This window comes from Streptomyces sp. NPDC002790 (genome assembly GCF_040295505.1).
Taxonomy (GTDB): Bacteria; Actinomycetota; Actinomycetes; order Streptomycetales; family Streptomycetaceae; genus Streptomyces.
On record NZ_JBEOVM010000033.1, the window covers coordinates 1 to 56,673 of the forward strand.

General features: G+C 70.0%; 54 protein-coding genes and 2 tRNA genes (1 of these 56 only partly in view). 23 read left to right on the forward strand and 33 right to left on the reverse strand.

The window, feature by feature from the left end; genetic code table 11:
- Positions 1–148 precede the first annotated feature (148 nt).
- Entirely contained in the window at positions 149–1,462 is a 1,314-nt protein-coding gene (locus tag ABT004_RS17315; protein WP_351337222.1) for an MFS transporter, read from the reverse strand.
- Positions 1,459–2,145 carry a GntR family transcriptional regulator gene (locus tag ABT004_RS17320; protein ID WP_351337224.1) on the reverse strand — a complete coding sequence of 229 codons (687 nt, stop codon included), beginning with the start codon at positions 2,143–2,145 and terminating at the stop codon, positions 1,459–1,461. Before ABT004_RS17320 ends, ABT004_RS17315 begins: the two co-directional genes overlap by 4 nt.
- Positions 2,146–2,332: 187 nt before the next feature.
- Between ABT004_RS17320 and ABT004_RS17325 the strand changes: the two genes are divergently transcribed.
- On the forward strand, positions 2,333–3,211 hold the full coding sequence (locus ABT004_RS17325) for a D-alanyl-D-alanine carboxypeptidase family protein (protein WP_351337226.1): 879 nt from the start codon (positions 2,333–2,335) through the stop codon (positions 3,209–3,211).
- Between the two features lie 83 nt (positions 3,212–3,294).
- Here the strand turns inward: ABT004_RS17325 and ABT004_RS17330 are convergent, their stop codons facing one another.
- The 3 genes from ABT004_RS17330 to pdhA (ABT004_RS17340) are packed head-to-tail and all read right to left on the reverse strand — an operon-like array spanning position 3,295 to position 6,970.
- Positions 3,295–4,713: a dihydrolipoamide acetyltransferase family protein gene (locus ABT004_RS17330; protein ID WP_351337229.1), complete on the reverse strand. Its 1,419-nt coding sequence runs from the start codon at positions 4,711–4,713 to the stop codon at positions 3,295–3,297.
- 15 nt (positions 4,714–4,728) lie between these two features.
- A complete protein-coding gene (locus ABT004_RS17335; RefSeq protein WP_351337232.1) occupies positions 4,729–5,709 on the reverse strand; it encodes an alpha-ketoacid dehydrogenase subunit beta in 981 nt (326 codons plus the stop codon).
- 4 nt (positions 5,710–5,713) lie between these two features.
- The gene (gene pdhA, locus ABT004_RS17340) at positions 5,714–6,970 is read right to left on the reverse strand and encodes a pyruvate dehydrogenase (acetyl-transferring) E1 component subunit alpha (RefSeq protein WP_351337235.1); all 1,257 of its coding nucleotides are present in this window, start codon (positions 6,968–6,970) and stop codon (positions 5,714–5,716) included.
- A gap of 393 nt (positions 6,971–7,363) precedes the next feature.
- Here pdhA (ABT004_RS17340) and ABT004_RS17345 point away from each other — a divergent pair, with 393 nt between their 5' ends.
- On the forward strand, positions 7,364–8,020 hold the full coding sequence (locus ABT004_RS17345; protein ID WP_351337238.1) for a response regulator: 657 nt from the start codon (positions 7,364–7,366) through the stop codon (positions 8,018–8,020).
- A 24-nt stretch (positions 8,021–8,044) separates the two neighbouring features.
- Here ABT004_RS17345 and ABT004_RS17350 read toward each other — a convergent pair whose 3' ends face one another.
- Together ABT004_RS17350 and ABT004_RS17355 are read right to left on the reverse strand one after the other, a co-directional pair.
- Positions 8,045–9,616, reverse strand: coding sequence for a protein kinase domain-containing protein (locus ABT004_RS17350; RefSeq protein WP_351337241.1), 1,572 nt, complete (start codon positions 9,614–9,616; stop codon positions 8,045–8,047).
- Positions 9,617–9,954: 338 nt separating this feature from the next.
- Entirely contained in the window at positions 9,955–10,497 is a 543-nt protein-coding gene (locus ABT004_RS17355; RefSeq protein ID WP_351337244.1) for a bacterial proteasome activator family protein, read from the reverse strand.
- 160 nt (positions 10,498–10,657) lie between these two features.
- Between ABT004_RS17355 and ABT004_RS17360 the strand changes: the two genes are divergently transcribed.
- The gene (locus ABT004_RS17360) at positions 10,658–11,173 is read left to right on the forward strand and encodes a hypothetical protein (RefSeq protein ID WP_351337247.1); all 516 of its coding nucleotides are present in this window, start codon (positions 10,658–10,660) and stop codon (positions 11,171–11,173) included.
- Between the two features lie 18 nt (positions 11,174–11,191).
- On the opposite strand, the gene ABT004_RS17365 is transcribed toward ABT004_RS17360, so the two are convergent.
- The 7 genes from ABT004_RS17365 to pdhA (ABT004_RS17395) all read right to left on the reverse strand — a co-directional run bounded on the left by ABT004_RS17365 (position 11,192) and on the right by pdhA (ABT004_RS17395) (position 19,853).
- Positions 11,192–12,172, reverse strand: a complete 981-nt coding sequence (locus ABT004_RS17365) for an NAD(P)H-quinone oxidoreductase (RefSeq protein WP_351337250.1) — start codon at positions 12,170–12,172, stop codon at positions 11,192–11,194.
- Between the two features lie 530 nt (positions 12,173–12,702).
- On the reverse strand, positions 12,703–13,800 hold the full coding sequence (locus tag ABT004_RS17370; RefSeq protein ID WP_351337252.1) for a potassium channel family protein: 1,098 nt from the start codon (positions 13,798–13,800) through the stop codon (positions 12,703–12,705).
- Entirely contained in the window at positions 13,797–15,332 is a 1,536-nt protein-coding gene (locus tag ABT004_RS17375) for a molybdopterin molybdotransferase MoeA (protein ID WP_351337253.1), read from the reverse strand. The genes ABT004_RS17370 and ABT004_RS17375 overlap by 4 nt, the downstream gene beginning before the upstream one ends.
- Complete coding sequence (locus ABT004_RS17380; RefSeq protein ID WP_351337256.1) at positions 15,329–16,258, reverse strand: DUF6457 domain-containing protein; 930 nt, start codon at positions 16,256–16,258, stop codon at positions 15,329–15,331. The genes ABT004_RS17375 and ABT004_RS17380 overlap by 4 nt, the downstream gene beginning before the upstream one ends.
- Positions 16,259–16,339: 81 nt before the next feature.
- Positions 16,340–17,692 carry a dihydrolipoamide acetyltransferase family protein gene (locus ABT004_RS17385; RefSeq protein WP_351337259.1) on the reverse strand — a complete coding sequence of 451 codons (1,353 nt, stop codon included), beginning with the start codon at positions 17,690–17,692 and terminating at the stop codon, positions 16,340–16,342.
- A 14-nt stretch (positions 17,693–17,706) separates the two neighbouring features.
- A complete protein-coding gene (locus ABT004_RS17390; RefSeq protein WP_351337262.1) occupies positions 17,707–18,717 on the reverse strand; it encodes an alpha-ketoacid dehydrogenase subunit beta in 1,011 nt (336 codons plus the stop codon).
- A complete protein-coding gene (gene pdhA, locus ABT004_RS17395) occupies positions 18,714–19,853 on the reverse strand; it encodes a pyruvate dehydrogenase (acetyl-transferring) E1 component subunit alpha (protein ID WP_351337265.1) in 1,140 nt (379 codons plus the stop codon). Before pdhA (ABT004_RS17395) ends, ABT004_RS17390 begins: the two co-directional genes overlap by 4 nt.
- Before the next feature lie 172 nt (positions 19,854–20,025).
- Between pdhA (ABT004_RS17395) and ABT004_RS17400 the strand changes: the two genes are divergently transcribed.
- A complete protein-coding gene (locus ABT004_RS17400; RefSeq protein ID WP_351337266.1) occupies positions 20,026–20,535 on the forward strand; it encodes an Lrp/AsnC family transcriptional regulator in 510 nt (169 codons plus the stop codon).
- A gap of 24 nt (positions 20,536–20,559) precedes the next feature.
- Here ABT004_RS17400 and ABT004_RS17405 read toward each other — a convergent pair whose 3' ends face one another.
- On the reverse strand, positions 20,560–21,168 hold the full coding sequence (locus ABT004_RS17405; RefSeq protein WP_351337269.1) for a TetR/AcrR family transcriptional regulator: 609 nt from the start codon (positions 21,166–21,168) through the stop codon (positions 20,560–20,562).
- 215 nt (positions 21,169–21,383) lie between these two features.
- Here ABT004_RS17405 and paaN point away from each other — a divergent pair, with 215 nt between their 5' ends.
- A complete protein-coding gene (gene paaN / locus ABT004_RS17410; RefSeq protein ID WP_351337272.1) occupies positions 21,384–23,096 on the forward strand; it encodes a phenylacetic acid degradation protein PaaN in 1,713 nt (570 codons plus the stop codon).
- Here paaN and ABT004_RS17415 read toward each other — a convergent pair.
- From ABT004_RS17415 to ABT004_RS17425, 3 genes are read right to left on the reverse strand one after another with little or no spacing between them, the layout of a single operon-like run.
- Positions 23,093–23,890 (reverse strand): TrmH family RNA methyltransferase, encoded by a 798-nt coding sequence (locus ABT004_RS17415; protein ID WP_351337364.1) that lies wholly within the window; start codon positions 23,888–23,890, stop codon positions 23,093–23,095. The two genes, paaN and ABT004_RS17415, sit on opposite strands and share 4 nt — an antisense overlap.
- 46 nt (positions 23,891–23,936) lie before the next feature.
- Positions 23,937–25,178, reverse strand: coding sequence for an HTTM domain-containing protein (locus ABT004_RS17420; RefSeq protein ID WP_451187796.1), 1,242 nt, complete (start codon positions 25,176–25,178; stop codon positions 23,937–23,939).
- Positions 25,175–26,032 (reverse strand): DUF5819 family protein, encoded by an 858-nt coding sequence (locus ABT004_RS17425; protein WP_351337275.1) that lies wholly within the window; start codon positions 26,030–26,032, stop codon positions 25,175–25,177. Before ABT004_RS17425 ends, ABT004_RS17420 begins: the two co-directional genes overlap by 4 nt.
- Positions 26,033–26,267: 235 nt before the next feature.
- Between ABT004_RS17425 and paaA the strand changes: the two genes are divergently transcribed.
- The 6 genes from paaA (at position 26,268) to ABT004_RS17455 (ending at position 31,442) form a co-directional block, all read left to right on the forward strand.
- Entirely contained in the window at positions 26,268–27,290 is a 1,023-nt protein-coding gene (gene paaA / locus ABT004_RS17430) for a 1,2-phenylacetyl-CoA epoxidase subunit PaaA (RefSeq protein ID WP_351337278.1), read from the forward strand.
- Positions 27,287–27,640, forward strand: coding sequence for a 1,2-phenylacetyl-CoA epoxidase subunit PaaB (paaB, locus tag ABT004_RS17435; protein WP_351337281.1), 354 nt, complete (start codon positions 27,287–27,289; stop codon positions 27,638–27,640). Before paaA ends, paaB begins: the two co-directional genes overlap by 4 nt.
- Positions 27,637–28,404 carry a 1,2-phenylacetyl-CoA epoxidase subunit PaaC gene (paaC, locus tag ABT004_RS17440; protein ID WP_451187790.1) on the forward strand — a complete coding sequence of 256 codons (768 nt, stop codon included), beginning with the start codon at positions 27,637–27,639 and terminating at the stop codon, positions 28,402–28,404. Before paaB ends, paaC begins: the two co-directional genes overlap by 4 nt.
- Positions 28,398–28,976 carry a 1,2-phenylacetyl-CoA epoxidase subunit PaaD gene (paaD, locus tag ABT004_RS17445; protein ID WP_351337284.1) on the forward strand — a complete coding sequence of 193 codons (579 nt, stop codon included), beginning with the start codon at positions 28,398–28,400 and terminating at the stop codon, positions 28,974–28,976. The genes paaC and paaD overlap by 7 nt, the downstream gene beginning before the upstream one ends.
- Entirely contained in the window at positions 28,976–30,106 is a 1,131-nt protein-coding gene (paaE, locus tag ABT004_RS17450) for a 1,2-phenylacetyl-CoA epoxidase subunit PaaE (protein ID WP_351337286.1), read from the forward strand. Before paaD ends, paaE begins: the two co-directional genes overlap by 1 nt.
- 157 nt (positions 30,107–30,263) lie before the next feature.
- Positions 30,264–31,442, forward strand: coding sequence for an acyl-CoA dehydrogenase family protein (locus ABT004_RS17455; protein ID WP_351337289.1), 1,179 nt, complete (start codon positions 30,264–30,266; stop codon positions 31,440–31,442).
- Between the two features lie 85 nt (positions 31,443–31,527).
- Here the strand turns inward: ABT004_RS17455 and ABT004_RS17460 are convergent, their stop codons facing one another.
- The 4 genes from ABT004_RS17460 to ABT004_RS17475 all read right to left on the reverse strand — a co-directional run bounded on the left by ABT004_RS17460 (position 31,528) and on the right by ABT004_RS17475 (position 35,029).
- The gene (locus tag ABT004_RS17460; RefSeq protein WP_266718725.1) at positions 31,528–31,857 is read right to left on the reverse strand and encodes a rhodanese-like domain-containing protein; all 330 of its coding nucleotides are present in this window, start codon (positions 31,855–31,857) and stop codon (positions 31,528–31,530) included.
- A gap of 50 nt (positions 31,858–31,907) precedes the next feature.
- Complete coding sequence (locus ABT004_RS17465) at positions 31,908–32,726, reverse strand: J domain-containing protein (protein WP_351337377.1); 819 nt, start codon at positions 32,724–32,726, stop codon at positions 31,908–31,910.
- Positions 32,727–32,989: 263 nt separating this feature from the next.
- Positions 32,990–34,429 carry a DUF2252 domain-containing protein gene (locus ABT004_RS17470; RefSeq protein ID WP_351337379.1) on the reverse strand — a complete coding sequence of 480 codons (1,440 nt, stop codon included), beginning with the start codon at positions 34,427–34,429 and terminating at the stop codon, positions 32,990–32,992.
- Positions 34,430–34,639: 210 nt separating this feature from the next.
- The gene (locus ABT004_RS17475) at positions 34,640–35,029 is read right to left on the reverse strand and encodes a winged helix-turn-helix transcriptional regulator (protein WP_351337382.1); all 390 of its coding nucleotides are present in this window, start codon (positions 35,027–35,029) and stop codon (positions 34,640–34,642) included.
- Between the two features lie 148 nt (positions 35,030–35,177).
- Between ABT004_RS17475 and ABT004_RS17480 the strand changes: the two genes are divergently transcribed.
- The gene (locus ABT004_RS17480; RefSeq protein ID WP_351337291.1) at positions 35,178–35,831 is read left to right on the forward strand and encodes an FMN-dependent NADH-azoreductase; all 654 of its coding nucleotides are present in this window, start codon (positions 35,178–35,180) and stop codon (positions 35,829–35,831) included.
- 164 nt (positions 35,832–35,995) lie between these two features.
- Here the strand turns inward: ABT004_RS17480 and ABT004_RS17485 are convergent.
- Positions 35,996–36,078, reverse strand: a tRNA-Leu gene (locus tag ABT004_RS17485).
- 333 nt (positions 36,079–36,411) lie between these two features.
- Here ABT004_RS17485 and ABT004_RS17490 point away from each other — a divergent pair.
- The 7 genes from ABT004_RS17490 to ABT004_RS17520 all read left to right on the forward strand — a co-directional run bounded on the left by ABT004_RS17490 (position 36,412) and on the right by ABT004_RS17520 (position 45,500).
- A complete protein-coding gene (locus ABT004_RS17490; RefSeq protein WP_351337294.1) occupies positions 36,412–37,272 on the forward strand; it encodes an FHA domain-containing protein in 861 nt (286 codons plus the stop codon).
- A gap of 10 nt (positions 37,273–37,282) precedes the next feature.
- Positions 37,283–37,804, forward strand: a complete 522-nt coding sequence (locus ABT004_RS17495) for an FHA domain-containing protein FhaB/FipA (protein ID WP_351337297.1) — start codon at positions 37,283–37,285, stop codon at positions 37,802–37,804.
- Between the two features lie 149 nt (positions 37,805–37,953).
- The gene (locus tag ABT004_RS17500; protein ID WP_351337300.1) at positions 37,954–39,468 is read left to right on the forward strand and encodes a Stp1/IreP family PP2C-type Ser/Thr phosphatase; all 1,515 of its coding nucleotides are present in this window, start codon (positions 37,954–37,956) and stop codon (positions 39,466–39,468) included.
- Between the two features lie 25 nt (positions 39,469–39,493).
- Positions 39,494–40,921, forward strand: coding sequence for an FtsW/RodA/SpoVE family cell cycle protein (locus tag ABT004_RS17505; protein WP_351337302.1), 1,428 nt, complete (start codon positions 39,494–39,496; stop codon positions 40,919–40,921).
- Positions 40,918–42,378 carry a peptidoglycan D,D-transpeptidase FtsI family protein gene (locus tag ABT004_RS17510; RefSeq protein WP_351337305.1) on the forward strand — a complete coding sequence of 487 codons (1,461 nt, stop codon included), beginning with the start codon at positions 40,918–40,920 and terminating at the stop codon, positions 42,376–42,378. Before ABT004_RS17505 ends, ABT004_RS17510 begins: the two co-directional genes overlap by 4 nt.
- A gap of 199 nt (positions 42,379–42,577) precedes the next feature.
- Complete coding sequence (gene pknB / locus ABT004_RS17515; protein WP_351337308.1) at positions 42,578–44,566, forward strand: Stk1 family PASTA domain-containing Ser/Thr kinase; 1,989 nt, start codon at positions 42,578–42,580, stop codon at positions 44,564–44,566.
- Between the two features lie 187 nt (positions 44,567–44,753).
- Positions 44,754–45,500, forward strand: coding sequence for a restriction endonuclease (locus tag ABT004_RS17520; protein ID WP_351337311.1), 747 nt, complete (start codon positions 44,754–44,756; stop codon positions 45,498–45,500).
- Between the two features lie 72 nt (positions 45,501–45,572).
- Here the strand turns inward: ABT004_RS17520 and ABT004_RS17525 are convergent, their stop codons facing one another.
- The 6 genes from ABT004_RS17525 to ABT004_RS17550 all read right to left on the reverse strand — a co-directional run bounded on the left by ABT004_RS17525 (position 45,573) and on the right by ABT004_RS17550 (position 49,998).
- On the reverse strand, positions 45,573–46,313 hold the full coding sequence (locus tag ABT004_RS17525) for a class E sortase (protein WP_351337313.1): 741 nt from the start codon (positions 46,311–46,313) through the stop codon (positions 45,573–45,575).
- 61 nt (positions 46,314–46,374) lie between these two features.
- Positions 46,375–47,661, reverse strand: a complete 1,287-nt coding sequence (locus ABT004_RS17530; RefSeq protein WP_351337316.1) for a class E sortase — start codon at positions 47,659–47,661, stop codon at positions 46,375–46,377.
- Positions 47,658–48,305 (reverse strand): aminodeoxychorismate/anthranilate synthase component II, encoded by a 648-nt coding sequence (locus ABT004_RS17535; protein ID WP_351337319.1) that lies wholly within the window; start codon positions 48,303–48,305, stop codon positions 47,658–47,660. Before ABT004_RS17535 ends, ABT004_RS17530 begins: the two co-directional genes overlap by 4 nt.
- On the reverse strand, positions 48,302–48,463 hold the full coding sequence (locus tag ABT004_RS17540; protein WP_326022339.1) for a hypothetical protein: 162 nt from the start codon (positions 48,461–48,463) through the stop codon (positions 48,302–48,304). Before ABT004_RS17540 ends, ABT004_RS17535 begins: the two co-directional genes overlap by 4 nt.
- A gap of 41 nt (positions 48,464–48,504) precedes the next feature.
- Positions 48,505–49,200 (reverse strand): class E sortase, encoded by a 696-nt coding sequence (locus ABT004_RS17545; RefSeq protein ID WP_351337322.1) that lies wholly within the window; start codon positions 49,198–49,200, stop codon positions 48,505–48,507.
- Between the two features lie 30 nt (positions 49,201–49,230).
- On the reverse strand, positions 49,231–49,998 hold the full coding sequence (locus tag ABT004_RS17550; RefSeq protein ID WP_351337325.1) for a DUF881 domain-containing protein: 768 nt from the start codon (positions 49,996–49,998) through the stop codon (positions 49,231–49,233).
- 153 nt (positions 49,999–50,151) lie between these two features.
- On the opposite strand from ABT004_RS17550, the gene crgA reads away from it, so the two are divergent.
- Positions 50,152–50,409, forward strand: a complete 258-nt coding sequence (crgA, locus tag ABT004_RS17555; protein ID WP_351337328.1) for a cell division protein CrgA — start codon at positions 50,152–50,154, stop codon at positions 50,407–50,409.
- 263 nt (positions 50,410–50,672) lie between these two features.
- Here the strand turns inward: crgA and ABT004_RS17560 are convergent, their stop codons facing one another.
- Together ABT004_RS17560 and ABT004_RS17565 are read right to left on the reverse strand one after the other, a co-directional pair.
- Positions 50,673–51,572 (reverse strand): rhomboid family intramembrane serine protease, encoded by a 900-nt coding sequence (locus ABT004_RS17560; RefSeq protein WP_351337331.1) that lies wholly within the window; start codon positions 51,570–51,572, stop codon positions 50,673–50,675.
- Positions 51,573–51,743: 171 nt separating this feature from the next.
- Positions 51,744–52,271, reverse strand: coding sequence for a peptidylprolyl isomerase (locus ABT004_RS17565; protein WP_351337334.1), 528 nt, complete (start codon positions 52,269–52,271; stop codon positions 51,744–51,746).
- Between the two features lie 280 nt (positions 52,272–52,551).
- On the opposite strand from ABT004_RS17565, the gene ABT004_RS17570 reads away from it, so the two are divergent.
- Entirely contained in the window at positions 52,552–53,253 is a 702-nt protein-coding gene (locus tag ABT004_RS17570) for a DUF5324 family protein (protein WP_351337337.1), read from the forward strand.
- A gap of 70 nt (positions 53,254–53,323) precedes the next feature.
- Here the strand turns inward: ABT004_RS17570 and ABT004_RS17575 are convergent.
- Positions 53,324–53,396: transfer RNA gene (locus tag ABT004_RS17575), tRNA-Ala, on the reverse strand.
- Positions 53,397–53,579: 183 nt separating this feature from the next.
- On the opposite strand from ABT004_RS17575, the gene ABT004_RS17580 reads away from it, so the two are divergent.
- Together ABT004_RS17580 and ABT004_RS17585 are read left to right on the forward strand one after the other, a co-directional pair.
- A complete protein-coding gene (locus ABT004_RS17580; protein WP_351337340.1) occupies positions 53,580–54,128 on the forward strand; it encodes a helix-turn-helix domain-containing protein in 549 nt (182 codons plus the stop codon).
- A gap of 60 nt (positions 54,129–54,188) precedes the next feature.
- Positions 54,189–55,943 (forward strand): serine/threonine-protein kinase, encoded by a 1,755-nt coding sequence (locus ABT004_RS17585; protein ID WP_351337343.1) that lies wholly within the window; start codon positions 54,189–54,191, stop codon positions 55,941–55,943.
- Positions 55,944–55,976: 33 nt separating this feature from the next.
- On the opposite strand, the gene ABT004_RS17590 is transcribed toward ABT004_RS17585, so the two are convergent.
- On the reverse strand, positions 55,977–56,673 hold the end of the coding sequence (locus tag ABT004_RS17590) for a hypothetical protein (protein ID WP_351337345.1). Its footprint extends 785 nt past the window's final position; the window shows 697 of its 1,482 coding nt (coding positions 786–1,482); the start codon falls outside the window, past its right edge; the stop codon is at positions 55,977–55,979.

The following is a 56,673-nucleotide window of genomic DNA, read 5'->3' on the forward strand; positions in this document are numbered from 1 at the left end:
CCTCCCCCCGCTTTCTCTTTTTTATTTTTTGCCCCCGCGCGCGGTCCCTGCCCCCGGGGGTGGGGGGGGGGCCCCGCCGGGGCCCGGTCGACCGCCCGGGGCTCCGCCCCGGCCCCCGCGCCTCAAACGCCGGCGGGGCTTGATGTGGTCACACCGGAACGTGCACCGACGCCACCCGTGACGCGACCACCCGCTCCCGCTCGGCGCGAGCCGCCCGTCCCCGCAGCCGCAGGATCTGGCTCACGCCGAGCGCCTCAAGGATGAACACCGCCGAGAACGCCACCCGGTAGTTGTCCCCGGTCGCATCGAGCAGCACCCCCACCGCGAGCAACGTCGTCATCGAGGCGATGAACCCGCCCATGTTGACGATCCCGGACGCCGTCCCCTGCCGCTCCGGCGGATTCGCCGGCCGCGCGAAGTCGAACCCGAGCATCGACGCGGGCCCGCACGCCCCGAGCACCACGCACATCACCACGAGCAGCGCCATCGGCGACCGCCCCGGCCACACCATGGGCAGCGCCCACATCACGGCGGTCATCGCCACCGTGCCGAGCGCCAACGGCAGCCGCGCGGCATGGTGCCGCGCCACGATCTGCCCGTACACAAGCCCGATCACCATGTTGGACAGCACCACGAGCGTCAGCAGTTCACCGGCCGTGCCCCGCGAAAGCCCCTGCGCCTCCACGAGGAACGGCAGCCCCCACAGCAGCAGGAACACCATCGCGGGGAACTGCGTCGAGAAGTGCACCCAAAGCCCGAGCCGCGTCCCCGGCTCCCGCCACGTCGCCGCGATCTGCCCGCGCAGATACGCGGCGCCCTTGTGCGTACCGGCCGGCGGAGCGGGCTCGAACCCCTCGGGGTGGTCCTTGAGGAACAGCAGCATCAGCACGAGCACCACGACACCCGCGAGCGCACTGCCCGCGAACGCGCCCGTCCACCCGATGCCGTGCAGCAGCCGCGCGATGACCAGCGTGGAGATGAGGTTTCCCGCCATGCCGACGAGCCCGGCCAGCTGCGCGACCAGCGGCCCGCGCCGCGCCGGGAACCACCGCGTGCCGAGCCGCAGCACGCTGATGAACGTCATGGCGTCGCCGCAGCCGAGCAGCGCGCGCGAGACGAGCGCCATCGAGTACGAGGAGGAGAACGCGAAGCCGAGCTGGCCGACGGTGAAGAGGATCACGCCGAGCGTCAGCACCTTCTTGGTGCCGAGCCGGTCGACCATCAGGCCGACGGGTATCTGCATGCCCGCGTACACGAGCAGCTGGAGGATCGAGAACGTCGAGAGCTCGGAGGCGCTGATGTGGAAGCGCTCGACGGCGTCGAGGCCCGCGACGCCCAGCGACGTACGGAAGATGACGGCGACGAAGTAGACGGAGACGCCGATCGACCAGACGGCGACGGCCCGCCGCCCGCCGGGTGGATCGCCGGGCAGCGTGACCGACGAAGACGTGGCTGAACTCATCGCTCGTCACCCCGCGCCAGGCCCCGCACCCAGCTCACGTGCCGGCGCATGACGGCGACGGCGGCCGTCTCGTCCCCGGCCCGCAGGGCGTCGAGGATCTCGCTGTGCTCGGAGAGCGTCTTGGCGATCCGGTCGGGGTGCGAGCGCATCACGGCGACGCCCATCCTCAGCTGCCGGTCGCGCAGCTGATCGTAGATGCGGGAGAGGATCTCGTTGCCCCCACTGCGGACGATCTCCGCGTGGAAGCAGCGGTCGGTGGTGGCGGCCTCCGTGAACTGTCCGGCGGCGGCCTGCGCCCGCTGCTCCTCCAGGAGTTCCTCCAGGCGCGCGATGAGCTGCGGCCGGGCGGGGACGGCCTTGCGCACCGCGTGTTCCTCGACGAGCAGCCGGGTCTCCACGACGTCCGCGATCTCCTGCGCGGAGACCGGCAGGACCAGGGCGCCCTTCTTCGGGTAGAGCTTGAGCAGCCCCTCGACCTCCAGCTTGAGCAGCGCCTCGCGCACGGGCGTGCGGGAGACCCCCACGGCCTCGGCGAGCTCGCCCTCGGTGAGCAGCGTCCCGCCCTCGTAGCGGCGCTCGAGAACGCCTCGTTTTACGTGGTCGTAGACGCGCTCGGCGGCGGGTGGCCGCTTCTCGGCGGCGGGCTTCCCGGCAGCGGCCTGTTCTGTGACGGTCGACGGCATGCGCACATCATAGATACAACACGTACGCAAGACGGAAGGCGTCCATGATGCGGGACGCCCCGACCCGGCGCCCACCCCTTTCGCGCAGCCACCCTTTCCACGCAACCACCCGGCCGCTCCACGTGTCTCACACAGCGCGCCCCCAACCTCAACGGGCGCAATTCCAGGCACATTTGGAGCACTTGCCTTGAAAACTCGCATTGCGGGCACAGCCGTTCTCGTCGCGGGAGCCGTGATCACCAGCGGCGCGCTGGCCACCACCGCGCAGGCCGCCACGGCACCGGCCAAGCCTTCGGTCGCCGCGGTCGGCGGCTATGTGATGAACAACGGGACGGGGTCGAGCCTGTACACGAAGGCCGCGGACACCCGCAGGTCCACCGGCTCCACCACCAAGATCATGACCGCCAAGGTGGTGCTGGCCCAGAGCAATCTGAACCTGGACTCCAAGGTCACGGTCCAGAAGGCCTACAGCGACTACATCGTCAAGAACACCGCGTCCTCGGCCCGCCTGATCGTCGGCGACAAGCCCACCGTCCGCCAACTGCTGTACGGGCTCATGCTCCCCTCGGGCTGCGACGCGGCGTACGCGCTCGCGGACAAGTTCGGCTCGGGGTCGACCCGTTCGGCGCGCGTGAAGTCCTTCATCGGCAAGATGAACAAGTCCGCCACCGACATGGGCCTGAAGAACACCCACTTCGACTCGTTCGACGGCATCGGCCACGGCGCCAACTACTCGACGCCGCGCGACCTGACGAAGATCGCTTCCTCGGCGATGAAGAACTCGACGTTCCGCACGGTCGTGAAGACGAAGTCGACGAAGCGGAAGGTCACCACGGAGTCCGGCGGCTACCGCTACATGACGTGGTCCAACACGAACAGCCTGCTCGGTACGTACTCCGGCACCATCGGCGTCAAGACCGGGTCGGGCCCGCAGGCCGGATACTGCCTGGTCTTCGCAGCGACGCGAAGCGGCAAGACCGTGATCGGTACCGTCTTGAAGTCGACGTCCGTGAGCGCACGAACGTCGGACGCCAAGAAGCTGATGGACTACGGCTTCAAGCGCTAGCAAATCAAGCCCCTGCGGCGATTGAGCAGCGGGGTCCGGGGCAGAGCCCCGAAACCCCAGCCCCGTCGCCGCAGGGCTCCACGTCACGCCCAGGTCAGCAACCGCTTCGGACGCTCCAGGATCGCCGCGACGTCCGCAAGCACCTTGGACCCCAGCTCCCCGTCCACCAACCGGTGGTCGAAGGACAACGCCAGCGTCGTCACCTGCCGCGCCTTGACCTTCCCCTTGTGCACCCACGGCTGAAGCTTGATCGCCCCGACGGCAAGGATCGCCGACTCACCCGGGTTCAGGATCGGCGTACCGGTGTCAACGCCGAACACCCCCACGTTGGTGATGGTGACCGTCCCGCCCTGCATCGCACCCGGGGACGTCTTGCCCTCGCGCGCGGTGGCAACCAGCTCGCCCAACGCGGACGCCAGTTCGGGCAGGGTCTTGGCCTGCGCGTCCTTGATGTTCGGCACGATCAGACCGCGCGGGGTGGCCGCGGCGATGCCCAGATTCACGTAGGACTTCTGGACGATCTCCTGGTTCGCCTCGTCCCAGGCCGCGTTGACCTCGGGGTTGCGCTTGATCGCGACGATCAGCGCCTTGGAGATGAGCAGCAGCGGGTTGACCCGCAGCCCCGCCATGTCCTTGTCGCCCTTGAGCTCCTCGACGAGCTTCATCGTGCGCGTCACGTCGATGGTCACGAACTCCGTGACGTGCGGCGCCGTGAACTTCGATTGCACCATCGCCTGCGCGATCGCCTTCCGCACCCCCTTGATCGGGATCCGGATCTCGCGGCCGGAGTCGTACGGAGCGGGGGCGGGGGCCGCAACCGGCTCGGGGGCCGGTGCGGGCGCCTCGGGCGCGGGCGCGACGGCCGCGTGCACGTCCTCGCGCGTGATGATCCCGTCGGAACCGGACGGGATCACGACGGCCAGGTCGACCCCGAGGTCCTTGGCGAGCTTGCGCACGGGGGGCTTGGCCAAGGGCCGAGGAAGGGAGGCGGTCCCATTCGCTGCCGCTGTGGGCAACTGTTCCGCAGGGGCGAGGGGGGTCCCCGCTGCTCGAGCGGAGTCGAGAGCTTGGGGGAGGGTGGGCACAGCCCCCGTTGCAGCGTCCGAAACGGCGGCCTCAGCCCCATTGGCCTCCTTGCGGGCCCGACGCTTCGTAGAGGATTCGGCGACGCCGTAACCCACGAGCACGGGCTGCCGCCCACTCGTCGCCTCGGCCTCGGCCTCGGCCGCCGGCTCCGCAACCGGCGCGGACGCAGGCGCATCCCCCGCCACGTCCACCGAAATGATCACCTGGCCGACGTCGACCGTCGTCCCCTCCGGGAAGAGCAGCTCCCGCACCACCCCGTCGTACGGGATCGGCAGCTCGACGGCCGCCTTCGCGGTCTCGACCTCGCACACGACCTGGCCGTCCGCGACGGAATCGCCCGGCTGGACGTACCACTTGAGAATCTCGGCCTCGGTCAGGCCTTCGCCCACGTCGGGCATCTTGAACTCACGAGCCATGACAGTGAGCCCCTTTCAGTACGCGAGCGAGCGGTCGACGGCATCGAGCACCCGGTCCAGGCCCGGCAGGTACTCCTCCTCCAGGCGCGCCGGCGGATACGGCGCGTGGTACCCGCCGACCCGCAGTACGGGCGCCTCCAGGTGGTAGAAGCACCGCTCGGTGATCCGGGCCGCCAGCTCCGCGCCGGCGCCGAGGAAGACGGGCGCCTCGTGCACGACGACGAGGTGGCGCGTCTTCTCCACCGACTTCTGCACGGCGTCGAAGTCCATCGGCGAGATCGAACGCAGGTCGAGGACCTCCAGGGACTTGCCCTCTTCCTCGGCAGCCGCGGCCGCCTCCAGGCAGACCTTCACCATGGGCCCGTACGCGACGAGCGTCAGGTCGGTGCCCTCGCGCGCCACGGTGGCCTTGTGCAGAGCGCCGGGCACGGCCTCCGTGTCGACCTCGCCCTTGTCCCAGTAGCGGCGCTTGGGCTCGAAGAAGATCACCGGGTCGTCGCTCTGGATGGCCTGCTGGAGCATCCAGTAGGCGTCGCTCGCGTTCGACGGCGAGACGACCTTGAGCCCCGACACGTGCGCGAACAGCGTCTCGGGCGACTCGCTGTGGTGCTCGACCGCGCCGATGCCGCCGCCGTACGGGATCCGGATGACGACGGGCGTCTTGACCTTGCCGAGCGCGCGGGCGTGCATCTTCGCGAGCTGCGTGACGATCTGGTCGTACGCGGGGAAGACGAAACCGTCGAACTGGATCTCCACGACCGGCCGGTAGCCGCGCAGCGCGAGGCCGATCGCGGTGCCGACGATGCCGGACTCGGCGAGCGGGGTGTCAATGATCCGGTCCTCGCCGAAGTCCTTGTACAGCCCGTCCGTCACCCGGAAGACGCCGCCGAGCTTGCCGACGTCCTCACCCATGACGAGGACCTTCGGGTCGTTCTCCAGCGCCGTGCGCAGGGACTCGTTGATCGCCTTGGCGATCGGAAGCTTCTTCACAGCCATGTCCTCAGGCCCCTTCCCCGGCGGCTTCATCGGCGAATGACGCCTGGTAGGCGGCGAATTGCGCGCGCTCCTCGTCGACGAGCGCGTGCCCGTCCGCATACACGTTCTCGAAGATCGCCATGAGGTCCGGGTCCGGCATGGCCCGTACGACATCGCGTACTCGCTTGCCCAACGTCTCGCTCTCGGCGTCGAGTTCCGCGAAAAATCCCTCATCCGTGTCGGTTTGGGACTCCAGATACGCGCGCAGGCGCAGAATCGGGTCCTTCGCCTCCCAGGACACGCGCTCGTCGTCGGACCGGTACTTCGACGGGTCGTCGGACGTCGTGTGCGCGCCCATGCGGTACGTGAACGCCTCGATCAGTGCAGGACCCTCGCCCTGCCGGGCCCGGTCGAGGGCCCAGCGCGTCACGGCGAGGCAGGCCAGCACGTCGTTGCCGTCCACGCGTACGCCGGGGAAGCCGAAGCCCTGCGCGCGCTGGTACAGCGGCACGCGCATCTGGCGCTCGGTGGGCTCGGAGATCGCCCACTGGTTGTTCTGGCAGAAGAACACCACAGGGGCGTTGTAGACGGCCCCGAAGTTGAAGGCCTCCAGGACGTCGCCCTGGCTGCTCGCGCCGTCACCGAAGTACGCGATCACCGCGCTGTCCGCGCCGTCCTTGGCGACGCCCATCGCGTAACCGGTGGCGTGCAGCGTCTGCGAGCCGATGACGATCGTGTACAGGTGGAAGTTGTTGCTGTTCGGGTCCCAGCCGCCGTGGTTCACGCCGCGGAACATGCCGAGCAGGTTCGTCGGGTCGACCCCGCGGCACCAAGCGACGCCGTGCTCGCGGTAGGTCGGGAAGACGTAGTCGTCCTCGCGGGTGGCCCTGCCGGAGCCGATCTGGGCCGCCTCCTGGCCGAGCAGCGACGCCCACAGGCCCAGCTCGCCCTGGCGCTGAAGCGCGGTGGCCTCGGCGTCGAAGCGGCGGGTGAGGACCATGTCGCGGTACAGGCCGCGCAGCTCGTCGTCGGTGACGTCGGCGACGTAGCGGTCGTACTCGGGGTTGTCGACCCGCTTGCCCTCAGGGGTCAGCAGCTGCACCAGGTCGCTCTGCGGCGCCTCGGCCGTGGCGGCCTTCTTGGTGACCCGCTTAGCGGGGGCCTTGGCGGCAGCGGCTGTCTTGCCGGGGGATTTCTTCGCAGACTTCTTCGCAGCGGTCCGCTTGCGCGGCGGCTGTGCCTTCTGCGCTGCGGCAGTGCTGTCGGCACTGTCTACGCTCACGTGTGCTCCTCCGTCGGTCCGGCCCCGGGATTGCCGGATGGCCAGTCGGCTCGGCTCGCCTGGTCCGTCCCACGCACGGGGTGGGTGCGAGGCGCCGGACAACAGGCGTGATGGAAACAGCTCGGCGCTCCGGCAAGCACCCTTCACCCAGCACGTTACCCAGTGGGTCACACATCTGCGAAACCCCATCTGACCTGCGATTTTGCTTGGATTTCCAAGTAAGCCGTTGGTTGGATTTCCTAGTATCGCGAAGTAAGACGAAGCGTCGCAGGTCACAGCTGTGCGACGGGTCCTGGGTCTCAGCCTGGCAGGGGGCCGGAACACCGGCACGTTATCCCGGTCACCCCACGATCATCTAGGGCGCGGCCAAGGTTGATATGTGAGACTGAAGCCGTGCGCGAAGATGGAAAAATCCGTGTATTTCTGCTCGACGACCACGAAGTGGTCCGCCGCGGCGTCCATGAGCTGCTGTCGGTCGAGGACGACATCGAGGTGGTCGGAGAGGCCGGAACGGCCGCCGACGCCCTGGTGCGCATCCCCGCGACCCGGCCCGACGTGGCGGTGCTGGACGTGCGCCTGCCGGACGGCAGCGGGGTCGAGGTGTGCCGGGAGATCCGCTCCCAGGACGAGTCGGTCAAGTGCCTGATGCTGACGTCGTTCGCGGACGACGAGGCACTCTTCGACGCGATCATGGCCGGCGCCTCCGGATACGTACTGAAGGCGATCCGCGGCAATGAGCTGCTCTCCGCCGTACGGGACGTCGCCGCCGGCAAGTCGCTGCTCGACCCGGTCGCCACGGCCCGCGTCCTGGAGCGGCTGCGCGACGGCGGCCGCAAGAGCGACGACAAGCTCTCCGGCCTCACCGACCAGGAGCGCAAGATCCTCGACCTGATCGGCGAGGGCCTGACGAACCGGGTCATCGGCGAGCGTCTGCACCTCGCCGAGAAGACCATCAAGAACTATGTGTCCAGCCTGCTGTCGAAGCTCGGCATGGAGCGCCGCTCCCAGGCGGCCGCATACGTGGCCCGTATGCACGCCGAAAAGCGCTGACGCCTCGTCGTGACGGCCGGCGGGTTACTCGCCGCCGGTGTCGCCCCCGATGACACCGCCGGCGTCCTCGGTGGGCGGCGGGCTGTTCTCGCCGCCTCCGGGGGACGTCTCGGTCGGAGTCGGCTCGTCCGTCGGGTCGTCCGTCGGGTCGTCCGTCGGCTGGTCCGATGTCGGCTGGTCCGTCGGCTGGTCGGACTGCGTCGGCGTCGGGTTCGTGGTGGTGGGCTGCTGCGTCGGCGTGTAGCCGGTGTCGCCGCCCGTGCTCGTGCCCGGCTCCTCCGTCGCACTCTGCGACGCGTCGTCGTCGGCCGACTTGCTGGGCTTTGACGTCTTCTCGGACTTGGTGGCGCTCGGCGACTTCTTGTTACCGGGGTCCTTGTCGCCGTCGCCGCCGCTGCTGAGCGCCCAGGCGACGCCCACCGCGATCGCGATCACCGCGAGCACGGCGACGATCCACAGCTTGCCGCGGCCGCCTCCGCCGCCGCCCTTCCCGTTCCCGTCGAAACCGCCGTCGTCGCCGCCCGGCGGACGCAGCATCGGCTGCTGGGCCGTGCCGTTGTCACCGGGGTGCTGCATCGCCGTGGTGGCCGCGACACCCATCGCGGGCGTCGAGCCGCCCTCGTGCGCGTCGACGGGGCCGGTGTTCCAGGTGCCGGTGTGGCCACCCTGCTCGTACAGCATCTGCAGGCTGTACTGGACGAGCCCGCGCATCTCCTCGGCCGTCTGGAACCGGTCGTCCGGGTCCTTGGCGAGCGAGCGCATGACGAGGCCGTTCAGCTCCGGCGGCACCTCGTCCGTGACCTCGGAGGGCAGCAGGGGGGTGTCCTGGACGTGCTGGTAGACCACGGACAGCGGGGTCTCACCGGTGAACGGCGGGCGCAGTGCGAGAAGTTCGTAGAGCAGGCAGCCGACGGCGTACAGGTCGGAGCGGTGGTCGACGGCCTTGCCGAGGGCCTGCTCGGGCGAGAGGTACTGCGGGGTGCCCATGACCATGCCGGTCTGCGTCATGGTCGACTGCGCGCCGTGCAGGGCGCGCGCGATGCCGAAGTCCATCACCTTCACCGCGCCGGTGTTGGTGATGATCACGTTCGCGGGCTTGATGTCGCGGTGCACGATGCCGTGCTGGTGCGAGTACGCGAGCGCTTCCAGGACACCCGAGACGATGATCAGGGCCTGCTCGGCACCCGGCGCCTCCGCGCTGAGCAGGAGGTCGCGGATGGTGCGGCCCTCGACCAGCTCCATGACGATGTACGGGACCGTGCTCCCGGCGACGACGTCCTCGCCGGAGTCGTAGACCGCCACGACCGCGTGGTGGTTGAGCCCCGCGACCGACTGTGCCTCGCGGGTGAAGCGGGCCTTGGAGACCGGGTCCTCGGCGAGGTCGGAACGGAGCAGCTTGACGGCGACCTGGCGCCCGAGACGTACGTCCTCGGCGGCGAACACCTCCGCCATGCCGCCCCGGCCGAGTCTGCCGGTGAGGCGGTACCGCCCATCCCCAACGAGCCCGCCGTTACCCCACATCTCCGGCATATCTGACATACCGCCGCCAGTCGCCTCGGGGTCGGACGGGCCCTGAGCGCGCTGCTGCTGTGCCATCAGTCCTCGCCGTCGTTTCTGTCCATGCTTATCTGGGCTGCCGGATCCATGCTTCGGAGTACGTGCGGTTGCGAAATACCGACTCCGTCGGGCCACGCTACAGGCATCGGCCATGTCGCTGTTCCGAGATGGACCGGACATCCAACCCGTTGCCGTGCAGGCCTTGCAAATCGTGAGCGGGATATTTGCAGGCGGCCGATGACGATTCCGTGATCACTTGGGGCGATCGGCACCTGTCGTCGTGGCCAAGTTCACGCACGCGTAGGGGCCCGCCATGGGACGGGCCCCTACGTGTGTATCTGTTGACCTGTGTGTTGACCAGAGGTCCTGTGTGTTGACTAGAGGTACGGGCCGCCGGAGCGGCCGCCCGCGCGCGGGTCCTCGTCCTCCTCGTCGCCGCCGACCCCGGGCGGCAGAGCCCGGCGCATCTGCTCGAGCTGGGCGCGCGCCGCCATCTGCTGGGCGAACAACGTCGTCTGGATGCCGTGGAAGAGCCCCTCGAGCCAGCCGACCAGCTGGGCCTGCGCGATGCGCAGCTCGGCGTCGCTCGGGGTCGCCTCCTCCGTGAAAGGCAGGGAGAGCCGCTCGAGTTCCTCGACGAGTTCGGGGGCGAGACCGTCCTCGAGCTCCTTGACCGAACTGGAGTGGATCTCCTTGAGGCGCTGCCGGCTCGCTTCGTCCAGGGGAGCCGCGCGCACCTCTTCGAGCAGCTGCTTGATCATGCTGCCGATGCGCATCACCTTGGCGGGCTGTTCCACCATGTCGGTCACCGGGATCTCGCGGGACTCGTCGCCGCCACCGCCGCCAAGCGCCATGCCGTCCTGGCCCACGACCAGGACCTGCGGGTTCTCCGGCGACTGTTCGTTCCTCGGCATCTCCATGCCGCCATTCTCTCGTACGTCGCTGTCACATCTCGGTGGTGCCCCCGTGAGGAGCTGATCCACCGTGTCGGGCGGGCCAAAATCCGGCGTGCCTGTTTTATCCCTCTATGTGAGGCTAAGCACAAGCATCTGGACGAACGGGAGCGGAAGGGGGCTGGGGATGCGGCGGCTTCGGTGGGTGGCCGGGCTTCTCTTCTCCGTACTGCTGCCCCTGGCGGCGCCGGTGTCCCCGTCGTACGCGGCAGGGGCTACGTCGTACGTCGCCGGGCCTTCGTACGTGGCCGGGCCTTCGTCGTACGTCGCCGGGGCCTCTTCGTACGCTGCCCGGCCCGCGTCCGCTGCCCGGCCCGCTTCGTACGTCGCCGAGTTCCAGGCGTACGTCGCCGAGCCCTCGCCGCACGGGTCCCTCGCGGGGAGCCGGGCGGGCGTGGGCCGGACCCCGCCGGGGCGCGAGCTTCCCACTCCTGACGCCACCGGGGCCGCCGTGCTGCCCCCGGCCCCCACCGAGCCCCCGCCCGCCGTGTCGCAGGAACCGCGCCCCGAGCGGCCCACCCCCGAGCGGCAGGCCGTCGGCGAGCCCGGGACCGGGCCCTTGGTGAACGTGCTGCCGCTGGGGGCAGGACTGCTGCTCACGGGGCTCGGCCTCGGGCTCCTGGCGCTGCGACTGCGCCGGTGATCCAGGTCCCGCCGAGGGTTACGCGTTGGTGAGCAGGACCTTGCCGATGTGACCGGACTCCTCCAGGACCCGGTGGCCCTGCGCGGCGTCGCTCATCGGCAGCGTGTGGTCCACGATCGGCCGCACATGGCCGCCCTCGATCAGCGGCCACACGTGCTCGCGCACGGCCGCGACGATCGCCGCCTTCTCGGCCGTCGGGCGGGCCCGCAGCGTGGTCGCGGTGATGGCGCCGCGCTTTCCGAGCAAAGTGGCGATGTTGAGCTCGCCCTTCACCCCGCCCTGCATCCCGATGATGGCGAGCCGGCCATTGGTGGCGAGGGCGTCGACGTTGCGGTTCAGGTACTTGGCGCCCATGTTGTCGAGGATGACGTCCGCGCCGGCCCCGTCCGTGGCGTTCTTGATCTCTTCCACGAAGTCCTGCTCGCGGTAGTTGATGAGGATGTCCGCGCCGAGCTCCGCACAGAAGTCGAGCTTCTCCTTCGTGCCGGCCGTGACCGCGACCTTGGCGCCGACCGCCTTCGCGAGCTGGATCGCCATCGTGCCGATGCCACTGGAGCCGCCGTGCACGAGGAAGGTCTCGCCGGGCCGCAGATGGGCGATCATGAAGACGTTGGACCAGACGGTGCAGGTCACCTCGGGCAGCGCGGTGGCCGTGACCAGGTCGAGGCCCTGCGGCACCGGGAGAAGCTGCCCCGCGGGGACGGCGACCTTCTCGGCGTAGCCGCCGCCCACGAGCAGCGCACACACCTCGTCGCCGACCGACCAGCCGGAGACGCCGGCGCCGAGCGCGACGATCCGGCCGGCGCACTCCAGGCCGGGGTAGGGGGAGGAGCCGGACGGCGGACTGTAGAAGCCCTGCCGCTGGAGCAGATCGGCGCGGTTGACGGCGCTGGAGACCACCTCGACCAGGACCTCGCCCTCGCCGGGTACGGGATCGGGCACCTCCGTCCAGACAAGCGCCTCGGGTCCGCCGGGTTCCGGGATCGTGATCGCATACATGGCCGCGAGGCTACTCCCGCGGATCAGCCACGTGGAGATCATCCACCTCGCGGAAAGCATCGGCGTAGCGGAGGGGCCGGCTTCGCGGACGGGATCAGCTTCGCGGAGGGCATCGGCCTCGCGAACGGGGTCCCCCTCGCGAAGGGCATCGGCCTCGCAGACGGGGCCCCTCGCGGAGGCGACCAGCCTTGCGGACGGGCTCTCCCTCCCGGAGGGCATCTCGCGGACGGGATCAGCTTCGCGGACGGCGTATCCCTCGCAGAGGGCATCCGCCTCGCAGAGGCAAACAGCTTCGCGGAAGCGATCCCCCTCGCGGACGGAGTCTCCCTCCGGAGGGCATCCGCCTCGCGAACGGGATCCCCTCGCGGAGAGGGCCAGCCACACGGACAGGATCTCCCTCCCGGAGGGCATCTCGCGGACGGGATCAGCTTCGCGGACGGCGTATCCCTCGCAGAGGGCATCGGCCTTGCGGAGGCGATCCGCCTCGCGGACGGGCCCCCTCGCGCAGGGCATCGGCTTCGCGGAGGCGGTCAGTTTCGGGGGGTGGGCTTCATGTCCGGGGCCAGTTGGGTCATGGGCGTGACGCGGGTGATCGTGATGAGGCGGTCCGTCAGCTTGAGCGAGCCGACGGCCGAATCGTCGTAGCCGAGTACCCGGTGCCCACGGATGACGCTGACGACCAGGTCCTCCGTCTCCTTCGGCTGAAGCCCGACCTCCGCCTTGGTCACCGGGCGTTCGACCAGGTCGAGGCCGGAGCCCTTCTGGATGAGGTCCTCCATGACCATGCCCGCGTGCGGGCTGAGCACCGAGAGGCCGAGCAGCCGCCCCGCCGCACTGGCACTGGTGATCACGGCGTCGGCGCCGGACTGGCGCAGCAGCGGCGCGTTCTCCTCCTCACGGACCGCGGCGACGATCTTCGCCCCACGGTTCAACTGCCGTGCGGTGAGCGTCACCAGGACCGCCGTATCGTCTCGCTGCGTCGCGATGATGATCTTCCGGGCCCGCTGCACCTCGGCCTGCAAAAGGACCGAACTGCGCGTGGCATCGCCCGTCACGCCCGCGTATCCATGGGCGTTGGCGCTCTCGACGACCTTGGGGCTGGGGTCGACCACGACCACCTGCTCGGGCTTCAGGCCACTCGCGCAGACGGTCTCCACGGCGCTGCGACCCTTGGTTCCGAAGCCGACGACGACAGTGTGGTCACGCAAGGTGGACCTCCAGCGTTTCAGGCGCCATTCCTCCCGCGTCCGCTCGGTGAGGACTTCGAGCGTCGTGCCGACCAGGATGATCAGGAAGAGCACACGCAGCGGCGTGATGACGAAGATATTGGTGAACCGCGCCGCGTCACTGACCGGCGTGATGTCGCCGTATCCCGTGGTGGAGAGCGTGACGGTCGCGTAGTAGAACGAGTCGAGCAGGTCGACATGGCCATCTGAGTTGTCGTTGTAGCCGTCTCGGTCGATCCACACGATCAGCGCGGTGACGACGAGCACGGTGAGCGCTATCAGCACGCGCCGAGCCACTTGGAGGAGCGGACGCTCGACGACCTGCCGAGGGAGTTTCACCCGGTAGGTCGCGGTCCGCTCGTCCTCTTGGCGTGCGATGGCGTCATCGCCGGCCAGTTTCACGTGAAACACCCTTCGTTTCCCGCCGGGTTGAGGCCGGGCAGACCGGGGTTCCACGACCACGGCAGGTCGAGGATCTCCACCTCCTGGCCCTCCTTGGCGCCGCCGGGCGGGATGACGGCGAGCCCATCGGCGGCCGCGATACCGCGCAGCATGGCCGGACCGTTGTAGTGCAGCGGCACCGCCCACTCGTGCCCACTGCCGTCGTCCTGCCGCAGCACGATGGGGATGAGACGGGTGTCGTGTGGGTGGCCGGGAGCGGGGGTGTGCAGGGGGGCGGTGTACGCGTCCGCGGTACGGCCCACGTCCAACTGCCGCCGCCCATCCTGGACTTGCCGCTGCGCGGAGCTGTGCGTCTGGTCCTGCGCCCGGCCCGAGAGCACCCGGAGCAGCGGTTCGGCGAGCGTGGCCAGGCCGGAGACGGCGGCCAGGGGGTTGCCGGGGAGCCCGACGAGGTGCTGCCCCTCCTTGAGCCGGGCCAGCAGCATCGGGTGGCCGGGGCGGACGGCGACCCCGTCGACGAGGAGTTCGGCGTCGAGGGCGCGCAGGGTGGGGTGCACGTGGTCGACGGGTCCGAACGCGGTGCCGCCAGTGGTCACAACCAGGTCGGTACCGGCCTCTCGTACCGCCTTGAGCAGCGCCTTCGCATCGTCACCGAGCCGGCGTACGGCGGTCACCTCGACGCCGAGCGCGCGCAGCCAGTGCGGGAGCATCGGGCCGAGCGCGTCCCGGATGAGGCCCTCGCGGGGGAGGCCGGAGGTGAGCAACTCATCGCCGAGGATCAGCACTTCGACCGTCGGGCGCGTGACGACGGTCACGGTGTCGTACCCCGCGGCGGCGGCAAGACCGAGGACGGCCGGGGTGACGAGGGCGCCCGCGGGCAGCAGCAGCTCGCCGCTGCGGCACTCCTGGCCGCGCGGGCGGATGTCCTGGCCATGGACGACCTCGCGCAGCGGGTGCAGCTGGCCGCCCGCGTCGATGTGGCCGTGCTCGCTGCGGATGACGGCGGTGGCGTCCGAGGGGACACGGGCTCCGGTCGCGATCGCCGCGGCCTCGCCGTCGGCCAGCGGGGCGGGCGGCTCGTGCCCGGCGAGCAGCCCTTCGCCGCCCACGGCCCAGGGGCCCGGGCCTGCGACGACCCAGCCGTCCATCGCCGAGGTGTCGAAGGACGGCAGGTCCGTCAGGGCGGTCAACGGGGCGGCGAGGACCAGGCCGAGCGCCTGGTCGAGCGGGACGCTTCGCGCTCCGCGGGGTCCGCGTTCGGCCCGTGCCGCGGTGCGGCGGGCAGCGGCCCAGGAGGTCGCGGCGGGGCGGGAGGTGTGGCGGGGCGACGAGGCGGCGGTGGGCGGGGCGGAGGTGCCGGGGCCGGGGGACGTGGGGGCTGTGGGGCCCGTGGCCTCTGGGGCGGACGGTTCCGGGCGTCGGGCGGCGGGCCGGTTGTCGTTCGCCAGGGCGATCGCCTCGTCCACGTCGACGTCCATCGGGTCGATGCCCACCGGGGCGGTCTGCGCGGACCGCCCGCTGTGGGCGCTCATCCCGCGTCCGGCTGGGAATCGGTCTCCGGCTCGGAACCGGAACCCGGCTCGGATTCGGCCTCTTGCGCCCAGCGGTTGGCCAGCTCGGCCGCCTTCGCCGCGGCCGATGCCACGGCTTCGGGCCCGCCCCCTGCCTGCGCCGCCGCGTATCCCACGAGGAACGTCGTCAGCGGCGCCGCGGGGCGCGCGACGCCGTGCGCGGCGTCCCGGGCGAGGTCGAGCAGAACGCCCGTGTCGACGTCCAGGTCGATACCCAGTTCGTTCTTGGCTGCGGTGATCCATTCGTCAAGCACTCGTCCATGCTCCCTGATACGTGACCGGGCGGCGGCGATGTCGTCCCAGGTGTCGCAGTCGAACGACGCGACGGGGTCGGTGATGCGGATGAGGCTGAGGTTACGGGTGAGCAGACGCAGCGGCAGTCCATTGAGGTCACCGTGCTCGGCGGCGAGTTCGCCGAGCACGCGGTGAAGCGCCGCGTACCGGTAGGCGGCGACAAGCGGCTGGTCACGGCCGTCACCGTCGGCCAACAGGGCGCCGTCGACGCCGCTGACGGCCTCACTGCCGAGGGCGTCGCTGTCGAGGGCGTCGCTGTCGAGAGCATCGAGCAGCGCTCGTACCGTGTGCTCCCCCAGGAACGGCAGATCGGCGGAGAGCACAAGAACGCTCTCCGCCTCGGAGCCGACTGCCGCGACTCCCGCCCGCAGCGCGGCCAGCGGCCCCCCACCCGGCGGCTCCTCGCGGGCCCAGACGACGGGGCGCGCGGTGCGCCGCGGCTCGGCGACCACGACGGTGGTGCGGGCCCCCACGCACGCGTGCAGGACCCGGTCGAGCAGCGCGCGACCGCCGATCCGCACACCGGGCTTGTCCGCGCCGCCGAGCCGGCGCGCGCCGCCCCCGGCGAGGACGATGGCGTCGTACGCGTTCATCCCCCGAGTATGGGCTCACGGGCGATCATTGCCACCAGGCGGGCGGGCGATCCTTGCCATCTGGCCCACCGGGCCGCCCGGTCACAGGGTGCGCAGCAGCACCGCCGGTTGTTCCACGCAGTCCGCGACGTACCGCAGGAAGCCGCCCGCCGTGCCGCCGTCGCACACCCGGTGGTCGAAGGTGAGCGAGAGCTGGACGACCTGGCGGACCGCCAACTCCCCTTCGTGCACCCAGGGCTTGGCGGCTATTCGGCCGACGCCGAGCATGGCCGCCTCGGGGTGGTTGATGATCGGCGTGGAGCCGTCGACACCGAACACCCCGTAGTTGTTCAACGTGAAGGTGCCGCCGGTGAGTTCCGCGGGCGACAGCTTCCCGGCCCGTGCCGCGTCGGTGAGCCGGGCGAACTCGGCGCTCAGTGATTCGGCTCCGCGCGCGTGGGCGTCCCGTACGACGGGCACGACCAGGCCGCGGTCGGTCTGCGCGGCGAACCCGAGGTGCACCTCGTCGAGCCGGACGAGCTCGCGTCGCTCGGTGTCGACCTTGGCGTTCAGCTCCGGGTAGCGGGCCAGGGCCGCGGTGCAGATGCGGGCCAGGAGCGCGAGCACGGAGATCTTCGGCCCGCCTGCGTAATTCATCGCCACGCGTGCGTGCATGAGTTCCGTGGCGTCGGCGTCCACCCAGCAGGTCGCGTCGGGTATCTCGCGCCGACTGCGGGACATCTTGTCCGCCACGGCCCCACGAATGCCGCGCAGAGGGGTGCGGTGCTCCTGCCGGGGAGCGGCGGGGGTGGGGGCGGGGGTGCGCCCAGGCGCGGCGGTCGCCTCGGCGGCGGCGGTCGCCGCGCTCGCCGCGTTTTCCACGTCTCCCCTGAGGATGAGCCCGTCTGGGCCGGATCCGGTCAGCTCTCTGAGGTCCACGCCGCGCTCACGGGCGAGCTTGCGGACGAGCGGGGAGATCACCGGGACCGGCCCCTGGGCCCTCGGAGCACTCTCCGGTGACGGTGCGACGGGCACGCTGTCCAGCGGCGCGGGCCGCACCCGCCTGCGCCGGGTCGGCGCGGTGGCGGTCCCGTACCCCACCAGCACGTTCCCCGAGCCCTCGGCCTTCTCCGTCTTCGTGGGCTCCTCGGCGGCAGCGGCCGGGGCCGACGCGGGGACGTCCGAAAGCGGCACGTCCGAAGACGACCGCGCGCCCACCGCCACCATCAACAACGGCGCCCCGACCGGCAGTTCGCTGCCCTCGTCGCCGAAGCGGGCCGTGACCACGCCGCCGTACGGGCACGGCACCTCGATCATCGCCTTGGCGGTCTCCACCTCGACGACGGGCTGGTCGACGGCGACGACGTCACCGACTCCCACCAGCCACTGCACGATCTCCGCCTCGGTGAGTCCCTCCCCGAGGTCGGGCAGCTTGAACTCGAGCACCTGCGCCATTACCCCACCCTCCCTCACTGATCCCATTGCAGCCGGGCCACCGCGTCCAGTACCCGGTCCACTCCGGGCAGATGGTGCCGCTCCAGCATGGGCGGCGGATACGGAATGTCGAAACCGGCCACCCGCAGCACCGGCGCCTCCAAATGGTGGAAGCAACGCTCGGTCACGCGCGCGGCGATCTCCCCGCCGGGCCCGCCGAAGCCGCCCGACTCGTGCACGACGATCGCGCGTCCCGTGCGCCGGACGGACTCGGTGACCGTCGCGTCGTCGAACGGGACCAGCGAGCGCAGGTCGACCACTTCAAGATCCCACCCCTCCCCTCGAGCCGCCTCGGCCGCCTCCAGACAGACGGGGACGGACGGGCCGTACGTGATCAGCGTGGCACTGGTGCCGGGGCGGCGAACCACTGCCGTACCTATCGGAAGAACGTCTTCCGGCGCCTCGGGGTTCCACGAATCCCTCGCCCAATAAAGGCGCTTGGGTTCCAGGAAGACGACCGGGTCGTCGGAGGCGATGGACTGCCGCAGCAGCCCGTACGCGTCCGCGACCGTGGCCGGCGTGACGACGGTCAGGCCCGGCGTCGCCATGTAGTACGCCTCGGAGGAGTCACTGTGGTGCTCCACACCGCCGATCCCGCCGCCGTACGGCACCCGCACGGTGATGGGCAGCGGCATGGCGCCGCGCGTCCGGTTGCGCATCCGCGCGACGTGCGAGATCAGTTGCTCGAAGGCGGGGTACGCGAACGCGTCGAACTGCATCTCCACGACCGGGCGCAAGCCGTACATCGCCATGCCCACGGCGGCGCCGAGGATGCCCGCCTCGGCGAGCGGCGTGTCCGTGCAGCGGTCCTCGCCGAACTCCTTCGCGAGCCCGTCGGTGATCCGGAAGACGCCGCCCAGGGTGCCCACGTCCTCGCCCATGACGTGCACGGCCGGGTCCTCGGCCATGGAGTCGCGCAGCGCGCGCCCGAGGGCCTGCGCCATGGTGGCGGGCTTGGTTCTGGGCGGCCTGGCCACAGTGGTCATGCCTGCTCCCCTTCCGCCTCGGCGTCCAGCTCGGCCCGCAACAGCGCCGCCTGCTCACTCAGTTGGGGGGTCTGCTCGGCGTACACGTCACCGAACAGGTCCATCGGGTCGAGGGCGGGGTCCTGGTTCATCCGCGCGCGCAGCTCGGCCGCCTGTTCCTCCGCGCCGTCGCGCACGGCCTGGACACCGGCCTCGTCGATGAGGCCGCGGCCGGTCAACTCCCGCTCCAGGAGCAGGATCGGGTCGTGCGCGCGCCACATCTCGACCTCGGCGTCGCTGCGGTAGCGGGTCGCGTCGTCGGCGTTCGTGTGCGCGTCCATCCGGTACGTGACGGCCTCGACCAGCGTCGGACCACCGCCCTCACGCGCGCGGGTGACGGCGTCGGTCAGCACCTCGTGCAGAGCCGCCGCGTCGTTCCCGTCGACCAGGCGGCCCGGCATCCCGTACCCGACGGCCTTGTGGGCCAGGGACGGCGCCGCGGTCTGCTTGGCCAGCGGCACGGAGATGGCGAACCCGTTGTTCTGCACGAGGAAGACGACCGGCGCCTGCCACACGGCGGCGAAGTTCAGCGCCTCGTGGAAGTCGCCCTCACTGGTGCCGCCGTCGCCGACCATGGCGAGCGCCACCACATCGTCGCCCTTGAGTTGCGCGGCATGTGCGAGGCCCACGGCGTGCGGGAGCTGCGTCGCGAGCGGGGTGCAGAGCGGCGCGATGTGGTGCTCGCGCGGGTCGTATCCGGTGTGCCAGTCGCCCCGCAACAGGGTCAGGGCCTGTACGGGGTCGAGGCCGCGGGCGACGGCGGCGAGGGTGTCGCGGTAGCTGGGAAAGAGCCAGTCCCGCTCCTCGAGGACCAGCGCCGCGGCGACCTCGGCGGCCTCCTGGCCGACCGTCGAGGGGTACACGGCGAGGCGGCCCTGCTTGGTCAGCGCGGTCGCCTGCACGTTGTACCTGCGGCCGCGCACCACCTCCGTGTACAGGCGGCGCAGCAGCTCGGGGTCGACGCGGGCGGCGGCGTCGGTGCCCAGGACCCGGTGGGGCTCGGCGTCGGGCAGCAGCGGCGCGGGGTCCGTGCGGGGCTGCCAGGCGGGCGGCGGCACAGGCCTGCCGCGCGTGTCCCGCTGGTCCATGACCGTCATGACGGCACCTCCTCGGGGGAGCGGCTCGGACGGCGCGTCGTGTGATGCGCCTCACCTACCGATTGTTCGGTCGACGGCACATTTTGGCTACAGGCACCTCCAGGCTGTGGACAATCGGTTCTCCACAGCCTGAGATGAATGCAGTACGTCCATGGTAAGGAGGCGGGGGCGGATGGCATCTGAACAAATGGCCGACGGCTCCGGGAGCCCGGTCCAGGACCCCGCGGCCCGCCCGCTGGACGCGATCGACCGGGACATCCTGCAGCTGCTGCTGAAGGACGGGCGGGCGTCGATACGCTCCGTCGCCGAGCAGGTCCATGTGTCCCGGGCGAACGCCTACGCGCGGATCAACCGCCTCATCGAGGACCGCGTGATCCGCGGTTTCGGCGCCCGCGTCAACCACGAGCGGGCCGGGCAGGGCGCCTCCGCCTACATCACGCTCAAGATCGTCCAGAACACCTGGCGGACCGTGCGGGAGCAGCTGCGCCGGCTGCCGGAGGCCTCGCACATCGCACTGGTCAGCGGCGATTTCGACGTCCTGATCCTGGTGCACACGCAGGACAACAGGGCCCTGCGCGACCTGGTCCTCACCAAGCTCCAGTCAATCCCCGAGGTGCTGAGCACGCGCACGCTGCTGGTCTTCGACGAGGAAGACCTCGAAGGGAGCGCGCCCGACTCCTGAGGGCTCCCGAGGACTCTCAGGGGGTCAGCCGGCCTTGCGCAGCCCCTGGAAGACCAGCTCGACCACGGCGTCCGCCACTTCACGGTCGCCGAGCCCGCCGCCGTCCGGCCGGTACCACTCCACCAGCGAGTTGATCATCCCGAAGACGAGCCGCGTGGCGAGCCGCACCTCGATGTCACCGCGTACCTCCCCGTCGGCCGCGGCCGCCCTGAGCAGCTGGGCGACCTGGTGGTCGAACTCCCTGCGCCGCTCCATGGCCCACCGCTCGGTGTCGGTGTTGCCACGCACCCTCAACAGAAGGGTCACGTAGGGCAGTTCACCGGTGAGCACCTCGACCATGCGCCGTGTGACGTACTCCAGGCGCTCGATCGCGTGCCCCGCGCGCGCGGGTTGCTCGTCGAGGATCGCGAAGAGGCCGTCGAGCGCGCGGCTCACGGCGCGGCGCAGCAGCTCCTCCTTGCCCGTCACATGGTGGTAGATCGACGACTTGGAGATGCCGGCCGCCTTGGACAGGTGCTCCATGGATGTGCCGTCGTAGCCGCGCTCGTTGAAGACGGTGACCGCGACCGCGAGCAGGCTGTCGGGCGTGTAGGTGTCGCGGCGCGCACCCGTGTCCCGTCGTGCGGTGGTCATGCGGAGCCCTCTCGCTTCTTCTCGACGAGACGGTCAAGTGCTGTCATGCACGTGATCCTCCCGTACGCGGCGCAGCCCCGGGGCTCGGGGGCTCATCGGGTGCGTATCCGGACGGTTTTCCACAGCTTTTCCGCACCCCCTTGTCCCGACCGATCGTTCGGTTACTCTAACTCTGTTGGCTCGCCCCTGCCCAGCCCAGGAGGAGTTGGTCCCCCATGGCCGCCGCCGAACTCACCGCGCACGACCTGATCGCCAAGCACCGGCCGACGCTCGACCAGACGCTGGTGACGATCCGTACGCGCGCGTACTGGTCCCCGCACCCGGAGCACCCCAAGGCGTATGGGGAGAACGGGAGCCTGAGCATGCCCGAGGGCAAGGCCGCCTTCGACGCCCTGCTCGGCACCCGACTCGACCTCGGACAGCCCGGCACGGACGAATTCGTGGGCGGTGAAGTGTCGCCGTACGGGATCGAGTTGGGCGTGACGTACCCGCACGCCGACATCGACGTGCTGCTTCCGGCCATGCGCGCGGGCATGCGCGCGTGGCGCGAGGCGGGCGCCGAGGTGCGCGCGGTGACATGTCTGGAGATCCTGGCCCGGATCAGCGCGCGGACGCACGAGTTCGCGCACGCGGTCATGCACACCAGCGGCCAGGCCTTCATGATGGCGTTCCAGGCTGGCGGACCGCACGCGCAGGACCGCGGCCTGGAGGCGGTGGCGTACGCGTACGCGGAGCAGGTGCGGACCCCGGACACCGCGGAGTGGTCCAAGCCCCAGGGCAAGCGCGATCCCCTGGTCCTGGCCAAGGAGTTCACCCCGGTGGCGCGCGGCGTCTCCCTGCTGGTCGGCTGCAACACGTTCCCTACGTGGAACGGGTATCCGGGCCTGTTCGCCTCCCTGGCCACCGGCAACCCGGTCCTGGTGAAGCCGCACCCGCGCGCGGTGCTGCCCCTCGCGCTCACCGTGCAGGTGGCCCGCGAGGTCCTCTCCGAGGCGGGCTTCGACCCGAACCTGGTGGCGCTCGCTGCCGAGCGGCCCGGAGAGGGCATCGCCAAGGCCCTGGCCGTACGCCCCGAAATCAAGATCATCGACTACACGGGGTCCACGGCCTTCGGTGACTGGCTGGAGACGAACGCCCGGCAGGCTCAGGTCTACACGGAGAAGGCAGGCGTCAACACGGTCGTGATCGACTCGACCGACGACTACAAGGGCATGCTGGCGAACCTGGCGTTCTCGCTGTCCCTGTACAGCGGCCAGATGTGCACCACGCCGCAGAACCTCCTGGTGCCGCGCGCGGGCATCACCACGGACGAGGGCCCGAAGGCGTACGACGAGGTGGTGGCCGACCTCGCGAAGTCGGTCGGTGGCCTGCTCGGCGACGACGCCCGGGCGAACGGACTGCTGGGCGCGCTGGTCAACCCGGACGTGAAGGCCCGGCTCGACGCCGCCCCCGGCATCGGCGAAGTCGCCCTGCCATCACGGGAGATCAGCAACCCGGACTTCCCCGACGCCGTGGTCCGTACGCCGGTGATCGTGAAGCTGGACGGAGCGCGGAAATACTGGGACGGGGCGGACGCGGAAGGCGCCTACATGAGCGAGTGCTTCGGCCCGGTCTCCTTCGCGGTCTCCGTCGACTCGACCGGTGACGCGGTGGACCTCCTGCGCCACACGGTGCGCGAGAAGGGCGCCATGACGGTCGGCGCTTACACCACCTCCAAAGAGGTGGCCCGCGCCGTCGAGGACGTCTGTCTGGAGGAGTGCGCGCAGCTCTCGCTCAACCTGACGGGCGGGGTGTACGTGAACCAGACGGCGGCGTTCTCCGACTTCCACGGCTCGGGCGGCAACCCCGCAGCGAACGCGGCCCTGTGCGACGGCGCCTTCGTGGCGAACCGCTTCCGGGTGGTGGAGGTACGGCGCGCGGCCGCCTAGGGGGCCTGGGTGCTGTGTGCGCTCCAGTGGAAGAGCGTCATGCCGACGCTGGTGGCCAGGTTGTAGCTGGATACCTGCGGCCGCATCGGCAGCGACACCAACTGGTCGGCACGCGCGCGTAGTTCGGCGGAGAGGCCGCTGCGCTCGGACCCGAAGGCCAGCAGGGCGTCGTCGGGCAGCTTCAGGCCGCGGATGTCCGCGCCCTCGGGGTCGAGCGCGTACAGCGGCCCGCTCGGCAGTTCGTCGACGTCGAGCCGCTCGACGGCGGTCGCGAAGTGCAGCCCTGCCCCGCCCCGTACGACAGTGGGGTGCCAGGGGTCGAGGTCACCCGTGGTGACGACACCGGTGGCGCCGTAGCCGGCGGCGAGACGGATCACGGCGCCCGCGTTGCCGAGGTTGCGCGGGTTGTCGAGCACGACGACGGGGCTGGTGCGTGCTGGCCGCCCAAGCGCGGCGAGGTTGTCGGCCCGCGCGGGGCGCCCGGCGAGCGCGGCGACTCCGGTGGGGTGCAGCCGCGGTACGAGCCCACGCAGCACCTCCTCCGGAACCTCCACGAGGAGCCGCTCCAGGTCCCCCGCGACATCGGGGGCGAGCTCGTCGGCCAGGGCGAGCGCACCGGCCGGGTCGACGGCGAGCGCCACCGGGACGTCGGCGCCGAAGCGTACGGCGTGCTTGAGGGCGTGGAATCCATCGAGCAGCACCGCGGAGTCCGCGAGCCGCCGCCAGGCACGCACGGCGTCCTCGGCGGCCCCGTTCCCCGCGCTCTGTGGGCGCTCCGGCCGCTCGTCCCGCATGCCGCCCGCGCCGTCCGCCGTACTCGTCCCGTTCACGGCAGGAAGCCTACGTGCGCACGGCCGCCTGCTCCGCCGGCACCGGTTCGCCGTCGGCCTCCGCGAGACGGTCGGGCTCGACCTCCGCCTTCGTAGAGGAGAAAACGCGACCACGCGTGCGTGCCGCCCAGCCGCCGACGCGCACCAAGAAGGACGTCGGCAGGAACACCGCGTCCGCGGCGATCATCGCGAGCGAGAAGAACGGCAGCCCGAGCACGACGGCGATGACCGCGTGCTCCAGCATCATGAACACCAACAGGACATTCTTGAGGCGCCGGTTGAAGACGGTGAACGGAAAGGCGACCTGGACGACCACGGTCCCGTAGGTCACGAGCAGCACCATCGGGCCATACGTGGTCAGCAGGTCGCCCAGGGCGGGCCACGGCGAGAAGTAGTCCAGGTGGAGCGGGTAGTAGACCGCGGTGCCGTCCTGCCATCGGCTGCCCTGGATCTTGTACCAGCCCGCCGTCGCGTAGATCAGACACGCCTCGACCATCACCACGAGCAGCCCGGCGTTGTGCATGAGGTTGGTGACGACGTCGCACAGGAGTCGGGAATCGCCCTGCGGATCACGGCGGTTCACGGACCACCACACCGCTTGGGCCGCCCACATTCCCCAGAAGAACAGCAGCCAGCCGCCGCCGACCTTCCCGGTGAACGTCATCGCGGCGAGCAGCAGCCCCATGACCCACCACAGCACGATGCCGAACCGGTCCTCGGCCCCGCGACGCGCCCGGCGGGCGTCCAGCGACCAGACCTGCCCGCACCGCGTGAAGACGAGGTAGATCGACATGAGGTGGATGACGTTGTCGCCGCCGTCCCCCATGAAGACGCTGCGGTTCTGCAGGGACAGCACACCGATCATGAAGATGACCGACATGGTGCGGGTGCGCCAGCCCACCATCAGGAGCGCTGACGACACCACGGCCACTATGTAGACCAGTTCGAACCAGGCCTGCCCGTCGGACCACATGAGCGCGGTGAACGCGTGGTTGTCCTCGGTGAGCTGTTGCGCCATGCCCCAGCTCCACGGCCCGTCGGGGCCGTACATCTCCTGCCGGTGCGGGAACTCGCGCAGCAGGAAGAGCAGCCAGGTCGCGGAGAACCCGATGCGGATCACGGCGCTCTGATAGGGGCCGAGCGCGGCCCCGGTGATCTTCTGGAGACCGTCGCTCAGCCGCTGCTGCGCTCGGCTCATGGGACCCGTGCTGTCCATGGGGCGCATGTCGCTCATGGGGCGCGTGTCGCTCATCGGTCACCACCCGCCGGGGCCTGCAGGCGCACGCGCGTGCCGCTGTCGAGCGGTGCGTCGCTCGAGGTGACCGTCCACCACGGCACCACCCGGTACGCCGGTTTCTGGTCCACCTTCTCGTCACTCCACTTCGGGGACTCGACCGCGGTCGTCATCGAGCGGATCTGCACGCGCTCGATCTGCTCGCCCTTGCCCGCGGCCCCGAGCCGGTCGAGGCGCAGCACGAGGATGCGGCGGAGGTACTGCTCGGACAGGGTGCCGCGCAGACCATTCGGCCGGTTCTGCGCGTCGTGGGTGCCCGTGTAGACGTCCCAGGCGCGGCGCAGCTCGTTCTGCTGGGTGTGGCTGGGCAGCAGGTTCCCGTCGATGGCGGCGCCGTCCTGCGCGGACAGGCCGTACCAGCGGGTCGCGCGCAGCTCGCCGTCGGTCGTGCGCAGCTCGGCGCGGGCCTGCACCGCGATGTTCTGCTGCAGCGGGTTGGGCGCGAACAGCTTCCAGTTCTGCTCGAACTCCGGGTAGACCCACGCGCCGACGAGCGCACCGTGCTGCTTGCTGATCGTGTTCGACGGCGCGACGTGCAGGAACACCATCAGGATGTGGACGCAGGTGAAGAGCGCGACACCGATGAGCGCGAGAACGGCGGTCAGCTGATAACCGGGGGAGAGCGCCGCGATCCCACGTCGCTCGGGCACCTCGGACCGCCCCTCGCCCGACTCCGGTCCTGACGGCTCTGACGGCTCTGACGATCCCGGTGACGAGGGTCCCGACGGCTCGGGCAGGCGGGGTCCCGGCGGAGCCGATGGCTCCGTCGTGAGCCGGGCGCCCTCGTCCGCGGCGCCTGCTTCTGTCTCCATCGGTGCTCCCCGATCCCGATCCGGTCTGGCGGTCCCCGACCCATCCGCCGAGCGAACCGTACTGGGGAGCGCCCGCACGGCACAGTCGTCCGAGGTTATCCACAGGCCGCCCGCACAGGGTTGACACCTTACGGCGCCGAGACCCACCATTGAATCCGACGAACCGAACGATCGGTCGGGAGCTGGTGAGGCCCCCGGTCCGAGGTCGGGCAACCAAGGTCGAGGGGGACCGGGCATGGCGACAGCAACCCCGCAGCACCGCACAGCCGAAGCAGGGGCGGACGGCGCCGCCGAGTCGGCCGACGCCGCGTTCCAGGCCGTGTTCGACGCGGCGGTGGCAGCGGACGAGCGCATCGAGCCCCGCGACTGGATGCCCGACGCCTACCGTGCGACGCTCGTGCGCCAGATCGCCCAGCACGCCCACTCCGAGATCATCGGCATGCAGCCGGAGGCGAACTGGATCACGCGCGCCCCCTCGCTGCGCCGCAAGGCGATCCTGATGGCGAAGGTCCAGGACGAGGCGGGGCACGGCCTCTACCTCTACAGCGCGGCGGAAACGCTCGGCACGGGCCGCGACGAGCTGCTCGACAAGCTGCACAGCGGTCGCCAGAAATACTCCTCGATCTTCAATTACCCGACGCTGACCTGGGCCGACGTCGGAGCGATCGGCTGGCTCGTGGACGGCGCGGCGATCACCAACCAGGTGCCGCTGTGCCGCTGCTCTTACGGTCCTTACGCGCGGGCGATGGTGCGGGTCTGCAAGGAGGAGTCCTTCCACCAGCGCCAGGGATACGAGCTGCTGCTCGCGCTCAGCCGCGGCACCGAGGCCCAGCACGCGATGGCCCAGGACGCCGTGGACCGCTGGTGGTGGCCGTCCCTGATGATGTTCGGGCCGCCCGACGACGAGTCCGCGCACTCCGCGCAGTCCATGGAGTGGAAGATCAAGCGGCACTCGAACGACGAGCTGCGCCAGCGCTTCGTGGACATCTGTGTCCCCCAGGCCGAGTCCCTCGGACTCACACTCCCCGACCCGGAGCTGAGGTGGAACGAGGAGCGGGGGCAGCACGATTTCGGCGCCATCGACTGGTCGGAGTTCAAGGCAGTCCTCAAGGGCGACGGGCCGTGCAACGAACAGCGCATCACCCAGCGCAAGCGTGCCCACGACGAGGGCGCGTGGGTGCGCGAGGCCGCCGCGGCCCACGCGGCCAAGCACTCCCCGGCGGCTTCCGGGGCGACGCGAGAAGGCAGGGCGGCATGAGCGACACCCCGAGCAGCGCCTCCGATACCGGTACCGGCACCGGCTCCCCCGGCGCCGATTCCTCCGGCACCGCGGACTGGCCCCTGTGGGAGGTCTTCGTGCGCTCCCGCCGCGGCCTCTCCCACACGCACGCCGGCAGCCTGCACGCCCCGGACGCGGAGCTGGCACTGCGCAACGCGCGCGACCTCTACACCCGTCGCGGCGAGGGCGTCTCCCTGTGGGTCGTGCCGTCCGCGGCGATCACCGCCTCCTCGCCGGACGAGAAGGACCCGTTCTTCGAGCCCGCCGCCGACAAGCCCTACCGGCACCCGACGTTCTACGAGATCCCGGAAGGGGTGAAGCACCTGTGACGCGCCCTGGGACGACGCAGCCTGATACGACGCGGCCCCGCACGCACGGCACGGCCGACACCGCATCCGCCGCCGTGGCCCTCGGTGACGACGCTCTGGTGCTCTCGCACCGTCTGGGGGAGTGGGCGGGCCACGCACCGGTCCTCGAAGAGGAGCTGGCCCTCGCGAACATCGCGCTCGACCTGCTCGGCCAGGCCCGCGTCCTACTGAGCCTGGTGGGCGACGAGGACGAGCTGGCGTACCTGCGCGAGGAGCGCGCCTTCCGCAACGCGCAACTGGTCGAGCAGCCGAACGGGGACTTCGCCCACACCATCATCCGGCAGCTCTACTTCTCGACCTACCAGCAGCTCCTGTACGCCCAACTGGCCGAGACAGACTCCGAGTTCGCTCCACTGGCCGCCAAGGCGGTCAAGGAGGTCGCCTACCACCAGGACCACGCCCGGCAGTGGACGCTGCGCCTCGGGGACGGCACGGAGGAGAGCCACACACGGACGCAGCACGCGGTCGACGCGTTGTGGCGGTACACCGGCGAGCTGTTCCAGCCGGTTCCCGGCCTGGGGTTCAACCCGCAGATATTGCAGGCCAGTTGGACCTCGACCATCGCCGGCACGCTGCGGGAGGCGACGCTGACCGTGCCCGAGGGCCCGCAGCTCGGCGCCTGGAGCGCCGGGGCCGGCCGGCAGGGCGTGCACACCGAGTCCTTCGGCAGGATGCTCGCCGAGATGCAGCATCTGCACCGCAGCCACCCGGGGGCGTCATGGTGACCACGGCGCACACCTACCAGGGCCCGCGAGCCGGGGACCAGCAGGAGACCCCGCTCGAAGCCGAACTGCGCGGGTTGGCCGGTTCCGTGCCCGACCCCGAGCTGCCCGTCCTGAACCTGGAGGAGCTGGGCGTGCTGCGCGCTGTGCACCTGCACGGGCCCGGCCGCGTGGAGGTCGAGCTGAGTCCCACGTACACCGGCTGTCCCGCGATCGAGACGATGTCGGCGGACATCGAGCGGGTGCTGCACGAGCACGGGATCCCCGAGGTCACCGTCCGCCCGGTACTCACCCCGGCCTGGTCGACGGACGACATCACTCCTGAAGGCCGCCGCAAGCTGCGGGAGTTCGGCATAGCGCCGCCGCGCACCACCCGCGCACCGGCGGACCCGGTCACGCTCTCCCTCGGCCCCACCCGGCACGCCGCCGCCCCGGCCACCGCGGAGCCCATCGCCTGCCCGCACTGCGGGTCGACGGACACCGAACTGCTGAGCCGGTTCTCCTCCACCGCCTGCAAGGCGCTGCGCCGCTGCCTGTCCTGCCGCGAACCCTTCGACCACTTCAAGGAGTTGTGATGGCGCACGAATGGGGACGGGCCCGATTCCACCGGCTCCGCGTCGCGGCGGTGGACCGACTCACCGACGACTCCGTGGCACTGACCCTCGCCGTACCGCCCCCGCTGCGCGAGGCGTACCGCTTCACTCCGGGGCAGCACCTCGCCCTGCGCCGCACCGTGGACGGAGCGGAGATCCGGCGCACGTACTCGATCTGCTCGACCGCCCCGGCGGACGAGGGACCGAGCAGCCTCCGGGTCGGCGTGCGCCTGGTCGACGACGGCGCCTTCTCCACGTACGCACACAAGGAGATCGCCGTCGGTGACGAGCTGGAGGCGATGACCCCGGCCGGCCGCTTCACCCTCGACCCGAGCCCCACCGCAGCCGACACCGGCTCCGCGCCCGCAGCCACCACCGGCCACTACGTCGCGGTGGTCGGCGGCAGCGGCATCACCCCGGTCCTGTCCATCGCCGGCACCCTCCTGGACCGGGCACCGCACGCGCGGTTCTGCCTGATACGCAGCGACCGCAGCACCGCGTCGACGATGTTCCTGGAGGAGGTCGCCGACCTGAAGGATCGGTACCCGGACCGGTTCCAGCTGGTCACCGTGCTCTCCCGGGAGGATCAGCAGGCGGGCCTGGCGTCCGGTCGGCTCGACCAGGAGCGGCTCACCGAGCTGCTGCCCGCACTGCTGCCGGTGGAGCGGGTGGCGGGCTGGTACCTGTGCGGACCGTACGGGCTCGTGCAGGGCGCCGAGCGGGCGCTGCGCACACTCTGCGTACGGCGCGAGCGCGTCCACGAGGAGATATTCCACGTCGACGAGGGGCCGGCCCGGGACCGGCAGGCCGCACCGGCGCCGGCATTCGCGCCCGCGCACAGCACGGTGACCGCGCAGCTCGACGGACGTTCGGGCAGCTGGTCCGTCCAGGACGGCGAGTCCCTCCTGGAGGCCGTGCTGCGCAACCGACCGGACGCGCCGTACGCCTGCAAGGGAGGCGTGTGCGGGACCTGCCGCGCCTTCCTGGTCTCGGGGGAGGTCCGCATGGACCGGAACTTCGCGCTGGAGGCGGAGGAGACCGAAGCGGGTTACGTGCTGGCCTGCCAGTCGCATCCGACCACGGAGAAGGTGGAACTCGACTTCGACCGCTGAGCCGCTGAGCCTCCGAACGCGCAGGGCCTGCTGTTCGCTGTTCCCTTCTCGTAGAACCTGTTCTATCTTGACGCCCCGTCAGATCACGGACGCGGTACGGCAGGACCGGTAGGAATGACAGGACCGGCAGGACCGGCAGGAACGGGAGGCAGGGCCAGTGGACTTCACCTTCTCCGAGGAGCAACAGGCGGCCGTCGAGGCGGCGCAGGCGGTGTTCGGGCCGGTCGCGCCGGACAGCGTGCCCAGTCCCTCACTCACCTCGGGCGCGGTCGCCGAGGACTTCGACCAGGCGCTGTGGGCGAAGGCCGCCGACGCCGATCTGCTCAGCCTGCTGATCGGCCCCGAACTCGGTGGAGCGGGACTCGACGTCATCGCGCTCTGCCTGGTGCTGCGCGAATCGGCCAAGGTCCTCGCCCGGATCCCGCTCCTTGAACACAGCGCGGCCGCCACGGTCGTACAGGCCTGCGGCAGAGCGGAGTTGCGGCAGGAGATCCTCCCCCGCGCCGCGCGCGGCGAACTCGTGCTGACCGTCGCCTCCGCGGGCCACACCGGGCACGACCCTGCCGAACTGGCGGTGACCGCACGCAAGGAGCCCGCCGTGGGGCCGGACGCCGGACCGGACGCCGGACCGGGCACCTGGGTGCTCGACGGCGTGCAGACGGCCGTGCCCTGGGCCTTCGGCGCCGACCGGATCCTCGTCCCGGCCCACACCGGCGAGGGCGAAGCGGTGCTGGCGGTGCTCCCGGGACCGTTCGCCGACGTACCGGGGCTCACACTCGCCGAGCAGATATCGACGACCGGCGAGCGGCAGGCCGAGCTGCGCCTGGACGGCGTGCGCGTCGAGGCACCGCACCTCATCGAGGACGCCAGGGCCTGGCCGCGCCTGCACGACCTGCTCGCCACCGGCACCTGTGCGCTCGCGCTCGGCCTCGGTGAAGGCGTGCTGAAGATGACCAGCGACTACGCGGGCAAGCGCGAGCAGTTCGGTTACCCCATCGCCACGTTCCAGGCCGTGGCCGTGCAGGCCGCCGACCGCTATATCGACCTGCGCGCCATGGAAGCCACCCTGTGGCAGGCGGCCTGGCGCATCAGCAGCGAGGCGAGCGGCCCGCTACCGGTCGCGGGAGACGTGGCGGTCGCCAAGACCTGGGCGTCCGACGGCGTGCGACGTGTCGTGCAGACTGCACAGCACCTGCACGGCGGCTTCGGCGCGGACACGGACTACCCGCTGCACCGCTATCACGCGTGGGCGAAGCACCTGGAGCTCTCGCTCGGCCCGGCCGCCGCCCACGAGGAGGCACTCGGCGACCTACTGGCGGCGCACCCCCTCGGCTGAGCGGGCCCGTCCGAAGAGAAGCAGGCCCGTCCGAAGAGATCCGGAGAGATCCGGAGAGATCCGGAGAGATCCGGAGAGAAAGGCCTCAGGCCACGGCGCCCGGCTGCCCGTTGTCGTCCACGACGGCGCGGCCGGCCGCCTCCCAGGCCTGCATGCCCCCGTCGACGTTCACCGCGTCGACGCCCTGCTGAGCCAGGTACATCGTCACCTGGGCGGAGCGCCCGCCGGAGCGGCAGATCACGTTGACGCGGCCGTCCTGCGGCGCCGCCTCGGTCAACTCGCCGTAGCGGGCGACGAATTCGCTCATCGGAATGTGCAGCGCACCCGCCGCGTGACCCGCCTGCCACTCGTCGTCCTCACGGACGTCGAGGAGGAAGTCCTCTTCCTTGAGCTCGTCGACAGCGACCGTGGGCACACCAGAACCGAAAACCATGCCCCCGACGCTACCCTCTCGGACCCCGGGACTCAGGACGCGGTCAGCCGCTCCAGCTCGGACTCACGCTCGGCGACCTGTGCAAGGAGCTTCTCGCCGATCTCGTCGAGCAAGGTGTCCGGGTCGTCGGGCGCCATCCGCAGCATCGAGCCGATCGCGCTCTCCTCCAGCTCCTGCGCCACCGCCGTGAGCAGTTCCTTGCGCTGCGCCAGCCACTCGAGGCGGGCGTACAGCTCCTCGCTCTCGGTCGGCTGCTGCTCGGGCGGCTTGGGACCCGCGGCCCACTCCTCGGCCAGCTCGCGCAGCAACGCCGCGTCACCCCGGCCGTACGCCGCGTTCACCCGGGAGATGAACTCGTCGCGCCGCTCCCGCTCACTGTCGTCCTGCGCCAGGTCCGGGTGCGCCTTGCGGGCCAGCTCGCGGTAGAGCTTGCGCGCCTCCTCGCTGGGCCGTACCCGCTGCGGCGGCCGCACCGGCTGATCGGTCAGCATCGCGGTGGCCTCGGGGAACAGTCCGTCCCCGTCCATCCACCCGTGGAACAGCTCCTCGACGCCCGGCATCGGCATCACCCGCGCCCGCGCCTCGTCGGCCCTGCGAAGGTCCTCCGCGTCACCGGTGCGGGCCGCCGTCGCCTCCGCGATCAGCGCCTCCAGCTCGTCGAGCCGCGTGTACATCGGCCCGAGCTTCTGGTGGTGCAGGCGCGAGAAGTTCTCCACCTCGACCCGGAAGGTCTCCACGGCGATCTCGAACTCGATCAACGCCTGCTCGGCGGCGCGCACGGCCCGCTCGAGGCGCGCCTCCGGCCGCTCCGCGCTCCGCTCTTGGGCCCGCTCGTTGAGGCGTTCCTTCAGGCGGTCCTTGAGGCGCTCCCGAGGTTGCTCCTCCGGCCGCCCTGCCGCATCGTCGGTCTCCGGGGTCGTCACACGACCAGCGTAGGGCACGGTGTTGACCGCACCCGAACGGCAACGGCAACGCCCCTGATCGACGAAGCCCGGCGTAACCCGACGACCCGACGCAACCCGACCCAACCCGCCGAAGCCCTACGAAGCCGCCCCCGCACGGGCGAAGCCATCCCGCACTGCCGCCACCGCCCGCTCCTCACAGACGCCCCGCCTCAAACGCCCGCCTCCGCCGCCACCCGCCCCTCACGCACGGCCCGCACAAGGTCCCCGTGGTCGGCCTCGGTCCGGTCCGCGTAGGTGACGGCGAACGCGGCCACCGCCTCGTCCAGCTCCTCGTTCTTGCCGCAGTACCCGGCGACGAGCCGCGGGTCGGCGCTGTGCGCGTGGGCGCGGGCGAGCAGGGCGCCGGTCATCCGGGCGTAGTCGTCGATCTGGTCGGCGGCGAGGGCGGCCGGGTCGACGCTGCCCTTTCGGTTCCTGAACTGCCGGACCTGGAAAGGACGTCCGTCGACCGTGGTCCAGCCGAGCAGGATGTCGCTGACGACCTGCATCCGCTTCTGCCCGAGCACCACCCGCCTGCCCTCGTGCTCGACGGGCTCCGCCGCGAACCCGGCCGCCGACAGGTGCGGGAGCAGCGCTGAGGGCCGCGCCTCCTTCACCTGCAGCACCAGCGGCTCGCCCCGGTGGTCGAGGAGCAGCACCACGTAGGAGCGGGTGCCGACGCTGCCGGTGCCGACGACGCGGAAGGCCACGTCATGGATCGCGTACCGACCGAGCAGCGGCAGCCGGTCCGCGGACAGTGTGTCCAGATAGGGGCCCAGCGCGCTCGCGACGGCCGCGGCCTCCGCGTCGGGCACCGAGCGCAGCACCGGCGGCGCGTCCACGAACCGCCGTCCGCCGCCTTCCACCGCGACCGTGGACTTGGCCGCGTACCGTCCGCTGGTGTTCTTGCTGGCCTTCTCGGAGACCCGCTCCAGGGTGCCGAGCAGATCGCGGGCGTTCGCGTGGGAGACCAGTTCCTCGTCGGCGATCGCGTTCCACGCCTCCAGGACGGGGAGTTTCGCGAGGAGCCGCATGGTGCGCCGGTAGGCGCCGACGGCGTCGTGCGCCGCTTCCTTGCAGGTGTCCTCGTCGGCCCCCGCCTCCCGGCCGGCGAGCACGAGCGACGTGGCGAGCCGCTTCAGGTCCCATTCCCAGGGGCCGTGCACCGTCTCGTCGAAGTCGTTGAGGTCGATGACGAGGCCGCCGCGCGCGTCCGCGTAGAGGCCGAAGTTGGCCGCGTGCGCGTCACCGCATATCTGGGCGCCGATGCCGGTCACCGGCGTGCGCGCGAGGTCGTACGCCATCAGGCCCGCGGAGCCGCGCAGGAACGCGAAGGGGGTGGCGGCCATCCGTCCGACACGGATCGGCGTGAGCTCGGGGATCCGGCCGCGGTTGGACTCCTCGACGGCGGCCGGTCCGTCGGGCCGGTCCGGGTCCGCCGCGAAGTCGCGGTGCGCGCTCCGCGGCACCTGCCCCCGCAGCGCCTTGCCCGCCGCCTTGGGCGTGCCGCCCGAGCCTCCCGCGGGCTCCGCGAACCCCGGCACCCGCGGCAGCCGCCGCGCCCCTGCCTCCGCGGACTTCCGCGTCCCGCCCTGCCGCGGCACCGCCACGTGATCCGATCCGCCCACGTCCGACCGCCTCCCCCATGCCGTGCCTCTGCCGTGCCTCGTATGTGATCGGTCACGACCGTACCGCCGGGCCGGAAAACCCGTCAGGGCCTGTGGAAAACCCTCAGCACGTGCACAACTCGCTCACTCCACGGGCCGGTTGCTCCCAGAACTCGAACCCCGGCCGTCACTTCCAGCCGTCACTTCCGGCCGTCACTTCCGGAACTCCTCCGGACACGTCCCGCCCTCGGCACCCAGATATGTCCCGGCCCAGTCGCCCAGCTCCCGCAGCGAAGGCTGCAGCGCGGCGCCCGCCGCCGAGAGCCGGTACGAGACGCGCAACGGCGGCCCTTCGTCGACCTGCCGTACGACGAGGCCGGCCGCGCCGAGCTCGGTCAGCCGGTCGGAGAGCATCCGCTCGCTGATGCCCGGAATGGCCCTTCGCAGGTCCGCGAAGTGTCGGGGGCCGCCCATCAGGACGGACACGATCAGCCCCGTCCAGCGCTTGCCCAGCAGTCCGAAGACGCGCGTCATGCCGATGTCGACCGTCGAACACCCGTGGGGTTCTTGGGTCACGGCGCCTCCCGCACACGCCTCGCTCATGTCTTCCCCGTTGCCCACCATGCCTCCAGGGTACTGCGTTCTCGTATGGGGGTGAAAAAAAGTAAGTACCTGTGCTATTAATAGTTACATACTCAATTACGGCTCCCTCAACCCTCGGGGGCGCCCTCAACCCTCACGGGAGAGAACCATGGCCACCCTGCTCCACATCGACTCCTCCGTCTTCGACGGCCAGGCCTCCGCGTCCCGCGCCGTCACGGACGCCTTCCGCAAGGCCTGGGAGGAGCAGCACCCGGAGGGCACCGTCGTCTACCGCGACCTGGCCGCGGCCCCGGTGCCGCACATCACCGCCGAGGCCCACGTGGCCGGCTTCGTCCCCGCCGACGCGCACACGCCGGAGCAGGCCGCCGCCTTCGCCGAGCGCGTCAAGCTCATCGAGGAGCTGGAGCAGGCGGACGCCATCCTGATCGGCGCCCCGATGTACAACTTCTCGATCCCCTCCACGCTGAAGGCGTGGCTGGACAACGTCATCCTCATGGGCCGCACCTCGGGCCCCGAGACCCAGTCCGCCAAGGGCACCCCGGTCACCGTCGTCGCCAGCCGCGGCGGCTCCTACGCGCCGGGCACCCCGCGCGAGGGCTTCGAGTACGTGCAGAACTTCCTGGGCGCGACCCTGCGCGACGGCCTCGGCCTCGACCTGGACTTCATCGTCCCGGAGCTGACGATGGCCCCGCAGAACCCGGCGATGGCCGAGCTCGTCCCGCTCTACGAGGCCTCCCGCGCCAAGGCCCTCACGGACGCCGAGGAAAAGGGCAAGACGCTCGCCTCCCGCTTCGCCGCCTGAGCACGCGCGACCACGCGCGCGTAGTGAGCGTGACATAACCCACAGGGCCCCACGACCGACCGGTTCGTGGGGCCCTGTGGGCATGCGCACCCACCTGTGGCGGGCAACTTTGTCGAGCAACGCAAAAGCCCCGCAGATCCAAGGATCTGCGGGGCTTTTCACTGTGCGCGAGGGGGGATTTGAACCCCCACGTCCCGAAGGACACTGGCACCTGAAGCCAGCGCGTCTGCCGTTCCGCCACTCGCGCAATCGAGTGTGTCTTCCGAACTCTGCGCCCTTTCGGGCCCGGCGCCTTCCGACGAACAAAACATTAGCACGCTGCAGACGGCGGATTCACATCCGTTCAACCGGCCCCCCACCGGGCATCCGGAGCCGGATCGCCCACAGCCCACAGCCGCGTACGGGACACTGTTCAGAGGCCACCTCTACGATCCCCAGACAAGGGGCCCGGTTGAGGGGCTGTGAGCGTCGACACTCATCGAGCAGGCGGACAGGGGGAACCAGCCGATTTCCCGACGCGTGGATACGATCAGTAAGCAGTACCAAGCAGGCAGGACCGCAAAGAAGGAGGAGGTGCCCCATGGGAGTCCTGAAGAAGTTTGAACAGCGCCTCGAGGGGCTGGTCAACGGCACCTTCGCCAAGGTCTTCAAGTCCGAGGTGCAGCCCGTCGAGATCGCCGGGGCGCTGCAGCGCGAGTGCGACAACAACGCCACGATCTGGAACCGCGACCGGACGGTCGTCCCCAATGACTTCATCGTGGAACTCAGCGCGCCCGACTACGAGCGCCTGAGCCCCTACTCGGGGCAGCTCGGTGACGAGCTGTCAGGCATGGTGCGCGACTACGCGAAGCAGCAGCGCTACAGCTTCATGGGCCCCATCAAGGTGCACCTGGAGAAGGCGGACGACCTGGACACGGGTCTGTACCGGGTACGCAGCCGCACCCTCGCGTCCTCCACCAGCCAGGACAGGCCGGCACAGCAGCAGCGCCCCGCCCCGGCCGCCCGGCCGAACCAGGCGCCCGGTGGCTACGGATACCCGCAGCCCACCGCGGCCCCGCCGATGCCCTCCGCCCCGCCGCCGGCCCGTCCGGCGCAGGCATCCCAGCCGGCACCCGCGGCACAGGGACAGCAGCCCGACGCGGGCCCGCTGCCCGGCGCCCGCATGCGCCACTGGATCGAGATCAATGGCTCACGCCACCAGATCTCCCGCGCCACCCTCGTGCTCGGCCGGTCCACCGAGGCCGACGTGCGGATCGACGACCCCGGCGTATCGCGCCGGCACTGCGAGATCCGGACCGGAACGCCCTCGACGATCCAGGATCTCGGATCCACCAACGGCATCGTGGTGGACGGGCAGCACACCACCCGCGCTACGCTCCGCGACGGCTCGCGGATCGTCGTGGGCCAAACCACCATCGTTTATCGGCAAGCCGAAGGGTGAAGCGGGGGCAATGTCAGAGCTGACCCTGACGGTCATGCGGCTGGGTTTCCTGGCCGTTCTGTGGCTGTTCGTGATCGTGGCCGTCCAGGTCATCCGCAGCGACCTGTTCGGTACGCGCGTCACCGCACGCGGCTCGCGCCGTGAAAGCGGGCGCGCGCAACAGGCCGCACGACAGGCCGCTGCGCCTCCGCAGCAGCGGCAACAGCAGCAAGGGGGCGGCGGCCGCCAGCGGCGCGGTGCCCCCACCAAGCTGGTCGTCTCCGAAGGCACGCTCACCGGTACGACGGTGGCGCTGCAGGGGCAGACGATCACGCTCGGCCGTGCGCACGACAGCACGATCGTGCTCGACGACGACTACGCGTCGAGCCGGCATGCCAGGATCTACCCGGACCGGGACGGCCAGTGGATCGTCGAGGATCTCGGGTCCACCAACGGCACATATCTCGACCGGACCCGCCTCACGACGCCCCAGCCGATTCCGCTGGGCGCGCCGATCCGCATCGGCAAGACCGTCATCGAGCTGCGGAAGTAGTGCTACGTCATGAATGAGCGCGAGCGGGCCGACGCGGACGTCCGGGCCCTTGCTGCCCCGGACCCCGGCGCGCTCCCGACCGGAGGGTGGGCAGTGTGGTTCGACACGACCGGCTGTACCCGGAGTCTGAGCCGGCTGGGCAGGTGCGCATGAGTCTGTCACTGCGCTTCGCCGCCGGATCACACAAAGGCATGATCCGCGAGGGCAACGAGGACTCCGGCTACGCCGGCCCCCGACTGCTCGCGATCGCCGACGGCATGGGCGGCCAGGCCGCCGGTGAGGTCGCCTCGTCCGAGGTGATCTCCACCATCGTCGCGCTCGACGACGACGTGCCCGGGTCGGACATCCTGACCTCGCTCGGCACCGCCGTGCAGCGGGCCAACGACCAGCTCCGGATGATGGTCGAGGAGGACCCCCAGCTCGAGGGCATGGGGACCACCCTGACCGCGCTGCTGTGGACGGGCCAGCGGCTCGGCCTCGTACACGTCGGCGACTCGCGCGCGTACCTGCTGCGCGACGGCGTGCTGACGCAGATCACCCAGGACCACACGTGGGTGCAGCGCCTCGTCGACGAGGGCCGCATCACGGAAGAGGAAGCCACCACGCACCCGCAGCGCTCGCTGCTCATGCGCGCGCTGGGCAGCGGCGACCACGTCGAACCCGACCTCTCCATCCGTGAGGTCCGGGCCGGCGACCGGTACCTGATCTGCTCCGACGGCCTCTCCGGCGTCGTCTCCCACCAGACGATGGAGGAGACCCTCGCCAGCTACCAGGGCCCGCAGGAGACGGTCCAGGACCTGATCCAGCTGGCGCTGCGCGGCGGCGGACCCGACAACATCACCGTGATCATCGCGGACGTCCTCGACATCGACAGCGGGGACACCCTCGCCGGTCACCTCTCCGACGCCCCCGTGGTCGTCGGCGCCGTCGCCGAGAACCAGCAGGCGCTGCACGAAGGCAGCGCGATGGAGACCCCCGCGGGCCGCGCCGCCGGACTCGGCCGCCAGGCCACCGGCGGATCCCCCGGCGGGGGCGGCGAGTTCGGTCCGCCTGACAGCGGCGCCGTGGAGGGTCTCTCCTACTCGGACGAGGACTTCGTGAAGCCGCGGCCCCGCCGCAGGTGGCTCAAGAGATCCCTCTACACGGTGCTCGCGCTGGCCGTCATCGGCGGTGGCCTCTACGGCGGCTACCGCTGGACACAGACGCAGTACTACGTAGGCACCAACGAGGCGCACGTGGCGCTGTACCGCGGCATCAGTCAGGACCTCGCCTGGGTGAGCCTGTCCAACGTCGAGAAGGACCACCCGGAGATCCAGCTCAAGTACCTGCCGCCGTACCAGCGCAAGCAGGTCGACGCGACCATCGCCGAAGGTGACCTGGCCGCCGCCCAGGACAAGATCCAGGAACTGTCCGCGCAGGCCACCGCATGCGAGAAGCAGGCCGCACGGGACAAGGCCGAGAACGAGAAGAACGCGAAGACCGGCGAGGGCGAAGCAGGCGGAACCTCCACAGGAGGCACGGCGTCCCAGGCGTCGTTCCGCACCGACACACCCACGCCGAACCCGTCGTCGTCCGGCAAGTCCAAGACCTCTCCCACGCCCACCCCTGGCCCCACTCTTTCCGAGGAAGAGCAGCAGCTGGCCAAGGCGTGCGCACAGCAGTAGAAGCCGTTGGGGGCCTCAGCACGCCATGAGTAGTAACTCCACGACCCATACGTCGACCATTGGAGCGATCGGAGCACCCAGCCGACGCAACACCGAGCTGGCACTGCTCGTGTTCGCCGTGATCATCCCGGTGTTCGCGTACGCCAATGTCGGCCTCGCCCTCGACGGCGAGGTCCCCACAGGCCTGCTCGGCTACGGTCTTGGCCTCGGCCTGCTCGCGGGCGTCGCCCACATCGTCGTACGGAAGTTCGCGGCGTATGCGGACCCCCTGATGCTGCCGCTGGCCACCCTGCTCAACGGGCTCGGCCTGGTGGTCATCTGGCGGCTCGACCAGTCGAAGCTGCTCCAGTCGATCGACCAGGCGGGCAGCGCCGCGCCGAAGCAGCTGATGTACACGGCCATGGGCATCGCGCTCTTCATCGTCGTGCTGATCTTTCTCAAGGACCACCGCGCCCTGCAGCGCTACACCTACATCTCCATGCTCGGCGCCGTGATCCTGCTGCTGCTCCCGCTGGTTCCCGGCCTCGGCCAGAACATCTTCGGCGCGCGGATCTGGATCAACATCGGCGGATTCTCCATCCAGCCCGGTGAGTTCGCGAAGATCGTGCTCGCGATCTTCTTCGCCGGCTACCTGATGGTGAAGCGGGACGCCCTGGCACTCGCCTCACGCCGCTTCATGGGCCTGTACCTGCCGCGCGGCCGCGACCTCGGACCGATCCTCGTCGTCTGGGGGATCTCGATCGTCATCCTGGTCTTCGAGACCGACCTCGGTACGTCGCTGCTGTTCTTCGGAATGTTCATCATCATGCTGTACGTCGCCACCGAGCGGACCAGCTGGATCGTCTTCGGTCTGCTGATGTCCGCGGTCGGCGCCGTCGGTGTGGCCACGTTCGAGCCGCACATCCAGCAGCGCGTCGACGCCTGGCTCGACCCGATGAAGGAGTACATGCTCAGCCAGCAGGGCGTGGCAGGCCACTCCGAGCAGGCGATGCAGGCACTGTGGGCCTTCGGTTCCGGCGGCACCCTCGGCACCGGCTGGGGCCAGGGCCACTCCGAGCTCATCCGCTTCGCCGCGAACTCCGACTTCATCCTCGCCACCTTCGGCGAGGAGCTGGGCCTCGCAGGCCTGATGGCGCTGCTGCTGATCTACGCACTGATCGTGGAGCGCGGCGTACGCACCGCGCTCGCGGCCCGCGACCCCTTCGGCAAGCTGCTCGCCGTCGGCCTGTCCGGCGCCTTCGCGCTGCAGGTCTTCGTCGTCGCCGGCGGTGTCATGGGACTCATCCCGCTGACCGGTATGACGATGCCCTTCCTCGCGTACGGCGGCTCCTCCGTCATCGCCAACTGGGCGCTCATCGGCATCCTGATCCGGATCAGCGACACCGCGCGGCGGCCCGCGCCGAGCCCCACGCCAAGTCCCGACGCCGAGATGACCCAGGTGGTCCGACCGTGAACAAGCCCCTGCGCCGCATCGCGATCTTCTGCGGACTCCTGGTCCTCGGCCTCCTGATCCGCGACAACTGGCTCCAGTACGTGAAGGCCGACTCGCTCGCCTCCGACAAGGACAACCGTCGCGTCGCCATCGAGCGGTACTCGACGCCGCGCGGCGACATCATCGTCGACGGCAAGTCCATCACCGGCTCCAAGGCGACCACCGGCACCGACCTCAAGTACAAGCGGACCTGGAAGGACGGGCCCATGTGGTCGCCCGTCACCGGCTACGCCTCGCAGGTCGTCGGCGCCAGCCAGATCGAGAACCTCGAGGACGGCATCCTCAGCGGCAACGACGACCGCCTCTTCTTCCGCAACACCCTCGACATGATCACGGGCAAGCAGAAGGAGGGCGGCAACGTCGTCACCACCCTCAACGCCGCCGCGCAGAAGGCCGCCTACGACGGCCTGAAGAACCGCGGCAAGGGTGCCGTCGCCGCCATCGAGCCGTCCACCGGCAAGATCCTCGCGCTCGCCTCCACGCCGTCGTACGACCCCTCGTCCTTCGCCGGGAACTCCACCGACGACAGCAAGACGTTCACGGACCTCGACAAGGACAAGGACAAGCCGCTCCTGAACCGCGCGCTGCGCGAGACGTACCCGCCGGGTTCGACGTTCAAGCTGGTGACGGCCGCGGCCGCGCTGGAGAGCGGGAACTACGAACCGGACCAGAAGACGGACACCCCGCTGCCGTGGACCATGCCGGGCACCACGACGCCGCTGCCGAACGAGGGCAACATCCCTTGCAAGAACGCGACACTGCGGGTCGCCCTCAAGGTCTCCTGCAACACCGTCTTCGGCAAGATCGGCTCTGACCTCGGCAACGACGCGATGCGCGAGGAGGCCGACAAGTTCGGCTTCAACAAGGAGCAGTTCATCCCGGTCCGCTCGAACGCGTCGAACTTCGACGACGACATGAACAAGTCGGAGACCGCGCTCTCCTCGATCGGCCAGTTCAACACCGCCACGACGCCGCTGCAGATGGCGATGGTCGCTTCGGCGATCGCCAACGACGGCAAGCTCATGGACCCGTACATGGTGGACGAGCTGAAGGCCCCGAGCCTCGACACCATCGACAAGACGGACCCGAAGGAGCTGAGCCGGCCGCTCACCGAGGAGAACGCGCAGAAGCTCCAGTCGATGATGGAGACCGTCGTCAACGACGGAACGGGCTCCAACGCCAAGATCGACGACGTCACCGTCGGCGGCAAGACCGGTACCGCCCAGCACGGCGTCGACAACAGCGAGAGGCCGTACGCCTGGTTCGTCTCCTACGCCAAGACGGACTCCGGTTCGCCGGTGGCCGTGGCCGTGGTCGTCGAGGACAGCGCGGCCGGCCGCCAGGACATCTCCGGCGGTGGCCTGGCCGCGCCGATCGCGCGAGACGTGATGAAGGCGGTAGTGGACAGCAAGCAGTGACTCGAGAGACCCCGGCTTCACCGCCCCTTGTGAGCCGGGTCACTCACCGTTCACATAGACGCACGTGGCGATACCGGTCCTGTCACGGGTCACGGTGGCGGCCAGGTCACGCTGGGCAAGCCGGGTACGGTATGCCCGGACAGCACACCGGCAGCGCCCGCACGGGACGGTCGGGACCGACGGAGAGGGCTGGTAGGTAATGGAAGAGCCGCGTCGCCTCGGCGGCCGGTACGAGCTGGGCCAGGTGCTCGGCCGTGGTGGCATGGCGGAGGTCTACCTCGCCCATGACACCCGGCTCGGCCGCACCGTGGCGGTGAAGACGCTGCGGGTGGACCTCGCGCGCGACCCGTCGTTCCAGGCCCGGTTCCGCCGGGAGGCCCAGTCGGCCGCCTCGCTCAACCATCCCGCGATCGTGGCGGTGTACGACACGGGCGAGGACTACGTCGACCAGATCTCGATCCCGTACATCGTGATGGAGTACGTCGACGGTTCCACGCTCAGAGAGCTGCTGCACTCCGGCCGCAAGCTGCTGCCCGAGCGGGCCATGGAGATGACCGTCGGCATCCTCCAGGCGCTCGAGTACTCGCACCGCGCCGGCATCGTGCACCGCGACATCAAGCCGGCCAACGTCATGCTGACCCGCAACGGTCAGGTGAAGGTCATGGACTTCGGCATCGCCCGCGCGATGGGCGACGCCGGCATGACGATGACGCAGACCGCGGCGGTCATCGGCACCGCGCAGTACCTGTCGCCCGAGCAGGCCAAGGGCGAGCAGGTCGACGCGCGCTCCGACCTGTACTCGACGGGCTGCCTACTGTACGAACTGCTCACCGTGCGGCCACCGTTCGTCGGCGACTCCCCGGTCGCGGTCGCCTACCAGCACGTCCGCGAGGAGGCCCAGGCCCCCTCGGTCTTCGACTCCGAGATCACGCCCGAGATGGACGCCATCGTCCTCAAGGCGCTGACCAAGGACCCCGACTACCGCTACCAGTCGGCCGACGAGATGCGCGCCGACATCGAGGCCTGCCTCGACGGCCGGCCGGTCGCCGCCACCGCCGCCATGGGCGCGGTCGGCTACGGCGGGGGCCACCCCGACGACCAGCAGACCGCGATGCTGCGCCCGCAGAACGGTGCGGGCCAGACGTCGATGCTGCCGCCGACCAACCCGGACGACGGTGGCTTCGGCTACGACGAGCGGGGCGACCGGCGCAGACAGGGCAAGAACCGCACGTCGACGATCTTCCTGGTGCTCGCGGGCATCCTGGTGCTCGTCGGCGCCGTCCTGATCGGCAGAGAGATCTTCGGAGGCGGCGGGGCCGGCAACGAGTCGTTCAAGGCCCCGAACTTCGTCGGCAAGACCGTCGGCGAGGCCGAGAAGATGGCCGAGAACCGCGACCTCAAGCTGGACTCCAGCAAGTCGGGCCCCTGCGAGGACTACCCCAAGGGCCAGATCTGCACGCAGAACCCGAAGTCCGGCACCACGGTCGAGAAGAACGACACGGTCACGGTGTCGGTCTCGACGGGCGCGCCCAAGATCTCCATCCCGGACGTCACGGGCCTCTCGTACGACGAGGCCCGCTCCGAGCTGAACGACAAGGGCTTCGACAACATCACCAAGACCACCGAGGAGTCCGAGCGGACGCCCGGCACGGTCACCAAGCAGGACCCCGCGAGCGGCAAGGTCGAAAAGGGCACCGAGATCACCCTGACCGTCGCCAAGAAGAAGGCGCTCGTCACCGTCCCGAACGTGGCCGGCGGCAACCTCTCCTGCGACGAGGCCACCCAGCAGCTCGAGGACAGCAACCTGAAGGCGACCTGCACCGAGGAGGAGAGCACCGCGGCCGAGCCCGGCAAGGTCTTCGCCCAGAGCCTCCAGGCCGACAGCCAGGCGGAGCCCGGCTCCACCGTCACGCTGAAGGTCGCCAAGGAGGGCGCGCAGACCCCGGTCCCGAACGTGGTCGGCCAGAAGGTCAAGGACGCCAAGAAGATCCTGGACGACGCCGGCTTCAAGAACGTCCAGTTCGCCGACGGCGCCGACCAGGGCGACGAGGCCCGCGTCATCACCCAGGACCCGGCGGCCAACACCGCGTCCGACCCCGCCAACACCACGGTCACCCTGACCACGGTCGGCGGCGGCAACGGCGGGAACGACAACGGCGGCATCTTCGGCGGCAACCTCGGCGGCTGACGCCCCGCACCTGCTGCACGGTCGGAGCCCCGGCCCCCTCTACGTGAGGGGGCCGGGGCTCCGGCACATTTACCGACACCGCACCACGGCGCACCCCACTCACACGCAGATACGAACCTCGCCCATACCTTCATACGATCCGATCCGTTATCCGGACACCACACCTCCCAAACGGAAGGGAACTCCGGTGATCAACGAATCGGCCCTGCTCGAATCCAAGTCCCTGCGCAACAGCGTGCTCGCCCGCACCGACGTACTCGACAAGGTGAAGGCCCTGTCCCTGCTGCCGGACGGCATGCATGTGACGACGGCGATGTTGGCGGCGTACTTCGAAGTAGCAGAGACCGTCATCAACAACCTGCTCAGCCGCCACCGACAGGAACTCACCTCCAACGGACTACGTGTGCTGCGAGGCGCTGATCTGCGCGAATTTAAGGAACTCAACTTGAGTTCCCATCCCGGCACTTATCCACAGCCTCGCTCCAGCCTGGCCCTCTACTCCCGCCGAGCCGTCCTCAACATCGCCATGCTGCTGCGCGACAGCGACGTCGCCCGCCAAGTCCGCACCTACCTCCTCGACATGGAGTACCTGGCCCGCACCCAACCAGTCGACCCAGTCGGCACTCAGGACGCGGCAAGCTTCGACGCGCTCGACGCCCGCATCGACCAACGCATCGCCGACACGCTCGGCAAGACCGTCGTCCCGATGTTCAACGCCCTGATCGAAGCCTCCGGCGAGCACCGCCGCGAGCTGCTCGCCCTGCGCGCAGACATCCAGCACGTAGAGCGCCGGATGCGCCGCCACCACGCCCGGCTCCAGAGGCTGGATGTATCTGTGGCGAACAGCACCCACGCCATCACCATGGCGGCCATGGACGCAATGAACGGCTCGGAGCAAGAGGTTCGCCACAGAGACCGGCGCATCCTGAAGTGACAAAGGGCCCGAAGTCGCAAAAACAAGTTGCGGCTTCGGGCCCCGCCCATCGTAAGGGCAGCGCCAACCGCCCTACCGCAGTTCCTTCGGTGGCGTACGGTCGCCGTCCACCTTGTCGACCCGCTCCAGCTCGCCCCACACCACGTAGCGGTACGTGGACGTGTAGACCGGCGTGCAGGTCGTCAGCGTGATGTACTTCCCGGCCTTCTTCTTCCCCGACTCCTTGGGCACCTGGTCGAGGACGTCCACGTTGTACTTCGATGTCTCCGGGAGGATGTTGTAGACCTTGTAGACGTACCAGTCGTCCTTCGTCTCGAAGACGATCGGGTCGCCCTTCTCGATCTTGTCGATGTTGTGGAACTTGGCGCCGTGTCCGTCCCGGTGCGCGGCCAGCGAGAAGTTGCCGTTCTTCCCGTTCATCGGCAGCGCCGCCTTCACGGGGTCCTTGTAGTAGCCGGCGACACCGTCGTTGAGGATCTTGGCGTCGGTGCCCTTCTCGACCAGCATGTCGCCCTTGCTCATCGCGGGAACGTGCAGGAAGCCGATGCCGTTCTTGGTGTCCAGGGCGCCGGGACCGCTGCTGCCCTTCCACTGGTCACGGACCTTGTCGCCCTGCCTGCCCGCCTCGCGATCGGCGACGACGTTCGTCCACCACAGTGAATAGGCGACGAATAGACCGAGGATCACGCCCGCGGTGATGAGCAGTTCACCGAAGACACTGACGGCGGTCGCGATCTTGCCGCGCCGGGGCGAGGGCGAAGGCGAAGAGCCGTTCGGTGCGGCTTCTTCCCCACGGTCGGTCGTCGCTGCCACTGCGTCATGCCCCGTCTCTGTGCGCCGTACTGCCCGATGCCTGGTGCCCGGAGTTCCCCGGTTATTCGACGAGCGCGTCCGGCTTGCCCTTGCTCCGCGGACGCTCCTCGACCATCTTGCCCCAGACGATCATTCGATACGTACTGGTGAATTCCGGAGTGCACGTCGTCAGAGTGATGTAGCGCCCCGCCTTGGTGAATCCGGAGCCCGCCGGGATCGGGTTGAGCACAGCGGTGTTCGACGGCATCGTCTGCGGGAGGATGCTCGCCATTTTGTACACGTAGTACTTGTCCTGCGTCTCGACCACGATCGGGTCACCCGGCTCAAGACGGTTGATGAAGCGGAACGGCTCGCCATGAGTGTTGCGGTGCCCGGCGACCGCGAAGTTCCCCTTCTTCGCGTCCGGCATCGCCGTCGGAATGCTGTCCTTGTCGTAGTGCCCGACCATGCCCTTGTCGAGCACCTGCGGCTTGCTGATCCCCTCGGCGATCGGCACGACGACGTCCAGCTTCGGGATGTAGAGGATCGCGAAGCCCTGCCCCGGCTCGAACGCGCCGGGCTTGCGCTTGCCGTTGGCCCAGTCGTCCTCGAGGCTGTGCCGGGCGCTGCCGGCGATGTCGTGGGCCCTTATGTTCGACCACCACAGCTGGTAGGTGACGAACAACAGCATCAACACCCCGAGGCTGATGAAGACTTCGCCGACCGCTCGGCTCGCGATCACGCCCGCACCCGGCTTGGCCGCCCGCGCCGCGGCCCGCGCCTCGACCCGGGACAGCGGCTTGCCGTCCGCCCCCGGCTCCGACTCCTGCTCCGTCGCGGGCGCGGCCGAGTGCCGTCCCGCACCCCGCTTGGCGGCCTTCCTGCGCGCGGCGCGGCCACCGGTGGGCGGCGCGGTCTCGACTATTCGCCGAGTGTCCGCGGTGCGCAGGGCAACGGTCTCGTCGTCCCGCACCAGCCGAGGCTCCGGCTCTTCCTGTACGGGAGTGGGGACGGACTCTCGGGTTACGGCCTCTCGGGCTACGGGCGGCGGCTCCGGGGTCCGGCGCGCGGCCGCGGACGCCTGCTCCTGGGCCTGCTCCTGCGCGCTCCCGTACCAGTCCTGGGCGTACCCCTGCGGGTCGTACCACTCGGGCTCCGGCTCCAGGCGGCGCTTCGACTCCTCGCCCCGCCGCTGCCCCTGCCGGCGCTCCGGCTCCGGCTGTGGCGCCTGCTCCTGCCCTCCCGACGGCCGGAACCACGGCGACGGGTGCTGCCCCGGCAGCGGGTCGTTCAGCGGGTCGTCGAGGCGACGCACCGCATCCTCGAACCCGCCGGCCTCACCGTCCTGCTCGGGGCGCAACGCGGTCACGCCGATGCCCTGCCCACGACCGGCGCGAGCCCGGCAGATCTGGCCACAGCGCCCTGGTCCCCGCACTCGACGAGCCAGTTCGCGAGCATCAGGTGCCCGTGCTCGGTGAGCACCGACTCGGGGTGGAACTGCACGCCCTCGACGGGCAGTTCACGGTGGCGCAGCCCCATGATGATGCCGTCCTCGGTACGAGCCGTGACCTCCAGCTCCTCCGGTACGGTGCCGGGCTCCGCGGCCAGCGAGTGGTAGCGGGTGGCCGTGAACGGGTCGGGGAGGCCCGCGAAGACGCCCTTGCCCGAGTGCCCGACGAGCGAGGTCTTGCCGTGCAGCAGCTCGGGGGCGCGGTCCACCACGCCGCCGTACGCCACCTGCATCGACTGCATGCCGAGGCAGACACCGAAGACGGGCACACCGGTCGCCGCGCAGTGCCGCACCATCTCGATGCAGACACCGGCCTGTTCGGGGGCGCCGGGACCCGGGCTGAGCAGCACGCCGTCGAACCCGTCCTGCGCGTGCGAGGTCGTCACCTCGTCGTTGCGCACCACCTCGCACTCGGCACCCAGCTGGTACAGGTACTGGACGAGGTTGAAGACGAAGCTGTCGTAGTTGTCGACGACGAGAATGCGGGTCTTTCGGGTGCTCACTGGCCGTTCACCGTCACATCGTTGAAGGGCAGCAGCGGCTCGGCCCAGGGGAAGATGTACTGGAAGAGGACGTACACGACCGCCAGGGCCAGCAGGACCGAGATCCCCGCCCTCACCCAGGTGTTCCCCGGCAGATGCCGCCAGATCCAGCCGTACATGCCGGGCTCCCCTTCCACCGTTCTGCGATTACGGCACCAGACTAACGGCGCAAGGCTTTCGGTTTGCCTGCCTCCACAGGCTGAGTGGCATCAAGATGCGCCCAGACGATCAGCCGGTGACTGTGGCCCCACTCCGGCTCACACGTCGTCAGCGTCAAATAGCGCCCCGGCTCCTCGTAACCGGACTTGCGCGGCACCGGGTCGATCACTCCGACATCACTGGGCAGCGTCTTGTACGGCTTGGTGTCGATGACGTACGTGAACCAGGTGGTCCCGTCGGTGAGCACGACCGGGTCACCCGGCCTGAGCTTCGGGAAGTCCTTGAACGGGTCGCCGTACGTGCGCCGGTGCCCCGCGACCGCGAAGTTCCCCTTCTCCCCAAGCTGGGCCGTGCCGGCGTAGTGCCCGAGCCCCTTCTTGAGAGTGCCGACCTTCGTGTTCTGCAGCACGGGCTTGTTCCACGTGAAACCGAGCCGCGGGATGTACATCACACCGAAGGGATCGCCATCCTTGTACGGGCTTTGCTTCGGCGGCGCCGTACTGGTCTGCCCCTCGGGCGCCGCGCTGGCCACCGGCCGCTTCGCCCACTGGTCCTGGAGGTCGTCGATCTGACTGCCCATCGCACTGTCCGCCTTCACACCGGTCCAGAACAGCACGTACGCGACGAACAGCACGATCAAGGCGCCGACGGTGATGCAGAGTTCACTGAATGTCCTGATGGCGACACGTACCGACACAGGCCCCCCAGTACGGCGGCTACTCCATGGCTACTTCACGGGCTTCGCGTAGTGGAGATCCACTGTGCCCGAGTAACCGGGAAGAGTCATCGCCCCGTCGTCCTCGACTTTCCAGCCGAGCCCGTACGCGTTCACGTACAGCATGTAGTTCTGGATCTCGGGCGAGGCCGCGACCGTCTGCTTCAGCTTCTCCGGATCCCCGACCGCGGTGATCTTGTACGGGGGCGAGTAGACCCGGCCCTGGAGGATCAGGGTGTTGCCGACGCAGCGGACGGCGGACGTGGAGATGAGGCGCTGGTCCATGACCTTGATGCCCTTGGCGCCGCCGTGCCACAGCGCGTTCACCACGGCCTGCAGGTCCTGCTGGTGGATGACCAGGTCGTTGGGCTGGGGGTCGGGGTAGCCGGGCAGCTTGGGGGCCGCGTTCGGCGGGGCGTCGTCGAGTGTGACGGAGATCGCCTCACCCTTCACCTTCATCGTCCCCGAAGCCTTCTCCAGACCGGTCAGCTTCTTGTCGTCGGCCTCGGTGGAGCCGTTGTCGCGCTCGGCGAGGCGCTCGACGTCACCGCGGACCCCGCTGTTGACCGCTTCCAGATCCTTGTTCTTACGGCTGCGCTCCTGGATGAGGTCGGAGAGCTTCAGCAGGGACCCGTCCGTCCGGATATTGGTGCCCTTGGCCGTATTGAAACTGGTGAAAAAGATGAGGCCGGCGAGCGCGAAGACGCCAACGGTGAGCAAGCGCACGGGCCGCAGGCGCCCACGGGCGGAGCTCTTGGCAGAGTCGACGGAATTGCTCAACGTACCCTTATCTCCTTCGACGCCACGGAAGCACTACGCTAACGGACGCCCGGAGGAGCACGGGGATTCCCCACAAGTTCCCCTTGTACGCTGCTCCAGAGCCAGCCCACGTACTCTGCGCGGCCACGCAGCGCATCGACAGGAGAGACCCTCGTGCCGAAGTCACGTATCCGCAAGAAAGCCGACTACACGCCGCCCACGGCGTCGAAGCAGGCAGCCAATATCAAGCTGACCAACCGCGGTTGGGTGGCCCCGGCGATGCTGGCGCTTTTCCTCATCGGACTCGTCTGGATCGTCGTCTTCTACGTGGCCGACGGCACGCTGCCGATCAAGGCGCTCGGCAACTGGAACATCGTCGTGGGCTTCGGCTTCATCGCCGGCGGCTTCGGCGTCTCCACCCAGTGGAAGTAGCTCTCCCCTGAGCTATCCACCGAGTTATCCACAGATTTTGATGAACCATCCACAGCCGTGGAAAAGGTCGCATGATCTGTGGATAACCCTCCGGCTGTTGACGCCGGTATGACTGCCTCAACCCCACTCGACCACCTGTTCGCCCCTTGTCCCTCCTGGTCAAACCCAGGTTGACGACAAGGGGCACAGTTGTTCCCCACAGGATGCACAAGATCCGCCACTCGCTGTGGACAACCTGGCTCATCATCCGTGGATAACCGGGCTCAGGTGAGCTGCGCGGTCCTGACGACGACGGTGACCAGCACGGCGACCAGAACCAGCGCACAGGCCCCGTACTGCACGAGCGCACGACGCTCGCGCGGGGCGTGGACCATCGCGTACCCGACGATCAGGCCGCCGACGAGGCCGCCGATGTGCGCCTGCCAGGCAATGTTGAAGGCCGGGTTGAACGTGAAGATCAGGTTGATCACGAGCAGCGCGATGACCGGCCGCAGATCGTAGTTGAGCCGCCGCATCAGGATTGCCGTCGCACCGAACAGGCCGAAGATCGCACCGGAGGCGCCGAGCGAGGGCTGGTTCTGCGCGGCGAGCAGATAGGTCAGGGCGCTGCCGGCGAGGCCCGAGACCAGATACAGCGCGATGTAGCGGGCGCGTCCGAGGGCCGCTTCCAGCGGGCCGCCGATCCACCACAGGCTGAGCATGTTGAAGGCGATGTGGACGTAACTGCCGTGCAGGAACATCGCGGTGAGCAGCCGGTACCACTGCCCCTCCGCGACGCCTTCGAGGCCGCCGAGGTCGGGAACCCAGGCGAGGCCGAGCATCTCGAACCGCTCGGTGAACCGGTCGCCGACCGTCATCTGCACGACGAACAAGGCCACGCAGAGCCCGAGCAGCACCTTGGTGACCAGGCGCGGATCGGAGGTGACCGTGCCGCCCGCCATCGTCCTGGGCTGGTTGGCGCTCGGCGCGTGCCCGGTCCCCGAGCCGCTGCGCACGCACTCCGGGCAGTGGAACCCGACGGATGCGCTGACCATGCACTCGGGGCAGATGGGCCGTTCACAGCGGGTGCAGCTGATGCCGGTCGGGCGGTCCGGGTGCCGGTAGCAGCCGGGCAGGCCCTCGGCGTCCTTCGGTTCCTGCGGGCTGCCGGGCGCCTGGTCCATGGCGGTCGTCCCCTCGGGTCTCTGGTCGGGTGGTGGGGTGTGGTGACGTCGGCACCGCGCGGCTGCGCAACGCGCCGCCCCGCCCCCGTGCCTACGAACAGGCGACGGACGAGCGGGGCGCTTTAGTTCCCTGCGGGGACTATCGGGTCTTTACCGAGTCCTACCGAGTCTCTATCGGGTTTCTACGAGGACGGACTCGATGACGACGTCGTTGACCGGCCGGTCGGTGCGCGGGTTGGTCTGCGTACCGGCGATCGCGTCGACGGTCTTCTGGCTGGCCTCGTCGACGATCTCACCGAAGATCGTGTGCTTGCGGGTCAGCCAGGCGGTGGACGAGACGGTGATGAAGAACTGCGAACCGTTCGTGCCGGGTCCCGCGTTGGCCATCGCCAGCAGGTACGGCTTGGTGAAGGCCAGGTCGGGGTGGAACTCGTCCTCGAACTGGTAGCCGGGGCCGCCCGTTCCGTTGCCCAGCGGGTCGCCGCCCTGGATCATGAAGCCGCCGATGACGCGGTGGAAGATCGTGCCGTCGTAGAGGGGCGCCGTGGACTTCTCCCCGGTCTCCGGGTTGGTCCATTCACGCTCGCCCTTGGCGAGCTCCACGAAGTTCTTGACCGTCTTGGGAGTGTGGTTCGGCAGCAGCCGGACCTCGATGTCGCCCTGGTTGGTCCTGAGAGTGGCGTACAGCTGCTCGGCCACGATCTGCCTTCCGTTGACATTTGTGCACACCGATCCTCGCACGGCGTCCGTCCGGGGCCCCCGGGCGGACGTGTCAGGGTCGTGTGGGGGTTTCAGCCGCCGAAAACCGGTCTACTCGCAGTCGAAGAGGCGCGCCCCGCCGCGATCCGTGGCATTGTCGTCGCCAAGTCCCTTTATCAAGCCGTACCAAGCCTTACCACCGCATTGACGCTCCTGGCAGGCATGATCCATATAAGGGTGGAAAGGTGAAAACCTGTACGCCACCGAGGAGGAGGATCCTGTGACCCGCATCGACAGCGTGCGCGCCGCGACCGGCTCGGCGAAGGACAGCGTGCTGCATGCCGCGGAAGTGGTGGCCCCCTACGCCGAGTCGGCCAGGGACCGGGCCACGACGTACGCGCAAGAGGCGCGCGTCACGCTCGGGCCCAAGGTTTCGCAGGCAGCGCACCAGGCGCGTGCCCAGTACGACACGCACCTCGCTCCACGCCTCGAGCAGGCGCGGACGCATGTCCCGCCGAAGCTCGACCACGCCGCGCACGACGCGGCGTCCCGCACCCGTGAGGCCGCCCGGCAGGCTGCGGCGTACTCGAAGCCGCGCATCGAGCAGGCGGTGGCCGCGGCCGAGCCGGCTCGCAAGGAGGCCGCGGCGCGAAGCAGCGCCGCCTACTCCGGGCTGCGCGGCGATGTCTCGCCGAAGGAGATCCGCAAGCTTGTGCGCAAGCACGAGCGCCGGTCCCGCTCCGGGCGCCTCGCCAAGCGGCTCGTCGTGCTCGGCATCATCGCGGGTGGCGCGTTCGCCGCGTGGAAGTGGTGGGACAAGCAGGCCAACCCGGACTGGCTGGTGGAACCGCCCGCCGCCACCGAGGTTCCCGACAGTGCTCCGCTGACCTCCGTCGACGGCAGCGGTCGGGATGTCCTCGACCCGGAAGTAGAGGCGAAGCAGGCCGAGGCGGACACCGGCCCGGAAGGCGGCGAGCGCTGACCGCGGCCCGCCCGCATACGGCGAAAGCCCCTCCGACCAGGGTTTTTCCTGGTCGGAGGGGCTTTTTCTGTGGAGCCTAGGAGATTCGAACTCCTGACATCTGCCTTGCAAAAGCAGCGCTCTACCAACTGAGCTAAGGCCCCGAAAACGGTGCGCTCCACCGGAAGAACCGAGCCCCGGTGCGGCACCGTGGACCAGAGTACCGGGTCACCCCCTGAATCCTGCAAAAAGATTGGGGGTCCCGACGGGCGACCACTCTCCGTAAGATGCCCCACGTACTTCGCGGCAGCGAAGGACCGTACTTGGGGAAGCGATGGGGAGACGCAATGGATGCCGCACAGCAGGAAGCCACCGCAAGAGCCAGAGAGCTCCAGCGGAACTGGTACGGGGAGCCGCTGGGGGCGCTCTTCCGTCGGCTGATCGAGGACCTGGGGCTCAATCAGGCCCGCCTCGCGGGGGTGCTCGGGCTTTCCGCCCCCATGCTGTCGCAGCTGATGAGCGGTCAGCGCGCGAAGATCGGCAACCCTGCCGTGGTGCAGCGCGTGCAATTGCTGCAGTCGCTCGCGGGACAGGTCGCCGACGGTAGCGTCAGCGCCGCCGAGGCCACCGAGCGGATGGACGAGATCAAGAAGTCACAGGGCGGGTCGGTGCTCACCAACACCGGGCAGGCGTCGAACAGTTCGGGTGCACCGACGGTGAAGCGCGTGGTGCGTGAGATCCAGTCGCTGCTGCGCTCCGTCTCGGCTGCGAGCGACATCATCGACGCGGCGGACTCGCTCGCCCCCAGCCACCCCGAACTGGCAGAGTTCCTCCGGGTGTACGGCGCGGGGCGCACCTCCGACGCGGTCGCCCACTACCAGTCGCACCAGAGCTGACCCCGGCCCGGCGCGGCGCCGTGTCCGGCTTCGGCTCCGGGAGGGGAGCGACGCACGACCATGGGTGAGGTCTTCGCCGGCCGGTACGAACTGGCCGATCCGATCGGCCGCGGGGGAGTGGGCGCGGTCTGGCGCGCCTGGGACCATCGGCGCCGCCGCTATGTGGCGGCGAAGGTACTGCAGCAGTCCGACGCCCATACTCTGCTGCGCTTCGTGCGCGAGCAGGCGCTGCGCATCGATCATCCGCACGTCCTGGCCCCGGCCAGTTGGGCGGCGGACGACGACAAGGTCCTGTTCACCATGGATCTGGTCGCCGGCGGTTCGCTCGTCCATCTCGTCGCGGACTATGGGCCGCTGCCGCCCCAGTTCGCCTGCGTGCTCCTCGACCAGCTCCTCGCCGGGCTCACCGCCGTGCACGCCGAAGGCGTGGTGCATCGCGACATCAAACCCGCCAACCTCCTGCTCGAGGCCACCGGTACCGGGCTGCCGCATCTGCGCGTGTCCGACTTCGGCATCGCGATGCGCAAGGGCGAGCCGCGCCTGACGGAGGCGGACTATGTGGTGGGCACGCCGGGGTACTTCGCGCCCGAGCAGGAGTTGGGCGCGGAGCCCGACTTCCCCGCGGACCTGTTCGCCGTGGGGCTCGTCGCGCTCCATCTCCTCGAGGGCGCCATGCCCGACTCCAGGGCGCTGATCGAACACTTCGAGGAACACGGCACTCCGCGGGCGCCGCAGGGCGTGCCGGGGCCACTGTGGGGCGTCCTCGCCGGGCTGCTGCAGCCGGACCCCGATACGCGGTTCCGCACCGCGACCGGCGCCCGCAAGGCACTCCTCGCCGCCACCGAACTCCTCCCGGAGCCGGGCCCCGACGACGAGCTGATCGAGGTCTTCGACCAACTCGGCCCCCTTCCCCCGGGCTTCGGCCCCGGCGGCCCACCGGTACGCGGCCGCCGGGCCCGGCCGGTGGCAGATGCGGGGTCGCCGGTGGCAGGGGCGGGTTCGCCGCTGGCAGGGCCGGGTTTGCCGGTAGCAGGGCCGGGATTGCCGGTAGCAGGGGAGGGTTCGCCGGTGGCAGGCCCCGAGACACCGGTGCACGAGGCCGAGACCGCTGGGCAGGCCGCCGCCCCTCCGATACACGGCCCCGAGACACCGGCGCACGGTGCGGACACGACAGGCCACCAGGTAGGTACGGCCGACCCCGGTACGAACGCGGCAAGGCCCGAAGGCGGATCGGCGGGGCGCTCCAAGGGCCCAGTGACGCACAGTGCGGGCGCATCGGTGCCGCATGCTCCGCCGCCACCCGCCAACGCCCTGCTCCCGCCAAGGCCCTTGGCACCCCCCGCGGCCTCGGCCTCCGTCACCCCCGCGGGGTCTCCAGCCCCACCGGCGCCCCAGCTCCCTCCCGCATCCCAACTCCCTCCCGCGCCCAAGATGCCCCCGGCGCCAGCGGCCGGCCTCACCCCGCCGCTGGTCAGCCCCACAGAACCGTCGGCCACGCAGCCCCAGCCACCCGGGGCGCACACCCCACCGACGGCCCACCCAGAATTCGTACCGGAACCCATCCCCGTACGACCTGAACCGGCACCCGTACCTGAACCCGCTCCGGAGCCGGCCCCCGAACCCCCGCTTCGCGCCCCGCACTCGTCCGCCCCCTCCCCGCTCGACCCTCCCCAGGCCCATCACTCTCTGTACGCATCCGGCGACGGAGAAGTTCCCCGGCCCCGGCCAGGACCACCCGTGAGGGTGACGATCCCGGTATTGCTCCTGGCCCTGGCCTGTTTCGCGGTGGGCATCTGGGCACTGACCCGCCCCTGACCGGCCCACCCGCGCCCGGAGCCCGCCCCCCTCTCAGCCCTGCGCCCGCCGCACCTTCCGGACGGCGAGCACCCGCCACGCCGCCAGCCACAGCACCAGCGCACTCCCGGTCCCGACCCCGGCCACCCCCACCAATGTCATCAGGTCGCCCCCCGGTGACGTAGCGGACGAAGCCACCGCACCACCGGAACCCCCACCACGCCCACTCCCGGCACCAGCACCCGGATCAGAATTCGACCCCGCCCCCGACTCCGACCTTGAGCCGGCCCCCGGGCCGGACCCGAAGTCCCACTCCGCCCCGCCTTCCCCCCGCTCGGCAACCGCCCGATCCTCGGCCGTCACCTGGAACTCCCCCGGATCCCGCACATAGTCGGGCGCCTGCTTCGCCGACCCGTCGACGGCCACCCGCAACGTCATCCCGAGCCCTCCGGCCTTCTCCGCCATCGCCGGGTTGAGCGTGACCTTGAGCCAGTACCAGCCCGCGAGCCCCATCGCCGCCTCGTCCTCGCGCGACAGCAGCCGGTTCCCGTACGCCACGGGCGGCAGTGGTTCGAACGCGGCCGACGTCGTGCCACCCGAGTACGTGGCGCCCTTGGCCGCCACCGGCGCCCGCGCGGGGTTGTACAGCTCCATGTCGAGCGCCCCCGGCACCGTTCCCCGCCGGGTACCGCCGCCACCCGCCGAATCGTCCAACTCGGCGCCGAGTGAGAGCTGTTGCCCCCAGTCCACC

Coding starts and splice junctions, on each gene's coding strand:
- ABT004_RS17315 (WP_351337222.1), bottom strand. CDS start 1,462: ATGAGTTCAGCCACGTCTTCGTCGGTCACGCTGCCCGGCGATCCACCC.
- ABT004_RS17320 (WP_351337224.1), bottom strand. CDS start 2,145: ATGCCGTCGACCGTCACAGAACAGGCCGCTGCCGGGAAGCCCGCCGCC.
- ABT004_RS17330 (WP_351337229.1), bottom strand. CDS start 4,713: ATGGCTCGTGAGTTCAAGATGCCCGACGTGGGCGAAGGCCTGACCGAG.
- ABT004_RS17335 (WP_351337232.1), bottom strand. CDS start 5,709: ATGGCTGTGAAGAAGCTTCCGATCGCCAAGGCGATCAACGAGTCCCTG.
- ABT004_RS17350 (WP_351337241.1), bottom strand. CDS start 9,616: ATGGCACAGCAGCAGCGCGCTCAGGGCCCGTCCGACCCCGAGGCGACT.
- ABT004_RS17355 (WP_351337244.1), bottom strand. CDS start 10,497: ATGGAGATGCCGAGGAACGAACAGTCGCCGGAGAACCCGCAGGTCCTG.
- ABT004_RS17360 (WP_351337247.1), top strand. CDS start 10,658: ATGCGGCGGCTTCGGTGGGTGGCCGGGCTTCTCTTCTCCGTACTGCTG.
- ABT004_RS17365 (WP_351337250.1), bottom strand. CDS start 12,172: ATGTATGCGATCACGATCCCGGAACCCGGCGGACCCGAGGCGCTTGTC.
- ABT004_RS17375 (WP_351337253.1), bottom strand. CDS start 15,332: ATGAGCGCCCACAGCGGGCGGTCCGCGCAGACCGCCCCGGTGGGCATC.
- ABT004_RS17380 (WP_351337256.1), bottom strand. CDS start 16,258: ATGAACGCGTACGACGCCATCGTCCTCGCCGGGGGCGGCGCGCGCCGG.
- ABT004_RS17385 (WP_351337259.1), bottom strand. CDS start 17,692: ATGGCGCAGGTGCTCGAGTTCAAGCTGCCCGACCTCGGGGAGGGACTC.
- ABT004_RS17390 (WP_351337262.1), bottom strand. CDS start 18,717: ATGACCACTGTGGCCAGGCCGCCCAGAACCAAGCCCGCCACCATGGCG.
- pdhA (WP_351337265.1), bottom strand. CDS start 19,853: ATGACGGTCATGGACCAGCGGGACACGCGCGGCAGGCCTGTGCCGCCG.
- ABT004_RS17400 (WP_351337266.1), top strand. CDS start 20,026: ATGGCATCTGAACAAATGGCCGACGGCTCCGGGAGCCCGGTCCAGGAC.
- ABT004_RS17405 (WP_351337269.1), bottom strand. CDS start 21,168: ATGACCACCGCACGACGGGACACGGGTGCGCGCCGCGACACCTACACG.
- paaN (WP_351337272.1), top strand. CDS start 21,384: ATGGCCGCCGCCGAACTCACCGCGCACGACCTGATCGCCAAGCACCGG.
- ABT004_RS17415 (WP_351337364.1), bottom strand. CDS start 23,890: ATGCGGGACGAGCGGCCGGAGCGCCCACAGAGCGCGGGGAACGGGGCC.
- ABT004_RS17420 (WP_451187796.1), bottom strand. CDS start 25,178: ATGAGCGACACGCGCCCCATGAGCGACATGCGCCCCATGGACAGCACG.
- ABT004_RS17425 (WP_351337275.1), bottom strand. CDS start 26,032: ATGGAGACAGAAGCAGGCGCCGCGGACGAGGGCGCCCGGCTCACGACG.
- paaA (WP_351337278.1), top strand. CDS start 26,268: ATGGCGACAGCAACCCCGCAGCACCGCACAGCCGAAGCAGGGGCGGAC.
- paaB (WP_351337281.1), top strand. CDS start 27,287: ATGAGCGACACCCCGAGCAGCGCCTCCGATACCGGTACCGGCACCGGC.
- paaD (WP_351337284.1), top strand. CDS start 28,398: ATGGTGACCACGGCGCACACCTACCAGGGCCCGCGAGCCGGGGACCAG.
- paaE (WP_351337286.1), top strand. CDS start 28,976: ATGGCGCACGAATGGGGACGGGCCCGATTCCACCGGCTCCGCGTCGCG.
- ABT004_RS17475 (WP_351337382.1), bottom strand. CDS start 35,029: ATGAGCGAGGCGTGTGCGGGAGGCGCCGTGACCCAAGAACCCCACGGG.
- ABT004_RS17480 (WP_351337291.1), top strand. CDS start 35,178: ATGGCCACCCTGCTCCACATCGACTCCTCCGTCTTCGACGGCCAGGCC.
- ABT004_RS17490 (WP_351337294.1), top strand. CDS start 36,412: ATGGGAGTCCTGAAGAAGTTTGAACAGCGCCTCGAGGGGCTGGTCAAC.
- ABT004_RS17495 (WP_351337297.1), top strand. CDS start 37,283: ATGTCAGAGCTGACCCTGACGGTCATGCGGCTGGGTTTCCTGGCCGTT.
- ABT004_RS17500 (WP_351337300.1), top strand. CDS start 37,954: ATGAGTCTGTCACTGCGCTTCGCCGCCGGATCACACAAAGGCATGATC.
- ABT004_RS17505 (WP_351337302.1), top strand. CDS start 39,494: ATGAGTAGTAACTCCACGACCCATACGTCGACCATTGGAGCGATCGGA.
- pknB (WP_351337308.1), top strand. CDS start 42,578: ATGGAAGAGCCGCGTCGCCTCGGCGGCCGGTACGAGCTGGGCCAGGTG.
- ABT004_RS17540 (WP_326022339.1), bottom strand. CDS start 48,463: ATGTACGGCTGGATCTGGCGGCATCTGCCGGGGAACACCTGGGTGAGG.
- ABT004_RS17560 (WP_351337331.1), bottom strand. CDS start 51,572: ATGGACCAGGCGCCCGGCAGCCCGCAGGAACCGAAGGACGCCGAGGGC.
- ABT004_RS17580 (WP_351337340.1), top strand. CDS start 53,580: ATGGATGCCGCACAGCAGGAAGCCACCGCAAGAGCCAGAGAGCTCCAG.
- ABT004_RS17585 (WP_351337343.1), top strand. CDS start 54,189: ATGGGTGAGGTCTTCGCCGGCCGGTACGAACTGGCCGATCCGATCGGC.